Source organism: Geomonas sp. Red276, assembly GCF_054784495.1.
Genome location: NZ_BLXW01000025.1, coordinates 1 through 57,671 on the forward strand (window position 1 = coordinate 1; position 57,671 = coordinate 57,671).

At 63.5% G+C, this 57,671-nt stretch carries 40 protein-coding genes, 1 tRNA gene and 1 pseudogene (1 of these 42 running past the window's edge); 26 read left to right on the plus strand and 16 right to left on the minus strand.

Going from position 1 to position 57,671, the window contains the following annotated elements; all coding sequences use genetic code 11:
• Both ACYVL5_RS16375 and ACYVL5_RS16380 read left to right on the plus strand, forming a co-directional pair.
• A pseudogene (locus ACYVL5_RS16375) lies at positions 1-1,064 on the plus strand (hypothetical protein); the annotation flags it as partial.
• 280 nt (positions 1,065-1,344) lie between these two features.
• Positions 1,345-9,165 (plus strand): putative Ig domain-containing protein, encoded by a 7,821-nt coding sequence (locus tag ACYVL5_RS16380; RefSeq protein WP_460596648.1) that lies wholly within the window; start codon positions 1,345-1,347, stop codon positions 9,163-9,165.
• A 148-nt stretch (positions 9,166-9,313) separates the two neighbouring features.
• On the opposite strand, the gene ACYVL5_RS16385 is transcribed toward ACYVL5_RS16380, so the two are convergent.
• Positions 9,314-10,054: a Crp/Fnr family transcriptional regulator gene (locus tag ACYVL5_RS16385; protein WP_460596649.1), complete on the minus strand. Its 741-nt coding sequence runs from the start codon at positions 10,052-10,054 to the stop codon at positions 9,314-9,316.
• Positions 10,055-10,537: 483 nt separating this feature from the next.
• Here ACYVL5_RS16385 and xrtA point away from each other — a divergent pair, with 483 nt between their 5' ends.
• From xrtA to ACYVL5_RS16415, 6 genes are all read left to right on the plus strand, one after another.
• Positions 10,538-11,383: an exosortase/archaeosortase family protein gene (gene xrtA / locus ACYVL5_RS16390; protein WP_460596650.1), complete on the plus strand. Its 846-nt coding sequence runs from the start codon at positions 10,538-10,540 to the stop codon at positions 11,381-11,383.
• Positions 11,377-12,015, plus strand: coding sequence for an EpsI family protein (locus tag ACYVL5_RS16395; protein WP_460596651.1), 639 nt, complete (start codon positions 11,377-11,379; stop codon positions 12,013-12,015). Before xrtA ends, ACYVL5_RS16395 begins: the two co-directional genes overlap by 7 nt.
• Before the next feature lie 90 nt (positions 12,016-12,105).
• A complete protein-coding gene (locus ACYVL5_RS16400; RefSeq protein ID WP_460596652.1) occupies positions 12,106-13,392 on the plus strand; it encodes a nucleotide sugar dehydrogenase in 1,287 nt (428 codons plus the stop codon).
• A gap of 49 nt (positions 13,393-13,441) precedes the next feature.
• A complete protein-coding gene (gene prsK / locus ACYVL5_RS16405) occupies positions 13,442-15,511 on the plus strand; it encodes an XrtA/PEP-CTERM system histidine kinase PrsK (protein ID WP_460596653.1) in 2,070 nt (689 codons plus the stop codon).
• Positions 15,512-15,525: 14 nt separating this feature from the next.
• Complete coding sequence (gene prsR, locus ACYVL5_RS16410) at positions 15,526-16,896, plus strand: PEP-CTERM-box response regulator transcription factor (RefSeq protein ID WP_460596654.1); 1,371 nt, start codon at positions 15,526-15,528, stop codon at positions 16,894-16,896.
• Positions 16,897-17,197: 301 nt separating this feature from the next.
• Complete coding sequence (locus ACYVL5_RS16415) at positions 17,198-17,842, plus strand: MarC family protein (RefSeq protein WP_460596655.1); 645 nt, start codon at positions 17,198-17,200, stop codon at positions 17,840-17,842.
• 248 nt (positions 17,843-18,090) lie between these two features.
• Here ACYVL5_RS16415 and ACYVL5_RS16420 read toward each other — a convergent pair.
• The 3 genes from ACYVL5_RS16420 to ACYVL5_RS16430 form a co-directional block, all read right to left on the minus strand.
• A tRNA-Cys gene (locus ACYVL5_RS16420) sits at positions 18,091-18,165 on the minus strand.
• A gap of 63 nt (positions 18,166-18,228) precedes the next feature.
• Positions 18,229-18,822: a CDP-alcohol phosphatidyltransferase family protein gene (pgsA, locus tag ACYVL5_RS16425; RefSeq protein ID WP_460596656.1), complete on the minus strand. Its 594-nt coding sequence runs from the start codon at positions 18,820-18,822 to the stop codon at positions 18,229-18,231.
• 9 nt (positions 18,823-18,831) lie between these two features.
• Positions 18,832-19,422: a transglycosylase SLT domain-containing protein gene (locus ACYVL5_RS16430; protein WP_460596700.1), complete on the minus strand. Its 591-nt coding sequence runs from the start codon at positions 19,420-19,422 to the stop codon at positions 18,832-18,834.
• 214 nt (positions 19,423-19,636) lie between these two features.
• Here ACYVL5_RS16430 and nadB point away from each other — a divergent pair, with 214 nt between their 5' ends.
• The 6 genes from nadB (at position 19,637) to ACYVL5_RS16460 (ending at position 27,334) form a co-directional block, all read left to right on the plus strand.
• Complete coding sequence (nadB, locus tag ACYVL5_RS16435) at positions 19,637-21,232, plus strand: L-aspartate oxidase (protein WP_460596657.1); 1,596 nt, start codon at positions 19,637-19,639, stop codon at positions 21,230-21,232.
• 7 nt (positions 21,233-21,239) lie between these two features.
• A complete protein-coding gene (gene pheA / locus ACYVL5_RS16440) occupies positions 21,240-21,515 on the plus strand; it encodes a chorismate mutase (protein ID WP_460596658.1) in 276 nt (91 codons plus the stop codon).
• Positions 21,516-21,743: 228 nt separating this feature from the next.
• The gene (locus tag ACYVL5_RS16445; RefSeq protein WP_460596659.1) at positions 21,744-21,953 is read left to right on the plus strand and encodes a hypothetical protein; all 210 of its coding nucleotides are present in this window, start codon (positions 21,744-21,746) and stop codon (positions 21,951-21,953) included.
• Positions 21,954-24,647: a bifunctional uridylyltransferase/uridylyl-removing protein GlnD gene (glnD, locus tag ACYVL5_RS16450; protein ID WP_460596660.1), complete on the plus strand. Its 2,694-nt coding sequence runs from the start codon at positions 21,954-21,956 to the stop codon at positions 24,645-24,647.
• A complete protein-coding gene (gene xerD, locus ACYVL5_RS16455) occupies positions 24,647-25,528 on the plus strand; it encodes a site-specific tyrosine recombinase (protein WP_460596661.1) in 882 nt (293 codons plus the stop codon). Before glnD ends, xerD begins: the two co-directional genes overlap by 1 nt.
• A 606-nt stretch (positions 25,529-26,134) precedes the next feature.
• Positions 26,135-27,334, plus strand: a complete 1,200-nt coding sequence (locus tag ACYVL5_RS16460; RefSeq protein WP_460596662.1) for a cofactor-independent phosphoglycerate mutase — start codon at positions 26,135-26,137, stop codon at positions 27,332-27,334.
• 264 nt (positions 27,335-27,598) lie between these two features.
• On the opposite strand, the gene ACYVL5_RS16465 is transcribed toward ACYVL5_RS16460, so the two are convergent.
• From ACYVL5_RS16465 to ACYVL5_RS16490, 6 genes are all read right to left on the minus strand, one after another.
• Positions 27,599-27,937: a hypothetical protein gene (locus ACYVL5_RS16465; RefSeq protein ID WP_460596663.1), complete on the minus strand. Its 339-nt coding sequence runs from the start codon at positions 27,935-27,937 to the stop codon at positions 27,599-27,601.
• Between the two features lie 16 nt (positions 27,938-27,953).
• Positions 27,954-29,345, minus strand: a complete 1,392-nt coding sequence (locus tag ACYVL5_RS16470; RefSeq protein ID WP_460596664.1) for a TRAP transporter large permease — start codon at positions 29,343-29,345, stop codon at positions 27,954-27,956.
• Positions 29,342-29,980, minus strand: a complete 639-nt coding sequence (locus ACYVL5_RS16475) for a TRAP transporter small permease (RefSeq protein WP_460596665.1) — start codon at positions 29,978-29,980, stop codon at positions 29,342-29,344. The genes ACYVL5_RS16470 and ACYVL5_RS16475 overlap by 4 nt, the downstream gene beginning before the upstream one ends.
• An 82-nt stretch (positions 29,981-30,062) precedes the next feature.
• A complete protein-coding gene (locus ACYVL5_RS16480) occupies positions 30,063-31,073 on the minus strand; it encodes a TRAP transporter substrate-binding protein (RefSeq protein WP_460596666.1) in 1,011 nt (336 codons plus the stop codon).
• 310 nt (positions 31,074-31,383) lie between these two features.
• Positions 31,384-32,763: a sigma-54-dependent transcriptional regulator gene (locus ACYVL5_RS16485; protein WP_460596667.1), complete on the minus strand. Its 1,380-nt coding sequence runs from the start codon at positions 32,761-32,763 to the stop codon at positions 31,384-31,386.
• Positions 32,764-32,962: 199 nt separating this feature from the next.
• Positions 32,963-35,467, minus strand: a complete 2,505-nt coding sequence (locus tag ACYVL5_RS16490) for an ATP-binding protein (protein WP_460596668.1) — start codon at positions 35,465-35,467, stop codon at positions 32,963-32,965.
• Positions 35,468-35,861: 394 nt separating this feature from the next.
• Between ACYVL5_RS16490 and ACYVL5_RS16495 the strand changes: the two genes are divergently transcribed.
• The 4 genes from ACYVL5_RS16495 to ACYVL5_RS16510 all read left to right on the plus strand — a co-directional run bounded on the left by ACYVL5_RS16495 (position 35,862) and on the right by ACYVL5_RS16510 (position 39,640).
• The gene (locus ACYVL5_RS16495; RefSeq protein WP_460596669.1) at positions 35,862-37,703 is read left to right on the plus strand and encodes a UbiD family decarboxylase; all 1,842 of its coding nucleotides are present in this window, start codon (positions 35,862-35,864) and stop codon (positions 37,701-37,703) included.
• A gap of 153 nt (positions 37,704-37,856) precedes the next feature.
• Positions 37,857-38,633 carry a TlyA family RNA methyltransferase gene (locus tag ACYVL5_RS16500; protein WP_460596670.1) on the plus strand — a complete coding sequence of 259 codons (777 nt, stop codon included), beginning with the start codon at positions 37,857-37,859 and terminating at the stop codon, positions 38,631-38,633.
• Between the two features lie 72 nt (positions 38,634-38,705).
• Positions 38,706-39,050 carry a histidine triad nucleotide-binding protein gene (locus ACYVL5_RS16505; RefSeq protein ID WP_460596671.1) on the plus strand — a complete coding sequence of 115 codons (345 nt, stop codon included), beginning with the start codon at positions 38,706-38,708 and terminating at the stop codon, positions 39,048-39,050.
• 74 nt (positions 39,051-39,124) lie between these two features.
• Positions 39,125-39,640: a DUF4124 domain-containing protein gene (locus ACYVL5_RS16510; protein ID WP_460596672.1), complete on the plus strand. Its 516-nt coding sequence runs from the start codon at positions 39,125-39,127 to the stop codon at positions 39,638-39,640.
• Between the two features lie 19 nt (positions 39,641-39,659).
• On the opposite strand, the gene ACYVL5_RS16515 is transcribed toward ACYVL5_RS16510, so the two are convergent.
• Positions 39,660-40,925, minus strand: coding sequence for a magnesium transporter (locus ACYVL5_RS16515; RefSeq protein WP_460596673.1), 1,266 nt, complete (start codon positions 40,923-40,925; stop codon positions 39,660-39,662).
• Between the two features lie 456 nt (positions 40,926-41,381).
• On the opposite strand from ACYVL5_RS16515, the gene lgt reads away from it, so the two are divergent.
• A complete protein-coding gene (gene lgt / locus ACYVL5_RS16520; RefSeq protein ID WP_460596674.1) occupies positions 41,382-42,161 on the plus strand; it encodes a prolipoprotein diacylglyceryl transferase in 780 nt (259 codons plus the stop codon).
• A gap of 6 nt (positions 42,162-42,167) precedes the next feature.
• On the opposite strand, the gene ACYVL5_RS16525 is transcribed toward lgt, so the two are convergent.
• The 5 genes from ACYVL5_RS16525 to ACYVL5_RS16545 form a co-directional block, all read right to left on the minus strand.
• Positions 42,168-42,593 (minus strand): ATP-binding protein, encoded by a 426-nt coding sequence (locus ACYVL5_RS16525; RefSeq protein WP_460596675.1) that lies wholly within the window; start codon positions 42,591-42,593, stop codon positions 42,168-42,170.
• 13 nt (positions 42,594-42,606) lie between these two features.
• On the minus strand, positions 42,607-42,945 hold the full coding sequence (locus tag ACYVL5_RS16530; RefSeq protein ID WP_250679984.1) for an STAS domain-containing protein: 339 nt from the start codon (positions 42,943-42,945) through the stop codon (positions 42,607-42,609).
• Positions 42,946-43,190: 245 nt separating this feature from the next.
• Positions 43,191-46,478, minus strand: a complete 3,288-nt coding sequence (locus tag ACYVL5_RS16535) for a SpoIIE family protein phosphatase (protein WP_460596676.1) — start codon at positions 46,476-46,478, stop codon at positions 43,191-43,193.
• Positions 46,478-46,726: a hypothetical protein gene (locus tag ACYVL5_RS16540; protein ID WP_460596677.1), complete on the minus strand. Its 249-nt coding sequence runs from the start codon at positions 46,724-46,726 to the stop codon at positions 46,478-46,480. Before ACYVL5_RS16540 ends, ACYVL5_RS16535 begins: the two co-directional genes overlap by 1 nt.
• Entirely contained in the window at positions 46,723-48,303 is a 1,581-nt protein-coding gene (locus ACYVL5_RS16545; protein ID WP_460596678.1) for a bifunctional aminoglycoside phosphotransferase/ATP-binding protein, read from the minus strand. Before ACYVL5_RS16545 ends, ACYVL5_RS16540 begins: the two co-directional genes overlap by 4 nt.
• Positions 48,304-48,586: 283 nt before the next feature.
• Here ACYVL5_RS16545 and ACYVL5_RS16550 point away from each other — a divergent pair, with 283 nt between their 5' ends.
• The 7 genes from ACYVL5_RS16550 to ftsH form a co-directional block, all read left to right on the plus strand.
• A complete protein-coding gene (locus ACYVL5_RS16550; RefSeq protein WP_460596679.1) occupies positions 48,587-50,284 on the plus strand; it encodes a tetratricopeptide repeat protein in 1,698 nt (565 codons plus the stop codon).
• On the plus strand, positions 50,281-51,894 hold the full coding sequence (locus ACYVL5_RS16555; protein WP_460596680.1) for a peptide-binding protein: 1,614 nt from the start codon (positions 50,281-50,283) through the stop codon (positions 51,892-51,894). The genes ACYVL5_RS16550 and ACYVL5_RS16555 overlap by 4 nt, the downstream gene beginning before the upstream one ends.
• A 25-nt stretch (positions 51,895-51,919) precedes the next feature.
• Positions 51,920-52,900, plus strand: coding sequence for an ABC transporter permease (locus tag ACYVL5_RS16560; protein WP_460596681.1), 981 nt, complete (start codon positions 51,920-51,922; stop codon positions 52,898-52,900).
• Positions 52,901-52,922: 22 nt separating this feature from the next.
• Positions 52,923-53,747: an oligopeptide ABC transporter permease gene (gene opp4C, locus ACYVL5_RS16565; RefSeq protein WP_460596701.1), complete on the plus strand. Its 825-nt coding sequence runs from the start codon at positions 52,923-52,925 to the stop codon at positions 53,745-53,747.
• Between the two features lie 252 nt (positions 53,748-53,999).
• Positions 54,000-54,515, plus strand: a complete 516-nt coding sequence (locus ACYVL5_RS16570; protein WP_460596682.1) for a hypothetical protein — start codon at positions 54,000-54,002, stop codon at positions 54,513-54,515.
• Positions 54,516-54,692: 177 nt separating this feature from the next.
• On the plus strand, positions 54,693-56,159 hold the full coding sequence (tilS, locus tag ACYVL5_RS16575) for a tRNA lysidine(34) synthetase (RefSeq protein WP_460596683.1): 1,467 nt from the start codon (positions 54,693-54,695) through the stop codon (positions 56,157-56,159).
• A gap of 164 nt (positions 56,160-56,323) precedes the next feature.
• Positions 56,324-57,671, plus strand: the 5' portion of a protein-coding gene (gene ftsH, locus ACYVL5_RS16580; RefSeq protein WP_460596684.1) for an ATP-dependent metallopeptidase FtsH/Yme1/Tma family protein. The gene runs 491 nt beyond the window's last position; only the first 1,348 of its 1,839 coding nucleotides appear in the window; the start codon lies at positions 56,324-56,326; its stop codon lies beyond the right edge, outside the window.

Sequence of the window (57,671 nt, forward strand, 5' to 3'; positions counted from 1 at the left end):
GCTTCAACTGGAACACCACTTCCTACGCCAACGGCAGCTACGCGGTGAGCGCCAAGGCCTACGACGCCGCCGGCAACGTCGGCTCGACCTCGGGTGTTACCGTGAACGTCTCCAACGTGGTGGCCGACACCACCGCCCCGGTGGTCGGGAACTTCGTGATGCCCTCCACCGCCAGCTCCTTGACCGTGGCCGTGACCTCCTTCACCGCAACCGACAACGTGGCCGTCACCGGCTACCTGATCACCGAAAGCTCCTCCACCCCGTCCGCTTCCGCCTCCGGCTGGAGCTCGGTGGCACCGACCAGCTTCACCTTCTCCGCCGCCGGTACCCGCAACGCATACGCCTGGGCCAAGGACGCCGCCGGTAACATCTCCGCCTCCAAGGTCGACTCCGTAGTCATCACCCTCCCGGTAGCCACCTCCACCATCGGCGTCGACAAGAGCGTGTACCGTGATTCCTCCAGCGCCGGCTCCTCCATCACCTCGCCGACCCTGACCACCACCGGCGCCGGTCGTCTGCTGGTCGCCTTCGTCACCGGCTCGGCTCCTTCCTCCGGCTCCAACAGCTACGTGACCTCCGTCAGCAGCAGCACTACCCTTACCTGGACCAAGGCGGTCGCCACCGCAGTGCAGCGCGGCACTTCCGAGATCTGGTACGCCTGGGCTCCTTCGACCTTCTCCGGCACCGTGAAGGCCAACCTGAACCAGTCCGTCTCCTCGCGCTCCATCACCGTGATGGCCTTCACCGGGACCGCTACCGGCTCGGCCGCCATCGGCGCAGTCAGCGGCGGGAACTCCGCCGCCGGTGCCCCGAAAGCCTCGCTGACCACCACCAAGGCCAACTCCCTGGTGGTCGGTACCGGCAACGACTGGAGCGGCGCGGTAGCCAGGACCCTTGGTTCCGGCCAGAGCATGGTGCACCAGTTCCTCTCCCCGACCTCCGACACCTACTGGGTGCAGATGGGTAGCCCGGTCTCCCTCACCGGGACGAGCACCAGCATCAACGACACCGCTCCCTCCGCCGACATGTACAACCTGAGCATCGTCGAGATCCGCACTCCCTAACCGCCGGTAACAGCACGGCCCACCCCCAACGGGGCGCAGGTAACATCCTGCGCCCCGTTTCTTTTTGGAGAAATTTAAGGAACTGTAAACTTTGGCGACGTAACTGTCAGCGTTGCCGACACTTTTTTTAGAATGCATCCCATGAGAATGTATTTATCTCCTGTGATTCCAGCGGGTTTCCTGGCCAAAAGGCAGGCGTGCTTCTTGCTGATTTCTGGCATGCCTTTCAGAACGCCGATTCACAGAATCGACGATGAGTCGAACGAGGAGGAGGAAGCTTATGGGCGTCGCGGTGCGGTATCTTTTCTCGGTCCTGATTTTGCTTCTGTTTATGTGCAATGGCGCCTTGGCCAAGGTCTTGGTGATTGCGCCGCACCCTGACGACGAGGCGCTCATGTGCTCCGGGGTGATCAGCAGTTCTCTGGCCGACGGCACCCAGGTGAAACTGGTGCTGATGACCAACGGTGACTTGAACGGCGTCGCCAGCGGGAACACCCGCCAGGACGAGACGGTGGCGGCCATGGCCGGGAAGCTCGGGATGAAGGAGAGCGATATCATCTTCTTAGGCTACCCGGACGGCGGTATGGCACCGGGGGCGACCTACGGGACCTACGGGCTCCAGCCGCTGTACCAGAAGTACACTGCCACCACCAGCATCTACGCCGCCCCCTCCGGGGCGAGCGCCACCTACGGGCACCGAGGCCTCGGCGGCACCGACTACCATTTCTACGAGTTCGGCTCCCACGCCAACTACAACAAGCCCAACGCGGTGACCGACCTGGCAGCCATCCTGGCCGACTTCAAGCCGGATCACATCTTCATCACCAGCCCCTACGACCAGCATCCTGACCACGTCTACAGCTACTATTTCCTGAAGGATGCCTTGGCCTCGTTGGCGTCCACCCTGCCGTCCTACGCGCCGGCCATCCATACCACCATCATCCACGGCGGGACCATTACCGCCTGGCCCGCCGCCGCCAACCCGGCCACCGTCTTCTCCGCCCCCGTCATCCTGAGCTCCACGCCCCTCAACTGGAGTGTCCGCGAGAGTATCGGCGTTCCTTTCGCCCTCCAGAACATCGCGCTCGCTAACAACCTGAAGTACCAGACCATCCAGTCGTACCCGTCTCAGCTCACCGACCCCTCGTCGGCGGCCTTCCTCTCCAACTTCACCCACCGCGACGAGTTCTTCTTCCCCGAGTATCCGGCCGGGGCGGCCCCGCCGGTGGCGAGCGCGGGTGCGGACCAGGTGGTGGCCGAGAACGCCACCGTCATCCTGGACGGCACCGGGAGCCTCGCCAACAGCGGGACCCTCAGCTACGCATGGAAACAGCTGCAGGGTAAAAGCGTCACCCTTTCCGGCGCCACCAGCGCCAACCCGACCTTCACGGCCCCCTCGGGATTGAGTTTCGCAGAGCCGCTCGTCTTCCAGTTGACCGTCACCGACGCCGGGGGCACGAGCTATCCCGACACCGTGGTCGTCACCGTCCTCTCCACCGGCCGCTACGGAAACGTGGCCCCGGCCTCCACGGTGACGGTTTCCTCCCAGAACAGCACCACCGGCCAGACCGGCGCCAAGGCGGTCGACGGGGTGATCGACGGCTGCCCCAACAACTGCAGCGCCGAGTGGGTCACCAACAACGAGCTGGGGGGGGCGTACATCACCCTGACCTGGCCGCAGGCGCAACTGATCGACAAGATCGTCCTCTACGACCGCCCGCAGGCGACCGAGCAGATCCAGTCCGCCACCCTGACCTTCAACGACGGGAGCACCATCGCGGTCGCGGCGCTCAATAACGACGGCTCCTCCAACACCTTCAATTTCCCGTTGAAAAAGATCCTGTCGGTGACCCTGACGGTGAAGCAGGCCACCGGGACCGCGACCGGACTGGCCGAGTTCCAGGTCTTCGGCCAGCCAGCCCCGACCCTCGCCGTGGTCTCCGGCGCCGCCTCCACCGGTTCAGTCGGGTATCCCTACGCGAGGACCCTGTCGGCCACCGGCGGGCTCACTCCCTACAGCTGGTCGCTCGCTTCGGGTAGCCTTCCCGCCGGGCTGACCCTCAACGCCAGCACCGGGATCATCCAGGGGACCCCGACCGCGGCCGGGAACTCCAACTTCACCCTCCAGGTCACCGACGCCGCCGGCGCCACCGCCCAGCGCGCCATGACCATCACCGTGAGCGCCGCCCTCAAGGTCGCCACCGCCAGCCTTTCGTCCGGGAACCTGCACGTCGCCTACGACCAGGCGCTGACCGCATTCGGCGGCCTGGCCCCCTACACCTGGTCGGTCGTCTCCGGCGCGCTCCCCTCAGGTCTTGCCCTGATCCCGGGGACCGGCCACATCACCGGGACCCCGATGGCGCTCGGCTCCTCCAGTTTCACCGTGCAGGTGGTGGACGCCAATGGTTACCTGGCCACCGCCTCTTTAGGGCAGACCATCGGGAGCTCCCTTTTGACCGTCACCACCAACGGCCCGCTCCCCTCGGGGAGCGTGGGGACCGCCTACAGCCAGACCCTCACGGTCGCCAACGGCCTCGCCCCCTACAGCTGGTCGCTCGCCTCGGGGACGCTTCCTGCCGGGATCACCCTGAGCTCCGCCGGGGTTCTCGCCGGTACTCCGACCGCCGCCATCAACACCATCATCACCGTGCAGGTGCAGGACTCCTGGGGCGACATCGCCACCAAGAATCTCTCCCTGAGCGTAACCGACGCGGCCCACACCATCACCGTGGACTCCACGGTCTTCACCGACGCCTCGACGGCAGGGACCACGATATCATCGCCGAGCATCACCACCAAGGCCGGCGGGGAACTCCTGCTCGCCTTCATCGACGCGAGCGGCCCCTCCACCGGCGCCAACACCACGGTTTCCTCGGTCACCAACACCGGCACCGCGCTCACCTGGACCAAGGCGGTGAGAAGCAACACCGAGCCGGGGGTATCCGAGATCTGGTGGGCCTACGCCCCCTCCGCCACGACCTGCACCGTCACCGCGACCCTGAGCTTGAGCGTCTCCTCGCGCTCGATCACCGTCGTCTCATTGCTCGGCACGGCGGCCAACGCCGACGCCATCGGCGCGGTGGGGAGCGCGGGAGCCCTCACCGGCGCCCCCTACGTCTCGCTGGTAACCACCCGCGACAACTCCCTGGTGCTCGGGACCGGTAACGACTGGTCGGGAGCGGTCTCCCGCTCCGCGGTCCTCGGCCAGAGCGTCATGCACCAGTTCCTCTCCCCGACCGCCGACACCTACTGGGTGCAGCGGATGAGCGCAGTCACCCCTGCCGGCGGTACCACGGTCGCCATCAGCGACAGCTACCCGACCGCGGACATGTTCAACCTCGCGGCGGTGGAGGTGCGGACGCAACTCCCGGCATCGCTCTCGATGGCCCCCGCCTCGCTCCCCTTCGGCACCGTCGGGGCCGGCTACAGCCAGCCGTTCTCCGCCTCGGGCGGTGTCCTGCCGTACAGCTGGTCGGTCGCCTCCGGGGCCCTGCCGGCCGGCCTTACCCTCAATAGCGGCAGCGGCATCCTCTCCGGCACCCCGACCGTGGACGGAAGCTTCGCCTTCACCGTCCAGGTGAAGGACGCCGTCGGCGCCACGGTGACCTCGGCATCGCTCGGGATGACCGTGTACACCCCGGTGGTGGTGGCCGCCGCCACCCTGCCGACCGGGACCGTGAGCCTCAATTACCGCCAGGTACTTTGGGTCTCCGGCGGGCTCGCCCCCTACAGCTGGTCGGTTTCCTCCGGGAGCCTCCCCGGTGGCCTCGTCCTCGATCCTTCTGCGGGCACCATCTCCGGAACCCCCACCGCCGCGGGAGCCTTCAGCTTCACCGTCCAGGCGAGGGATGCCAACGGCACCACCGGCTCCCAGACCATGTCGATCACCATCTACGCCCTGGTCGATCGCAACGTCGCCCCGCTGGCCACCGCCACCGCCTCCTCACAGAACAGCACCTACGGGCAGCTCGCCAGCAAGGCGATCGACGGCGTGGTCGACGGCTATCCCGGCGACTACACCAAGGAATGGGCCACCGTCGGCCAGGTTGCCGGCGCCTGGATCAGCCTCAGCTGGCCCGCCTATTACCAGGTTGACAAGATCGTCCTCTACGACCGCCCGAACCTGAGCGACCAGATCCTTTCCGCCACCCTGACCTTCAGCGACGGGTCGACGGTGAGCGTGGGACCGCTCGCCAACGACGGCTCGGCGACCGCCGTCACCTTCTCCCCCAAAGTCACCAACTCGGTGAAGATGACCGTGGTGACCGGCACCGGCTCCAACGTCGGCCTGGCCGAGATGGAGGTCTGGGGGTACCAGGTGGCATCGGCGGTGGGGGTGACCACCTCCTCGCTCCCCGACGGCACGGTCGGCGTCGCCTACGGCCTGACCCTCGCGGCCAGCGGCGGCACCTCGCCCTACACCTGGGCACTCACCTCCGGGAGCTTCCCGGCCGGGCTCGCCATGGACTCCACCGGGGTCATCTCCGGTACCCCGACCCAGGCGGCAAGCAGCAACGTCACCATCCAGGCCACCGACAGCACCGGGAACTCCGCGTCCAAGGCCTTCCCGCTGGCGGTCTATGCACCGCTCACCGTAACGACGGCCTCCCTGCCGGTTGCGACGGTGGGAACCGCCTACAGCCAGAGCCTCGCCGCCAGCGGCGGCTCTTCCTCCTACAGCTGGTCGGTGACCTCCGGGACGCTCCCCGCCGGCCTAACCCTCATCCCGGCCACCGGAGTTATCTCCGGTACGCCGACCGCGGCGGGGAGTAGCCCCATCACGGTGCAGGTGGCGGATGGCCGCGGGGTCACCGCCCAGGCCCAGCTGAGCGTCACCGTCTTCCAGCCGCTCACGGTGACCACCTCGTCGCTTCCCTTGGCTACCGTGGGAAGCGCCTACAGCCAGCCGCTCTCCGCCACCGGCGGGACCGCCCCCTATGTCTGGTCGATCACCTCCGGGACCCTGCCGGCCGGGCTCTCGCTTACTTCCGGCGCCATCATCGGTACCCCGACCGCCACTGCCAGCGCCACGCTGATCGTCCAGGTCACCGATGCCGCCAACGGCACCGCGACCAAGTCGCTCACCCTCGCCGTCTACCAGCCGCTCGCGGTGGGAACCGCGGCCCTTGCTAACGGGACGGTGGGGACCGCCTACAGCCAGACGCTCTCCGCCTCCGGCGGGGCGACCCCCTACAACTGGTCGATCAGCGCCGGGACGCTTCCGGCCGGTCTCACCCTGAACGGCTCCACCGGTGCCATTACCGGTACCCCGACCGCCCCGGCGAGCGGCCCGCTCACTTTCCAGGTCGCCGACGCCAACGGCACCACCGCGTCCAAGTCGTTGAACCTCGCGGTCTACGCGCCGCTCACCCTCGACACCGCCACGCTCCCCACCGGGACCACGGGGAGCTCCTACAGCCAGACGCTCTTAGCCTCGGGCGGGGCGACTCCCTACAACTGGTCGATCGCCTCCGGCACGCTCCCGGCGGGGCTTGCCCTGAACGCCGCGACCGGCGCCATCACCGGCACCCCGACCGCCACCGCCAGCGCTTCCTTGACCTTCAAGGTGACCGACGGCAACGGTAGCTCCGCGACCAAGGCCCTGACGCTGACGGTCTACGGCCAGCTGACGGTGACCACCACCGGCCTCGCCAACGGCACGGTCGGGGCCGCCTACAGCCAGACGCTCGCCGTAGGCGGCGGGTCGGCCCCGTACAGCTGGTCGATCACCTCCGGCACGCTGCCGGCCGGACTCACCCTCAACGCCACCACCGGCGCCATCACCGGGACCCCCACCGCCGACGGTGCCGCAGCCATCACCTTCCAGGTCACCGATTCCCTCGGCATCGCGGTCAGCAAGGCCCTGACCGTGGCGGTCTTCCAGCCGCTGTCGGTCACCACCACCTCCCTTGCCACCGTGACGGTGGGCGGGATCTATAACCAGGGGCTTTTAGCAACCGGCGGGGCGCCCCCCTACAGCTGGTCGATCACCTCCGGCACGCTGCCCGCCGGGCTCACCCTCAACGGGACCACCGGTGCGATCACCGGCTCCCCGACGGCGGCAGTGAGCGCCACCCTGACCTTCGTGGTGACCGACATAAACGGCACCACCGCCTCCAAGTCGCTCACCCTGACCGTCTACGGCCAGCTCGCGGTGACTACCGCCACCCTGGCCACCGGCACGGTGGGGACCGCCTACAGCCAGGGGCTCTCGGCCTCCGGCGGGGCGACTCCCTACAGCTGGGCGGTCGCTTCCGGCGCGTTGCCGGCGGGGCTCTCCCTTAACGCCGCCACCGGCGCCATCACCGGGACCCCGACCGCCGACGGGTCCGCATCCTTCACCGTCCAGGTCACCGATGCGCTTGGGACCGCGGTCAGCAAGGCGCTCACCCTGGCCGTCTACCAGCCGCTGGCGGTTTCCTCCGGTGGCCTCGCCACCGGCACGGTCGGGACCGCCTACAGCCTGAGCCTGGCCGCCAGCGGCGGGCTCACCCCGTACAGCTGGTCGCTCACCTCCGGCACGCTCCCGGCCGGCCTCACCCTTAACGGCACCACCGGCGCCATCAGCGGCACCCCGACCGCGGCGGCGAGTGCAGCGCTCACCTTCAAGGTGACCGACGCCAACAACGCCACCGCCACCAAGTCGCTCACCCTGACCGTCTATGCGCCGCTCACCGTGGCCACGACGTCACTTGCCAACGGCATCGTCGGCTTCGCCTACAACCAGAGCGTCTCGGCCACCGGCGGCGCCACTCCGTACAGCTGGACGGTCGCCTCCGGCGCGCTGCCGGCCGGGTTCTCCCTCAACGCCTCCACCGGCGCCATCACCGGCACCTCGACCGCCACCGGGACGAGCAGCTTCACCGTCCAGGTCGCCGACTCCCTCGGCGGCACCGCCACCAAGGCGCTGACCATCGGCATCTTCCAGCCGCTGTCGGTCACCACCACGACACTTGCCACCGGCACCGCGGGGACCGCCTACAGCCAGACCCTGGCGGCGGGCGGCGGCCTCGCTCCCTACAGCTGGTCGGTCGCCTCCGGGACCCTTCCCGCCGGGCTCACCCTGGCGCCTTCCACCGGCGTCATCGGCGGGACCCCGACCGCGGCGGCCAGCGCCTCGCTCACCCTGCAGGTGACCGACGCGAACGGCACCACCGCCAACAGGGCGCTGACCCTCACCGTCTACGGACAGCTGGCGGTCGCCACCACCACGCTCTCCTCCGGCATCATCAATACGACTTACAGCCAGAGCCTTTCGGCCACCGGCGGACTCGCGCCCTACAGCTGGTCGGTCACCTCCGGATCGCTGCCGGCCGGGCTCTCCCTCAACGCCTCGACCGGCGCCATCACCGGCACCCCGACCACGGCGGGGAGTTCCAGCTTCACCGTCCAGGTCGCCGACTCGCTGGGAGGTACCGCCACGGCCCCCCTGCAGCTCACCATCGCCTCCACGGCCACCATCGCCCTCGACACCACCGTTTACACCGACGTCGCCACCGCCGGCAGCACCATCGCTTCCCCCTCCTTCACCACCAAGGGGGCCGGCGAACTGCTGCTCGCCTTCGTGAGCGCCAGCTCTCCCGACACCGGCACCAATACCTCGGTCTCCTCGATCTCGGGCGGTTCGCTCACCTGGACCCGCGCCGCGCTCGCCAACGGCCAGCGGGGGACCGCCGAGGTCTGGTACGCCTACGCCACCACCGCCCTGACCGGCACGGTCACCGCCACCTTGAACCAGAGCGTATCGTCCCGCTCCATCACGGTGGTGGCGCTGACCGGCACCGCTTCGGGGGCGAGCGCCATCGGTGCGGTCGCCACCGGCGGCGCCTCGGCGAGCGCCCCGTCGGTCTCCCTCACTACCACCAGGGCCAACTCCTGGGTCTTCGGGGTCGGCAACGACTGGACGAGCTACACCTCCCGGACGGTGGGCGCCAACCAGACCATGGTGCACCAGTTCCTCTCCAGCGGCACCTGGGACGCCTACTGGGTGCAGCGCCAGACGAGCGCCATCGCCTCGTCCGGGACGGCGGTCACCATCAACGACACCGCCCCCACCGGTAACATGTGGAACCTGGCCGCGGTGGAGATCCGTACACCTTAGAGAGACGCCGCTGTCGTGAACGTCAAAGGGGCCGGCTGGTCAGCCGGCCCCTTTTTATTTGGTGGTGGACGATCTGCGGCGGGAGGCCCTGGAACGACGCCGCTTGGCCCGGCCGGCCGGTCGCGGGCCGGGGGAGGGGAGGGGAGGCTCAGTACTCGACGGTAATGGGTTGAAAGGGACGTTTGTCCCTCGTGGTGAAGAACGATTTGCTGAGCACCACCGTCTTGTTGTCGATGATGGCGATCAGGTTCTCCTTCACGAGGTTTTTGAGGACGCGGCTCATGGTCTCGCGGGTGACCGAGGCGAAGTTGGCCATCTGCTGGTGGGTGAGTTTGACGTCGATGATGACGCCGCGCTGGTCCTTGACCCCGTAGAGTTCGGCGAGCCTCTCGAGAAGGGACATCACCCGGTCCTGGGCGTTCTCCGCGTTGAAGCTCACGATCTTGATCATCTCCCAGGAGTCGCGGAGCCTGCGGCAGAGGAGGTCGATGATCTTGCGCTGAAAGCGGGCGTTGCTTAAGAGGTAGGCCTCGAAATCCTCCTTGGCGAGAAAGCCGATCACGGCGTCCTCGTGGGCGATGACCGTGGCGGGATTGGTCTTGCCGTCCAAGAGCGACATCTCGCCGAAGAACTCGTTTCTGCGGTGGATGGAGATGATCTGCTCCCTTCCCTCCTCGTTGTGCTTGACCACCCGCACCTTTCCGGAGTAGATGAGGTACATGCACTTGCTGGTGTCCTCCTCCAGGAGCACCACCTGGTCCTTGGCGTACTCCTTCTTCACGAACAGCTTCTCGACGTTTTCGATCTCCTCGTTTCTCAAGTCCGCGAAGAAGGGGATGTTCTTGATAGACTTGCAGCCGATGTGATGCCGTTCCAAAGTCTCGGTCATTGGGGTCTCCCTGGTTCCGGTCTGTTCGGCCGGCGTCGGATTATTTTACAACGGGCTTCTTGGGCAGGGTGGGAAGGGGGCGCCGGCCTCCGGGGCGGGTGAACCGGAACTCGGGACGCAGTGGCCCGGCAAATAATGAGCAAAAAAGATGCCATATGCTAATTAAGTAGTTTTTACTCGTAAATGGGCGCCATCAGTGGGAAAAAATTTTTTCATCAATGTAAGGACATCCGACAAAATGCCGCTATACTTTACACGACCCCGGCGCCCTCATGGGTAAGTGGCTATTTCGGCGTTAATTAGTAATCTCGGTCCGTCAGTATGGTGTGGCTGTTATAATTAAAAGACCGGTCGGTGTGGGTGGGCGATCGGACCGGGTGACAAAAAATGTCCGGTGCTGCATTTCTGACTTGACAGGAAAAGATGGTAAATGTTTAATTTAAACCTGTTCAGGTGTGGTCTAATTAGAGTGAGGGCCGCGGCGTGACGTTTGATGAATCTTTCCGGCAGAATCGACTCGCCTTTCTCTTCACGCTGCTGCTTTTGATGGCCGTCTACGCCAAGGTGGTGCCGGACATGGCCCGCCAGTGGTACGATGACGCCAACTACTCGCACGGTTTTCTCGTCCCGCTGGTGGCCGGCTTCTTCGTCTGGGAACGCCGCCGGCTGGTGGCCGCCACCGTGGTCAAGCCGTGGTGGCCGGGACTGCTCCTTTTGATCTTTGCCATGCTGCAACTGGTGGTGGGCCGGCTCGGTATGGAACTCTTCACCATGAGGAGTTCCCTGGTGGTGGCCCTGGGGGGAATCACGCTCTTCTTCTTTGGCAGGGGGCTTTTCCGGCTGATGCTGTTGCCGCTTGCCTACCTGCTGTTCATGGTCCCCCTCCCGTACCTCGTTTACGACGCGGTCGCCTTCCCTCTCAAGCTCTTTGTCACCAGGGTCTCCATCGCCTTCCTCCAACTGGCCGGTGTGGTCGTGCTGCGGGAGGGAAACGTGATCCAGCTGCCGCTCACCACCCTGGAGGTGGCCGACGCCTGCAGCGGGATCCGCTCGCTCATCTCGCTTTTGGCCCTGGCGGTCGCCTGCGCCTTTTTCCTTAAGCTTTCGGCCGGGAGACGGGTGGCGCTGGTGATCGCCGCGGTCCCCATCGCCGTCTTCACCAACGCCCTGCGGGTGATCGGCACCGGGCTGCTGGCCCAGTACTGGGGGGCGCGGGCGGCGGAAGGCTTTTTCCATGAATTTGCCGGCCTGGTGGTTTTCATGGCGGCGGCCGCCCTCCTGGTCGCCCTGGGAGCGCTCCTGTCGCGGAAGAAGGAGGGGCCATGCTGAAGAAGCGGCACTTCGCGGCGGTGTACCTCCTCCTTGTGGCGGCCGGCTGCTACCTCCAGTTTCACGGCACGGAGCAGGTCCCCATCAAGAAGCCGCTCGATCTCTTTCCCTCCACGGTGAGCCGCTGGCGGATGGCGGGGGAGTCGCACCTCTCGGACCGGGTGCTGGCGGTACTGCAGGCCTCGGATGTGCTGATGCGGCAGTACGTGAACGAGCGGGGAGAGAGGGTCGAACTCTACATCGGCTATCACGACGGGGGGAAGGGGAGCGGGGAGATCCACTCACCCAAGCACTGCCTGCCGGGGAGCGGGTGGCTCACCCTCTCCACCGTGCGGACCGAACTGGCCGCGGCCGGCGAGAAGCTTAACCTCGTGCGCGCGGTCTACCAGAAGGGGGACAACCGCGAGCTGTTTCTCTACTGGTACCAGGTGGGCGGGGTGACCGTCTCGGAGGAATTCTCCCTCAAGGCCGCCGAAATCGCCAACTCGCTGTTGCGTAACCGCCGCGACGCCTCCTTCATCCGGATCTCGGTCCCCTTTCCGGACGCCGGCGGGGAGTCGAGGGCGGGGGAGATCGCCAAGGAGTTCGTCGGGGACTTCCTCCCGCAGATACGGGGGTTTCTCCCGAGTTAGCCTCTTGCTAAAAGCCGCCCGCACCGGCGGCCGGCCGTTTTTACCGTTCTCAAATCCCGTGCCCCCAGAGGGGCCACACCGGAGGTTTTCATGGATACCAATCGCGTCATTTCAGTCATCGGGCTTGGTTACGTCGGCCTGCCAGTTGCGGTGGCTTTCGGCAAAAAGCATAAGACCATCGGCTTCGATATCAACCGGACCAGGATCTCCGAGTTGAGCGACGGCTTCGACCGCACCGGGGAGGTCTCCGCCGAGGAGCTGCGGGCGGCCGACATCCTCTACACCGATTCCACCGAGGTGCTGCGCAAGGCCGATTTCCACATCGTCGCCGTCCCGACCCCGATCGACAAGGCCAACCAGCCGGACCTCTCGCTCATGTACCGCGCGAGCGAATCGGTGGGGGCGGCCCTGAAGCCTGGCGACATCGTGGTCTACGAGTCCACCGTCTACCCCGGGGTGACCGAGGAGGAGTGCCTCCCGATCCTGGAGCTCGTCTCGGGGCTCAAGGGGGGGGTCGACTTCACCGTCGGCTACAGCCCGGAGCGCATCAACCCCGGCGACAAGGAGCACACCTTCACGAAGATCAAGAAGGTGGTCTCCGGGCAGGACCCCCGCACCCTAGACGTGGTCGCCGAGGTCTACGGCTCGGTGGTCACCGCCGGGGTGCACCGGGCCCCCACCATCAAGGTGGCCGAGGCTGCCAAGGTCATCGAGAACACCCAGCGCGACCTCAACATCGCCCTCATGAACGAGCTGGCGGTGATCTTCGACCGCCTCGGTATCGAGACCAAGGAAGTCCTGGCGGCCGCCGCCAGCAAGTGGAACTTTCTGAAGTTCACCCCCGGGCTGGTCGGGGGGCACTGCATCGGTGTCGACCCGTACTACCTGACCCACAAGGCGGAGAAGTCGGGGTACATCCCGCAGGTGATCCTGGCCGGCCGCCGCATCAACGACGGCATGGGGAAATTCATCGCCCAGCGGGCGGTGAAGGAGGTGATCAAGGCGGGGCATCCGGTCTTGGGCGCCCGCGTCACCGTGCTCGGGCTCACCTTCAAGGAGGACTGCCCCGACCTCAGGAACTCCAAGGTCGCCGACATCGTCCACGAGCTCGAGGACTACGGCATGGATGTCCAGGTGACTGATCCCCTGGCCGACCCTGCCGAGGCGGTCCACGAGTACGGGGTGACCCTGGTCCCCCGCCAGGCCCTCAAGCCGGCGGTGGCGGTGGTCGCCGCGGTGGCCCACCGCGAGTACCGGGAGTACCGCCCCGCCGACCTCAAGGCGCTCATGGGCGACAACCCGGTGCTGATCGACGTGAAAGGGGTGTACGACCGGCCTCAGCTTGCCGAGGCCGGCATCAGGTGCTGGTCCCTCTAGCTCCCCCGCGCCGCGCCGGTTGCGGCGCGCCGCCCTGCGGAGAAACGGTATGACGATTTCGCTGATCGCCGTGGCCATGCTGTCGTTGTCCGTGCTGAGGCTCATCTTTAAGCCGCAGCGGCGCGGCTCGCGCTGGCTCCTCGTTGCCACCCTGGCGTCGGCCGCCCTGCTGGAGCTGGGGGACCTCTGCGCCGTCACCGGGGTGGACAGCGGAGGCCCCTGCCGCCAGTCGGTCCTCTACATCGAGGCGGTGACCCCGGCCCTCTGGCTCCTTCTGAGCCTGAGCTACGGCCGCGAGGGCGGGGTCAAGGGGGTCGGCAGGTGGGGGTGGGGGCTTTTCGCGCTCTCGGGCCTCTTGCTGCTGGTCCCGGTCGTCCTCGCCCCCCAGGAGCTCTACTACGCCCCCGATTTCCCGGCCGAACGGATCCTCTTCCTGACCGACCGGGGATACCTTTTCTACGTGGCCATCCTGGTCTTTTTGGTGGCCGCCCTGATGAATTTCGAATCGACCCTGCTGCACGCCTCCCCGGATGCGCTCTGGCGGGTCAAGCTCGACATCGTGGCGCTCGGCTCGATGCTGGCGGTGCTGGTCTTTTACTACAGCAACGCCCTGCTCCAGCGGACGCTCAACATGGAGCTCGTGCCGCTGCGCGCCCTGCTTTTCATGCTGGGGGCGGGGCTCGTGCTCTACTCGCGCGCGGAGAGGCGCGGGGCGGTGAAGATCCGGGTTTCCCAGCGGATACTCCTGCGTTCGGCGGCCCTGGCCGCGGTGGTCGGCTACCTGGTCCTGCTCGGTGCCCTGGGGGAGGGGCTTCGCTACTTCGGGGACCAGTTCCCGCGGGTGCTGACCATGGCGCTGGGGTTCATCTCGGGGATGCTGCTCCTCCTCGTGCTCCTTTCCAACCGGCTCAAGCGGGAAGTGAAGGTCTTTTTGCACAAGAACTTCTACCAGAGCAAGTACGACTACCGGACCCAGTGGCTCGCCATCACCGAACGGCTGGCGACCGCCGGTTCCGGCGAAGATCTCCTCAAGCGGATCCTCTCGGCCTACTGCGAGATCTTCGGGGTCCGGGGGGGAGCCATCTACCTCCACCAGGAAGGGTGCGGATGGTTCTGCGCCACCGGGGTCCTCGACCTGGAGGGTGCCGAGGAGGCCCTGGCCGACGACAACCCGCTCCTCGCCTTCCTGCGCGGTAAAAGGTGGGTCTTCTACAGCGGCGACGACAACCCGGAGATCCTGGCCGCCAACCGGAGCTTCATCGACCGGCACCGGATCTCGTTCGTGATCCCGCTCTTCGAGGGTGAGAGGCTGATCGGGTTCATCGCGCTGGGCGAACGGATGGTCCCCGACGAGCGCTACCGCTACGAGGATTTCGACCTGATGAAGGCCATCGGCCGCCAGGTCTCCATCTCGATCCAGCAGCAGCGGCTCTCCGAGCAGCTCACCCAGGCCCGGGCCATGGAGGCGGCGGGGAGCCTCGCCACCTTCGTGATTCACGACCTGAAGAACCTGGCCTCGACGGTCTCGCTCATCGTCGACAACGCCGGCGATCACATCGACAACCCCGACTTCCAGCGCGACATGCTGGAGAGCCTGGGAAGGACCTCCCAGAAGATGCAGGACCTGATCGGGAGGCTCAGCAACCTCGAGGAGATGGAGTTCTACCGCCTGCGGCCGGTGGATCTCTTGGCCCTGGTGGAGCGCAGCGCCAGCCTCGTGCAGGGCTCCATCTCGGTTACCGGCGAACGCCACAGCGCCATGGCGGACGAGGAGGAGCTCCAGAAGGTGCTGTTGAATCTCTTCCTGAACGGGATCGAGGCCTCCGAGAGGGGGGCCCCCATCACCGCCGAGGTGGGGCATGACGGGGCCCCGTACATCAAGGTGATCGACCGCGGCTGCGGCATGTCGCCGCGCTTTATCAGAAGTGAGCTCTTCACCCCGTTTCGCAGCACCAAGCTCAAGGGGCTCGGGATCGGGATGTACCAGTGCCGCCAGATCGTGGCGGCCCATGGAGGGAGGCTTGAGGTCTCCAGCGTGGAGGGGGTGGGAACCGAATTCACCGTCTGGCTTCCGCCGCTGGAGCTTGATGCGGCCGGTGTCATGGTCCATGCCGCTTGATGAAGGAGGGAGTCGTGCAGAAGATCTTGATCGTGGATGACAACGAGGATATCAGGCGCCAGCTCAAGTGGGGGCTGGGAAGCGAATACAAGGTGGTGGTGGCCGCCGATGCCCGCGAGGCGTCGGCCATGTTCCGCGCCGAGCGCCCCGGCGTGGTGCTCCTCGATCTCGGCCTCCCGCCAAGCCCCGACACCTCCGAGGAGGGGTTCCGCTGCCTCGAGGAGATCATGGAGGTCAATCCGGCCGCCAAGGTGATCATGCTGACCGGCAACAACGACCGGGAGAACGCCCTGCGGGCGCTCAGGATGGGGGCCTCCGACTTCTACTACAAGCCGCCGGTCCTGGCCGACCTCAAGGTGATGGTGGCCCGCGCCTTCCACCTGGCGGGGCTCGCGCAGGAGTCGGGCGGGGACGGGAGTGCTGCCGATGCGGGCGAGCATTGGGGGATGGTCGGGAGCTGCCCGGAGATGCAGGCCGTCTTCACCACCATCAACAAGGTCGCCTCCTCCAACGCGCCGGTGCTGATCACCGGGGAGAGCGGGACCGGCAAGGAGCTGGTGGCCGGGGCGATCCACCAGGCGAGCCTGCGCCGCAAGGGGCCGATGGTCGCCATCAACTGCGGGGCCATCCCCGAGAACCTCCTGGAGAGCGAGCTCTTCGGGCACGAGCGGGGGGCCTTCACCGGCGCCCACATCACCGTGCAGGGGAAACTGCAGTACGCCCACCGCGGCACCCTGTTCCTGGACGAGATCGGCGAGCTCCCGGTCGGCCTCCAGGTGAAGCTCCTTCGCTTCCTGCAGGAGGGGACCATCCAGAGGGTAGGGGGGAGGGAGAACATCTCCATCGACGCCCGTACCACCTGCGCCACCAACGTCGACATCGACAGGGCCATCTCCGAGGGGCGTTTCCGGGAGGATCTCTACTACCGGATCGGGGTCATCAATATCAAGCTTCCCCCCCTGAGGGAGCGGGGCGACGACGTGCTCCTTTTGGCCGAGAACTTCCTGAAGTTCTACGCCAAGGAGAACAAGAAGAAGGTCTCCCGCTTCAGCGCGACCGCCGCCGCCTTCATGAAGCGCTACCACTGGCCGGGGAACGTGCGCGAGCTCAGAAACCGCGTGCAGCGCGCGGTGATCATGTGCGAGGGGGGCGCCATCTCCCCTTCGGACCTGGGCTGCGACACCGACACCTCCGCCGCCCTGGAGGCCCGTCCGGAACGGCTCTCCCTGCGGGAGGCCCGGGAACGGATGGAGCGGGAGATGATCCTCTCGGCCATGGAGCGGCAGTCGGGGAACATCCTCAAGGCCGCCGAGGAGCTCGGCGTGAGCCGCCCGACCCTCTACGACATGATGAAGAAGCTCTCCATCAACCACGCCCACCCGTAGCCCCTCCTCGTACTTCACATGACTCGCCACCCCTCCCCCTTCTGGGGGAGGGGTTAATCATCATCACCCTCTCCCCTTCAGGGGAGAGGGTGGCCGAAGGCCGGGTGAAGGAGATTTTCGTCGGAGCTTTGCCCTCACCCTCTCCCCTCTCCCCCAGTGGGGCGAGGGGAGAGGGTAAAGAAGAGATGCATAGAAAGGGCAGGGCCTCCCTGCTCCTCCCCGGTGGTAGAATAATGAGAGGCGTGATGCCTCCGCAAAGGGCATTCATCGCCTGCCGGGCTTCATCCGGGAAGGAGGTGGCATGGGCGGTTACTCCGAGCTGCTGATCGTCTTCGTGGTCCAGCTCTTCATCATCGTCGATCCCCTGGCGGGCATCCCGATCTTCCTCGCCATCACCCCCAACAAGAGCCGGGCCGAGCGCCGCACCACCGCGTGGCGGAGCTGCCTCATCGCCTTCGTGGTCATCGTCTTCTTCCTGGTCGCCGGTCCCTACCTCCTCGGTTACTTCGGCATCAAGACCTCCGCGGTCCGCCTCTGCGGCGGCATCCTCCTCTTCCTGATCTCCCTGGAGCTTCTGCACGGCCACGCGACCGGAACCGGTACCAGCAGCCGCGAGGAACGTCTGGCCGAGGAAAAGGAAGACGTCTCGGTGACCCCGCTCGCCATCCCTTTGCTGGCCGGTCCCGGTGCCATCGCCACCACCCTCATCTTCGCCGCACGGGCGGGCGATCCCCTTTCCATCCTGGTGCTGGCGACCGGGGCGGCCGTCGTCTTCGCCGTCACCTTCGTCTTTTTTTTCTGGGCCGACGAACTGGCCCGGACCGTCGGTGCCCTCGGCATGCGGATCGTGACCAGGATCGCCGGCCTCCTGCTCGCCTTCATTGCCGCCCAGTACGTCATCGACGGTGCCCACGCCGTATTCAGCGGCGAGCTGCCGCTGCGCTAGCTCCGGTACCCAATCAATCGCCCCCGCCTGGCCCTTCGCCACCTCCCTTCGGGCCGCTGACGCTCCCTGTTTTCGCCACGAAAAAGGGGACGACACCCGCCGGCGCCGTCCCCATCTTTGCGATTCTACGTCGTTCCCCTTGCCGAGGAACAATTCATCATGTGGTATAATTAAGCATTCCTAAAAAATCGGGGAAACCCGTTACGACGAAAAAAGGGGCTAGCTTTAAGCTAACCCCTTGATGTTTCTGGAGGCGGCGCCCGGATTTGAACCGGGGAATGAAGGATTTGCAGTCCTTTGCCTTACCACTTGGCCACGCCGCCTTAATCAACGAAAGGAGGTGAATGTATATCGTGAATCCATTCTTTTGTCAATGGGAAATTTTGCTAACGGGCGATGACCTTCACGAACTTATTCAAGTAGTCGACTCCCGACCAGATAGTGATCACTGTTGCTATCCACAGATAGAACATTCCGACATGGTGCATGTTCACTACGAGGAGGGGGTGGTCGACGGAGAAGAACCAGCGGTAGTCGTAATGCAGCAGCAGCCCGATAATGGCCACTAGCTGAAAGATCGTCTTGAACTTGCCGAGGTTGCTCGCGGGTATCACGATCCCTTCGGTGGAGGCAATCCCCCTCAGGCCGGTGATGATGATCTCGCGCCCGAGGATGACCAGCACCATCCAGGCCGGAACCCGGTCGTAGGGGAGGATCATGATGAGGGCCGCCATCACGATCAGTTTGTCCGCGATCGGGTCGAGGAACTTGCCGAAGACGGTGACGATCTCCATCTTGCGGGCCAGGTAGCCGTCCAGCCAGTCGGTCACCGAGGCGGCGGCAAAGAGCGCCGCGGCCCAAAAGCAGGGACGGCGGTCCGGGGAGAGCAGCAGCACGCAGAGAACCGGGATGGCCGCGATTCTCAGCATGGTCAGGATGTTGGGGAGGTTAAGTATGGTCCCGTGGTTGGATTTCTGCATGCAATCCTTCTAGCGGTAGGTATTCCGGTAGCTCAGTACCTTGGCCACGTAGTTTCTGGTTTCCTGGAAGGGGGGAATCCCGCCGTACTTGGCTACGTTCCCCAGTCCGGAGTTGTAGGCCGCCAGGGCCAGCGATTCGTCCCCCCGGAAGGTGTCCAAAAGAAACCTCAGGTAGCGCACCCCCCCCTGGATGTTGTCGGAAGGATTCATCATGTCGGCCACCTTGAGTCCCTGGGCGGTCTTGGGCATCAGCTGCATGAGCCCCTGCGCCCCCTTGGACGAGACCGCGTTCGGGTTGTACCCGGACTCGGCATGGATCACCGCCTTGACCAGCGCGACGTCCACCCCGTATTTCCTGGAGCAGGCGGCGATGATCGGCTCGAACTCGGCGGGATTCCTCGCGTACCCCGGCAGCTTGAAGGCCGTCCGGAGCTTCTTGTCCTTCTTGATGTCCCGCATGAAAATCTTGAACCGCTTGTCGGTGGGCGCATCGGTGAAATGAAGGGTGCCGTCGGGGTCCTCGTACCGGTAGATATCCGCGCGGGCGGGGGCAGGTATAGTGACTGCCGCGGGGGCCAGCGCCACGAGGGCGAAAAGGATGACGTATCGCTTCAAGCGCGTGACCTTCCTTGGCTAAATGGGGAAAAAAAACGCACTGAAAAGATATAGAACAATAACCATTAGAATTCAAGGCCTAATATATGACCAGGTGACCTAACCTGCCAAAAGGCTTGACAAAAGTACCCCGGGGGTCAATAATCCGCTGGTTTTCCGGATAGTACTCCGCATTCCAAAGCTCCGCCCGGGGGAAAAAATGAAGGTGCAAAGTGATTTTCTGGTGATCGGCAGCGGTATCGCCGGGCTCTCCTTCGCCCTGCAGGCCGCCGCCTACGGCACGGTCGCTGTGGTCACCAAGAAAGATATATCGGAATCGGCCACCAACTACGCGCAAGGGGGGATCGCCACCGTCTCCAGCGCCGAGGACTCTTTCGACGCCCACGTCCAGGATACCCTGGTGGCGGGTGCCGGCATCTGCCATGAGGACGTGGTCCGCATGGTGGTCGAGGAGGGGCCCGGCGTCATCGCGAGCCTCATCGAGTGGGGGGTGCAGTTCACCAAGAACGGCGGGGTCTACGACCTGACCCGGGAGGGTGGGCACTCCGCCCGCCGCATCCTCCACGCCGAGGACGTCACCGGCCGCGAGATCGAGCGCGCCCTGGTGGAGGTGGTCAAGGGGCACCCCAACATCACCATCTACGAGAACCACATAGCCATCGACCTGGTCACCGAGGCGAAGCTTAAGAAGAGCCCCGTGGCGGTCAACCGCTGCCTCGGGGCCCACGTGCTCGACAAGCAGACCGGCGCGGTGAAATCCTTCGCCGCCCGCATCACGCTCTTAGCCTCCGGCGGGGCGGGCAAGGTGTACCTCTACACCTGCAACCCCGACGTCGCCACCGGCGACGGCGTCGCCATGGCCTACCGCGCGGGCGCCACCATCTCCAACATGGAGTTCATGCAGTTCCATCCGACCACCCTCTACCATCCCCACGCCCGTTCCTTCCTGATCTCCGAGGCGGTGAGGGGTGAGGGGGCGATCCTCAGGCGCCGCGACGGCACCGCCTTCATGGAGCGCTACCACAAGCTGAAGGACCTGGCGCCGCGCGACATCGTGGCCCGCGCCATCGACAACGAGATGAAGACCCACGGCGACGACTGCGTCTACCTCGACATCACCCACCGGGACGCCTCCTACATCACCGGCCGTTTCCCCAACATCTACCAGACCTGCCTCGAGTTCGGCATCGACATGACCCGCGACATGATCCCGGTTGTTCCCGCCGCCCACTACCTCTGCGGCGGGGTGGCGGTGGATACCAACGCCGAGACCGACGTGAAGCACCTCTACGCCATCGGCGAGGTCGCCTTCACCGGCCTGCACGGCGGCAACCGTCTGGCCTCCAACTCGCTCCTCGAGGCCGCCGTCTACGCCGGCCGCGCCTTCAAGCACGCGGTGGAGACCCTGAAGAACAGCGATTTCTCCGCCCCGGTCTTCCCCGAGTGGGATGCCGGCACCGCCACCAACTCCGACGAGATGGTGGTGGTCTCCCAGAACTGGGACGAGATCAGGCGCTTCATGTGGAACTACGTCGGCATCGTCCGCTCCGACAAGAGGCTCGCCCGGGCCATGCGCCGCATCGACCTGATCCAGGACGAGATCGAGGAGTACTACTGGAACTTCATCGTGACCTCCGACCTGATCGAATTGAGGAACATCGCCACCGTCGCCAAGCTGATCGTCTCCTGCGCGCAGATGCGCAAGGAGTCCCGCGGCCTCAACTACAACATCGACTACCCGCAACTGGACGACGTCAACTGGAAGCGTGACACCATCATCAAGAAGCAGTTCTGAGGCGCCGATGACCATAGACGAGATCAGGGATAACATCGACCGGCTGGACAGCGAACTGTTGCGGATCTTCAACGAGCGGGCCTCGCTGGCCCTGAGGATCGGAGAGATCAAGAAGGGGCTGGGGCTTCCGGTATACGACCCGGCCCGCGAGAAACGGATCTTCAACCGGATGACCCAGGAGAACCCCGGCCCCCTGGACGACGAGGCCATCGTCCGTCTCTTCGAGAGGGTGGTGGACGAATCCCGCCGCCTGGAGAGGATCATGACCGCCGGGGAGCGCTGAGCTTCGGGGAACAAGCGCCCCCCATCCTCACCCCAGCCTTCCCCGTGAAGGGGAGGGAAGGGTTGACCGAGTAGGCTGAACGCGAATTTCGAAATTATAACTGCCGGAAGGCTTTCTCCCGGCGTACAGAAGATGACCGCAGGGAGTCAGGCAACGAGGCCGGCCGGGGCCATGCCCAAGCCGGCTTTGCCGTATCTGCCCCGGCGGAAAATCCGAGAGGAGTGAATCGTGCTGATAGTGATGCGCAAGGGAGCGGACACCGAAGCCCAGGAGAGAATCAAGGCTTACCTCATCGAACGCGGGTATGACATTCACCAGTCTACCGGCGCCAACCGGGTCATCATCGGTGTCATCGGCGACACGGAGAACCTGCCTGAGGCCGACATCCAGGCGTTCCCGGGTGTGCTCCAGGTGGTAAGGATTGCCAAGGAAGAGTAAATGCGCCGTCTGAACATAAAAGGATACCTCCCCCAGTCGCTCATGGGGGCCTCCCATACTTTCGAGGAGAAGCGGGGTGCCTACCTGGCCGCCGCCCGTGAGTTCCTGGAGCATTTCCGTGAGGAGTCCAAGCGCGAGCACCGGGAGGGGGAGAGCGGCAAGGACGTGGTGGATTCCATCACCGCCATGACCGACGACCTCGTCACCACCCTCTTCACCGCCCTTTCCGAAGACCTGCACATCGGGAAGGTGGGGGAGCTCGCCCTGGTGGCGGTGGGGGGCTACGGCCGCATGGAGTTGAACCCCTACTCCGACCTCGACCTGATGTTCCTTTATTCCGGCAAGGACGTCAAAAGGGTGGAGGAGATCGCCAACCGCCTCTTGTACTTCCTGTGGGACCTGAGGCTGGACGTCGGGTACTCGGTGCGTAACTTGACCGACTGCGTCGAGATGGCCAACAACGACACCACGGTGAAGACCGCCCTTCTGGACGCGCGGCTTCTGACCGGGAGCCAGTCCCTTTTCGCCGAGCTTAAGAAGGTCATGGTGAGCCAGGTGCTCGCCAAGAGAAGCGACGCCTTCATCACGGAGAAGGTCGAGGAGCTCAAGAAGAGGCGGGAGAAGTACGGCTCCAGTGTCTACATCCTGGAACCGAACCTCAAGGAAGGGGAGGGATGCCTGCGCGACCTCCACACCGCCATGTGGATCGCCAAGATCAAGTACAAGGTGGACGAGCCCAAGGAGCTGATCACCAAGGGGGTCCTCTCCGAGGACGAGCTCAAGGTCTACTACGACTCCCTCTCCTACATCTGGCGGATCCGCAACGAGCTCCACTACGCGGCGGGGAGGAAGAACGACCAGCTCACCTTCGACAACCAGATCTCGGTGGCGCGCTTTTTTGGCTACCACGACAAGGGGAAGACGCTGGCGGTCGAGCAGTTCATGCAGGACTTCTACCTGCACGCCAACCACGTCGAGCACTTCTGCTCGCTTTTAATCACCAAATGCAGCCGCCGCGAAGACAGCAAGAGTAAGATTCTCGGCTACTTCACCCGCCGCCCGGTGGGAGATGGCTTCTACGTGATGCGGGGCGAGCTGGTGGTGCCGGACGAGTCGGTGATCGAGAAGGACCCGGTCCGGCTCGTGAAGATTTTCGAGTACGCCCAGAAGCAGGGGGTCAACCTCAACATCAACACCAAGCGGCTGATCCGTGAGAACCTCGACCTCGTCAACGACAAGGTCCGCCGCTCGAAAGAGGCCAACGCCTCCTTCGTCAACATCCTGCAGTCCGAGAAGCTGGTGGCCGAGACCCTCCAGCAGATGCACCACTTGGGCTTTTTGAACCGCTTCATCCCCGAGTTCGAAAGGATCTACTGCAAGGTCCAGCACGACGTCTACCATATCTACACGGTCGACACCCACACCCTGTTCGCCGTCGAGGAGATCACCAAGCTTTGGCGCGGCGATCATCGGGACGACCTGCCGCTTTTGACCCAGCTCTCCCTGGAGATCGACAAGCGCTACCTGCTCCTTCTGGCCGTCATGCTGCACGACATCGGGAAGGGGTCGGGGGGCGGCCACGCGGAGATCGGGGCCGAGCTCAGCAAGACCATCGCCCGCCGCATGGGGCTCATCAAGGAGGACGCCGAGCGGCTGCAGTTCCTGGTCCGCCACCACCTCCTGATGGCCCACATCGCCCAGCGCCGCGACCTGCACGACGAGCGGATGATCATCCAGTTCGCCCGCCAGATGGAGAAGAGCGAGAACCTGAAGATGCTCTACCTCCTGACCTACGCGGACATCAAGGCGGTGGGGCCCGACGTCTGGACCGAGTGGAAGGCGCTTTTGCTCCAGGAGCTCTACGAGAAGGCCTTCACCGTGCTCGAGCGGGGGGACTTCAAGCTGGAGGCCTCCGGCGACCGGGTGAAGCGGGTGAAGAGGGCGGTCTTCGACCTTTTGGCCGACGACTTCCCGCACCAGCTCATCAAGGACGAGCTGCAGGCACTCTCCACCCGGCACCTGCTCTCCTACAAGCCGGACATCATCGCCGGACATTTGAGGATCCTGCTCAACCTGCGCGGCGAGCTGCTCTTGCAGGTCAAGATCGCCCACGAGGTCTCCAGCGGATACACGACCTGCACGGTCTGCACCTACGACATCCCGGGGCTCTTCTCGATGATCACCGGGGTGATGGCGGCCAACGGGATGAACATCCTCGGGGCGCAGATCCACACCAACACCAACGAGAAGGTACTCGACATCCTCCAGGTCAACTCTCCGCAGGGGTTCGTCATCACCGAGGAGAGCCGCTGGGCGCGCTTCGAATCGGACCTCGCCCAGGTGCTGCAGGGGAAAGTACGGGTGGGCGCGCTGGTGGCCAAACGCCACCGGCCGAGCATCCTCACCGAGAAGGCCAAGCCGACCCAGCCCGCCCGGGTGGAGATCGACAACGAGGTGTCGACGGACTACACGGTCATCGACATCTACGCCCACGACAAGGTCGGGCTCCTCTACAACATCACCAGTACCCTGACCCGGCTCGGCCTCTACATCGGCGTCTCCAAGATCTCCACCAAGGTCGACCAGGTCGCCGACACCTTCTACGTCAAAGACATCTTCGGGCAGAAGATCACCGATCCGGGCAAGCTCGAGGAGATCCGGCGCGAGCTCTTAGCCGCCATCGACAAGGACTAGTGGACTCTTTTGTCGATCTCTTTCTGAATTACCTCCTGGTCGAGAAGGGGGCCGCCGCCAACACGGTGGCCTCCTACGGCCGGGACCTGGCCCGCTACCTCCGCTTCCTCGGGGAGGGGAGATCCCCCGGCGGCGTCACCCCCACCGACATCGCTTCCTACCTCGCCCGGCTCAAAGACGAGGGTATCGCCCCCCGCAGCCGCGCCCGCGCGCTCTCCGCTCTCCGCATGTTCCACCGCTTCCTGGTCACCGAAGGGTACTGCGACAGCAACCCGACCTCCATCATCGAGGCCCCCAAGGGGGTGCACAAGCTTCCCACCGTGCTGAGCGGCCGGGAAGTGGAGGCGCTCCTCTGCTCGCCGCTCGAAACCGGGGCGGGCGAATTGCGGGACAAGGCGATGCTGGAGCTTCTCTACGCGACGGGGCTCAGGGTTTCCGAGCTGGTGGGATTGAAACTTTCGGACGTGAACCTCTCCGCCGGATACCTGATGACCATCGGCAAGGGGGAGAAGGAGAGGCTGGTTCCCATGGGGGACAGCGCCTGCCGGGCGGTCAGCCGCTACCTCGTGGAGGCCCGGGAGGATCTCTTGAAGGAGGGGACCTCCCCGCTTTTGTTTCTGACCAGGCTGGGAGATGGAATGACCCGGCAGTCGTTCTGGAACATCGTCAAGAAGAGGGCGCTGCAGTCGGGGATCGTGAAGAACATCTCGCCCCACACGCTGCGGCACTCGTTCGCCACCCATCTGCTGGAAAACGGGGCCGACCTTCGCAGCGTGCAGATAATGCTTGGGCACGCCGACCTTTCCTCGACGCAGATCTACACCCATGTGACCCGGGAAAGGCTCAAGCGGCTCCACGCAGAGTTCCATCCGCGGGGGTGAAAAGTTAATGATGGCTTTACTTAAGCCATAGCCGGTGTCACTTAAGGAAAAGCAACGTCGCTTTTATTAATAGAAGGTCGGGTTTTTACAAAAGCTGATCATGTTTATGTAAATCACCTGCCTACATTAATGCGAGCAGGAGTCTGTTCTAACCGAAGCGGGCATGCCGGTCCTTTTGAAGGGGTGGGTGAGTAAATAACCGGCATCTCTCGGGCCCTTACCCTGTCTCGTAACGGAAAGCCGTGGCTGAGAAATCGAAAGGCGGGGTGCGTGGTGTTGAAATCGCTACTCCGTACCGATGAGGAGCCGTGCTTTTTTTTAAACAAGACCGTGTTTAAGATAAAGCAGATGCCATATTAAAAAAAGGTGGGCTTACATTAACAAACGCGGACCATCTTTTACCTCCGCGCCCTATCCGGTTGGGATGGGCACCCCCTGTCCACGCGGAGCTTAAAGGGAATGGTGGGCAGGGGGCTGCCCACCCCGCGATTGCCGTTAAGGTTACGATGGGGTTGACCTGCACCCCCATTCCCTGCTAGATAGGTAGGGTCATTTTTTATTGCAATGCACTTGCAATGCACTTCCCAAGCTAAAGAGGAACTTTCGATGAAGTACGTGGTACTGCTCGGCGACGGCATGTCGGATCAGCAGATAGCGGCCCTGGACGGTAAAACCCCGCTGCAGGCGGCGAAAACCCCCAACATGGATTACATCGCCCAGCGCGGCGTCCTCGGCCTGGCCAAGACGGTGCCGGCCGGTTATCCGCCGGGAAGCGACGTGGCCAACCTCTCCATGTTCGGCTACGACCCCGCCTCCTGCTATACCGGCCGCTCTCCGCTCGAGGCTGCCAGCATGGGGGTCTCTCTCGGCCCCGACGATGTCGCTTTCCGCCTCAACCTGGTCTCCCTCGATGCCCGCGGCGGCCGCCTCATCATGGAGGACTACTCCGCCGGCCACATCACCACCGCCGACGGCCGCGAACTGGTGGAGGACCTCCAGCGCCAGCTCGGCGACGACGAGTTCTCCTTCCATCCCGGCGTGAGCTACCGTCACCTCATGGTCTGGCATGGCGGCAAGGAGCAGATCAAGGCGACTCCTCCCCACGACATCACCGGCCAGGATATTCTCAGCTACCTCCCGAGCGGGGAGGGGGCCGACAAGCTCATCTACCTGATGAACTCATCGCAGATGATCTTCAACAACCATCCGCAATACAAGCGGCGGGCCGCCAAGGGCGAGCTTCCGGCCAACTCCATGTGGCTGTGGGGGCAGGGCAAGGCCCCGGCCATGGACCGCTTCGCCGACAAGTTCGGGCTGACCGGCGCGGTCATCTCGGCGGTCGACCTGATCAAGGGGATCGGGGTCTACGCCGGGCTCGACATCATCAACGTCCCCGGCGCCACCGGCTACCTTGACACCAACTTCCAGGGTAAGGCCGAGGCGGCCGTCGCCGCGCTGAAGGATCACGACTACGTCTTCGTGCACGTGGAAGCGCCGGACGAGGCCTCCCACTCCGGCAAACTCGACGACAAGATCAAGGCCATCGAATGCTTCGACGAGCTCGTGGTGGGCCCCGTCCTCGAGGGGATCAAGCAGTACGGCGAGTACCGCGTCCTCTGCGCGCCGGACCACCCGACGCCGGTCTCCCTGATGACCCATACCTCCGATCCGGTTCCCTTCGTCCTCTACAGCGGAGAACAGCAGGCGAAGGCGGGCGTGGAAGGGTACAGCGAGACCTCTGCCGCCGCGACCGGTGTCGTGGTGGAGGAGGGCTATCGCCTCATGGAGATGCTGCTCAAGAAATAAACCGACTGATGACGCCAGGCAAAAGCATTAGAACGCGGATGACGCGGATTTAGCGGATTAACGCGGATTCTTCAAAATCAGGAAACAAGTTACCGAAGAACCCCTGTAATCTTATATGCTAACAACGGCGGTTACCTTCTGGATAAACAAAAAGGGGCCCGGCAGATTGCCGGGCCCCTTTTTATTGTTTGGTTTTGCCGGCCCCCGTTCCGATGCCGAGGCTTCCCTCAAGCTTCGGTCCGCTTAGGCCAGCTCTCCCCCACTTCAAGAGGTGGGCTGGGGGGAGGATGGGGGTATAGCCTGGGCCGATTTTCTGCTGCGGCTGAACCCGGCAACGGTCGCCAGCAGGGGGGATACGATGAGAAGGATGCTGGCCAGCGTCGTGATCGCGCGCTCGGCCCCTCCCTGCTCGGCCACCCTCGCATGGATCGCTCCTACTGCAACAAGCAGGCGCATGACCGACATTACCAGTAACGGCGCGGCTATCGCCGCCGCGGCATGAGCCCATTTCTCTCCCTTGGACAGTCTCAGCCGCCAGATCAGGAAGGGGTGGCACGCCGCGTTGAGTGCCACTATGACATAGATAAGCAGATGGTTCGGCATCTCGCACCTTCCTTGGTTACATCATCCCCATCATCTTCGGGAGCCAGATAGAAAGCGACGGCCAGTAGGTCACGATGATCAGGAAGACCACCATGGTCATCAGCCATGGTAGGACCGCCACTGTCAATTCCGTGATACTCAACTTCGAGATGCCGCTGGCGACATACAGGTTGAGCCCGACCGGGGGATGGCAGAGGCCTACTTCCATGTTGGCGTCGATGAGGATGCCGAAGTGGACCGGATCGATGCCGAGACGGACGGCGGCGGGGAAGAGGATCGGGGCGAAGATCAGGATGATCGACGACGGCTCCATGACGTTGCCGGCCAAAAGGAGAACCAGGTTCACGAAGATGAGGAAGGTCACCACGCCGAGGTCCTTGCCGAGGATCCAGTCCGCCATGGCCTGCGGGATGTTCTCGTTGGACATCAGGAAGGAGAAGAGTACCGCGTTGGTGATGATGTACAAAAGCATCGCGGAGAGGTTGGCCGACTTGAGAAGGACCTTCGGCACGTCCCTCATCGAGAGATCCTTGTAGACGAAGACCGAGATGAAGAAGGCGTAGACGGCGGACATGGCGGCCGCTTCGGTCGCGGTGAAGATGCCGCTGTAGATGCCGCCGACGATGATGACGACCAGCATCAATCCCCAGACGCTCCTGCGGAAGGCGGTGATCCGCTGTCCCCAGGACGCCTTCTCGAGCCTTTTGTAGTTCCTCTTCTTGGAGACGTACCAGGTTACCGCGCAGAGCATGATGGTAAGCAGGATGCCGGGAATGAGGCCGGCCACGAAGAGGGCGCCGATCGATGTGTTGGTCGAGATGGCGTAGATGACCTTCGGGATGGATGGCAGCATCAATATCCCGAGTGATCCGGCACAGACGATGACCCCGGCGCCGAACCTCATCGGGTAGCCGTGCTGCACCATGGCCGGCAGGATGATCGAGCCGATGGCGACCACGGTGGCGACGCTCGAGCCGCAGACCAGGGCGAACATGGCGCAGGCGAGGATGCCGGCCAGGGCCAGGCCTCCGTGCAGGTGGCCGATCATGCTGGTCGCGAAGTCGATCATCCTCCTCGCCACGCCGCCGTGGGTCAGGAAGTTACCCGCCAGGATGAAGAACGGGATCGCCATGATCTCGAACTTCTCGATGCCGGTGAAGAGCTTCAAGGCGACCGCCTCGATCGGCACGTTGGTCATCAGGTAGAGGAAGGTGAGGACGGTGAGGCCCAGGGCGATGGAGACCGGGACCCCGGTCAGCATCAGCGCCAGCAGCAGGGCGAAAACGATCCCCACGTTGCCATAGTACATGGCCACGCCGCCCAGCACGGCCGCAATGCCGATCAGCCACGCCGCAGCCCGGGGCTTGCTCATGACTTGTACTGCGGTTGCCTGTTCCATTGCACTCATTGTTCTGCACCTCCTGCGGCAAGCGTATGCTCTGACGTTTTCGCGGTTTCCTCTTCGAGGCCATCGACATGCGCTTCGTCATGGTGCGGCATCTCGCCGGTTTTCAGGAAACGCCACCCCACCTGCAGGAACCGGAAGCACATGAGGTACGAGCCGAGCGGCACCGCCGAGTAGACCACCCAGGTCGGCCATTCCAGGTCCGGCGTGATCGGGCCTTCGGGGAGATCGCCGGTCGCAAGCCCGAACCGGTGGAAGAACGCGTAGTGCGCGCCGTTCTCCCAGACGAAGCGGGCACCCAGGGTACCGATGATGCCGGTGAAGAGAGCGCCGCAGATGATGGCGATCACCACCCCTTTCTTTCGCCAGTCGACGGGGAGCCGGTTGACCAGCACGTCCACGCCGACGTGGATCCCCGAGCGGACCCCGTAGGCGGCACCGAACTTGGCCATCCAGACGAACATGTAGATGCAGAGCTCCTGGGCCCAGCTCAGGTTGAGGTTGATCAGCCAGTCCTGGATGCCCGGGATCGGCAGGCCGGCCGCATAGCGGTGGACGATGGAAACGAAGATGATGAGCGTTGCCGCCCCCATGAGGAAGGTGATGATCGCTTCCTCGAGGTGATCGAGGTATTTCATGATGCGTCTCCTGGCGAAGTCGCTATAAGGGCCGCTGCCAGGCCGGCAGCGGCCCCCGTTGAGGCGACCTGCTGGTGTTGATTTAGTTCGCCCGGTAGCCGGTGGCGGCGTAGACTTCCCTGACGATATCCGCCCCGATCCGGTTCATGTTCTCCTTGTGGGCCTTGTCCATCGCCTTTTTCCACTGCGCCCGCTCCTGCTTGCTCAGGGTGATGATCTGGGAGCGCCCGGATTTCCTCACGCCGGCCAGCGCCTCGTCGTTATCCTTCTTGGCGACGTCGTTGGCGAACTTGGTGGCTTCCCTCATGCACTGCTCCAGGGTGGCCCTGATGTCCTTCGGCAGCCCGTCCCAGAACTTCTTGTTAACGATGACGGCATAACCGAGGTAGCCGTGGTCGGAAAGGGTGACGTACTTTTGAACCTCGTGCATCTTCTGGGTGTACAGGTTGGAGGGAGGGTTCTCGGTGCCGTTGACGACGCCGGTCTGCAGGGCCTGGTAAACCTCGGAGAAGGCGAGCACCTGCGGGATGGCGCCGACCGACCTCATCTGGCTGTCGAGCACCTTCGAGGACTGGATACGCATCTTCTGACCACGGAAGTCGGCCACGGTTTTCAGCGGCTTGTTGGCGCTCATGACCTTGAAGCCGTTGTCCCAGTAGGCGAGGCCGAGGATCCCTTTAGGCTCGAGCTTCTTGAGGAGCTTCGCGCCGACCGGTCCCTGGGTGACCTTGTGCAGGTCCTGGTAGTTGTCGAAGATGAACGGGAGGTCGAAAACCTCGAATTCCCTTACGCCGAGGGGGGCGAATTTCGCGAGGGAAGGAGCGAGCATCTGGACGGCACCGAGCTGGAGGGCCTCCATCTCTTCCTTGTCCTTGTAGAGCTGGCTGTTCGGGTAGACCTCGACCTTGACCCGGCCGTGGGTCCGCTGCTCGGCGAGCTTCTTGAAGTAGTCGGCGGCCTGGCCTTTGGGGGTGTTCTGGGCCACCACGTGGCTGAACTTGATCACGATCGGCCCCTGCGCGGCGAACGCCGACACGGGGAGGGCAAGGGCGGCCGTTACGGCCAGTGCTTTAAAAAACGTTTTCAGCTTCATCGATTCTCCTCCTTGAGATGGGTGCTTTGATACCTCACGTTTAAACTGCGCTCGCTTCCATTTTGCGGGTGTTCTTAATGATCCGGTGGTGATGCCGTATACGATACGCCGTTAGAATGCAACGGCGGTGCCATAAACTGAATTTTGCAAGTGGCTGAATTTGCGTGGTGGGCGTGTTTAAAATGCCGGTTGGAATTGGAAGGGGGATGGCTGAAATCCGCCAAGAGGTGGCGGATTTCAGCCAACTGGCGAAGATCCGCCACCCGGTAAAGGGGGGAGCTGTGAGGGCAAAAAAGGGGAGGGGGACGGCCTACAGGCCGTACTTGTCCATCTTGTAGCGGAGCGTGCCGCGGGGGATCTTGAGGATGGCGGCGGTCTGGAGCACGTTGCCGCCGGCCACGGCGAGGGCGTTTTCGATGAGGGCCTTCTCGTACCTGGTGATCGCCTCCTCCAGGCCGACTCCGGCGGGAAGGGGCGCCGCAGCGGTGGCCGCAGCCGAGGTGGGGAGAAGGCGGTCGGCGGCCCCGCGAATCTCGACGGGGAGGTGTTCGGGGAGGAGCACCGGACCGCTTTGCATGATGCAGATACGCTCGATCACGTTCTTGAGCTCCCGGGCGTTGCCGGGCCAGGGGTAGCCTTTCATGAGGAGGGCGGCCTCCTCGGAGACCCCGGTGAATTCACGCCCGAAGGCCCTGCTGAAGTCGTGGAGAAAATAGGCGGCCAGGGCGTCGATATCCTCGGTGCGCTCCCTGAGGGGAGGGATGTGGATCGGAAAAACGTTGAGCCGGTAGAAGAGGTCCTCGCGGAAGGTCCCCTCCGCGATCCGCTTCTGGAGGTTGCGGTTGGTGGCGGCGATGACCCGTACGTCGATGGGGATGTCCTTCAGGCCGCCGACCCTGCGCACCGTCCGCTCCTGCAGGACGCGCAGGAGTTTCGCCTGCATGGCCATGTCCATCTCCCCGATCTCGTCCAAAAAGACGGTTCCCTGGTCCGCCTCCTCCAGCAGTCCCTTCTTGCGGCCGGTCGCCCCGGTGAAGGATCCCTTTTCGTGGCCGAAGAGCTCGCTTTCCAGGAGGTTGGCGGGGACCGAGGCACAGTTGATGGCGATGAAGGGGGCCTCGCGGCGGTCGGACAGGTCGTGGATGGCGCGGGCCACCAGCTCCTTGCCGGTCCCGGACTCGCCGGTGATGAGCGCGGTAGAGGGGATCCGGGCGATTTCCCGCACGAGGCCCGCTACCCTCTGGAAGGCCTGGCTTCGGCCGATGATGGGGGAGCGGCCCGGGAGCATCCCATCGGCGCGCTTGAGCTGTCTCACCTCCCGCTTGAGGGTCTGGGTCTTGAGCGCCAGCTTGACGATCAGGCGCAGGGCGTCGGCCTTGAACGGTTTTTTCATGTAGTGGAAGGCGCCCAGCTTGAGCGATTCCACCGCCGTCTCGACCGAGCCGTAGCCGGTGATGATGATGACCAGCAGTTCCGGGTCCAGTTCCTTGAGAGCCTTGAGGACGTCGATGCCGTCCTCGGTGCCGAGGTTCAGGTCGAGGAGGGCGAGATCGATCTCCTCCGAGGCGACGAGGCTCCGCGCGGCGGCGCTGCTGGAGGCGCTCAGCACCTGGAAACCCTCGTCGCTGAGGATCCTCTGCACGTTTTCACAGATAAACGGCTCGTCGTCGATGATCAGGATCTTTTCCATCAAACGGCTCCTTTTGGTATCCCTCAATTTACAGGCCGGGCCGGTTGTTTTTCCCCCATCCTCACCCTGTCCCTCTTTCATTTACCCTCGCCCCCATGGGGGGAGAGGGTGGCCGGAGGCCGGGTGAGGGTAGATTTTAAAACCTCCCTCACCCCTGCCCCTCTCCCCTAGAGGGGCGAGGGGATCGCGGACTTGGTGGTCAGGGGGAGGATGGGGTCACCGGGAGCTCGATGGTGAACCGGGTCCCCTTGCCGGGGGTGCTGTCGACCTTGATGGTCCCGCGGTGCTCCTCGACGATCCTCTGGGTGATCGACAGCCCGAGGCCGGTGCCGGCCCCTTTCCTGGTGAAGAACGGCTCGAAGATGAGCGGCAGATCCTCCGCCGCGATCCCCGCTCCGTTGTCGCCGATGGTGATGGTGGCCCCGTCTTCCAGGGGGGCGGTGGCGACCACGATCTCCCCGCCGTTCGGCAGGGCGTCCAGGGCGTTACGGATCATGTTCATGACCGCCTGCCTCATCTGGTCCGGGTCGATGAGCAGGGGAGGGATCTCACCCGGCGAGAGGGTGAGCTGCACCCTCTGGCGCTCGCACTGGCGGCGCATCAGCAAGACGGTGTCCGACACCACCCGGTTCAGGTCGCACTCGCGGAACTCGGCGCGCACCGGCGAGGAGTAGTTGAGAAGCGCCGAAATGAGCTTCTCGACCCGTTCGATCTCGCTCAAGGCCTTCTTGATCATCTGCTGGTCCCCAGATCCCGACGCCGCCTGGTCGTGGAGGTCGTCGAGGAGCAGGGAGATCCCCGTCAGCGGGTTTCTCACCTCGTGGGCGATACCGGCCGAGAGCTTGCCCAGCGAAGCCAGCCGGTCGAGCCGCATCATCTCCTCCTGGAGCTTGGCCTTCTCGGTCTCGTTACGGAGGATGACCGTCAGCCCCTTTTCCGCCTCGGCCCCGATCGGGAAGAAACCGATCTCGAAATGGGTCATACCTTCGCCGCGGTCCACCCTCAGCGCCTGGCGCCCGTAGCCGCAATGGCCGGCCAGCACCGCTCCCATCCTGTCCGCCATGTCCCCCCACCCCTGGAATATTTCCCGGTAGTCCATCCCGAACCGGGCCTGTTCCCCGAGGTACATCATCCCGGTTCCGTTCACGGAGGTGAGCTTTCCTTCCGGGGAGAAGGTGGTGATGACGCTCGAGATACTTTCCAGGACGCTCTTCTGGAAGTTTCGCTCGTCCATGATCTCCAGCCGGGACTTGCGGAGTTCGTCGAGGGTGGCGAGGATGTTCTCCTTGCGACGCTCCAGTTCGTCGGCCATGAAGTTGAAGGTGCCGGCCAGCACGCCGATCTCGTCGGCCGAGTTGATCTCGACCCGGATGCTGCTGTCGCCGGCGGCGAGTTTGGAGACACCGTCGGTGAGTCCTCTCAGGGGGACACTGATGGTGCGGGATAGGAGCCAGGCGGAAAGCGCCGACAGGAAGGCGGTGGCCAAAAGGATGATGGCGCTGGTCTGCCGGTGCTCGCCCAGCTGGTGGTTGATCAGCCGGCTCCCCTTCCTGGCCGCATCGTGGAACTGGTCGACCTGGAAACCGATGGTGACGCCGCCGAAGACCCCGTGCTTCTTGTAGTCGCCGGTGTCGTAGAGAATGGGGGCATAGGCCATGATCTTCTTGGCTCCCCCGACGTTGGTGATGTCGACGTATCCTTCCCTCTGCCTGCGCACCTCGGAGGCGACGAAGGGGTAGCTTGGATGGATGAAGCCCGCGTAGTCGAGGTTGAAGGGGATGCGGCCGCTTCTGATCGCCCCGGGGGAAGAATCTTTCCGGTAGGGCGGGACCAGCTTTCCGTGACGGTCGACTCCCCGGATATCCCAAAACTTGGGGTGGGTGATGATCCAACCTTCGTCATCGAAGAGAAACGCGTAGTTGCCGCTGCGGTAGGTCGGAAAGACCGTGGAGAAACTCTTTCCGGGATCGACGTGCTGGGTGAATTCCATCAGGTGCTGGTGGTCGAGCGACAGGACGACCATTCCGGAAAAGCGGCCGTGGCGGTCGAAAAGGGGGGAGCCGAAGCGGACGACCCCTTCATAGCTCTTCCCGTGGTAGGCCTTCTCCGGGTCGCTGGCCCCCGCCAGCTGCTCTTCGCGGGAAACGTGGAAGCCGGTCACGTGCGAGACGTAGATTCCGCCCGGTTTGAGCGCGGCCACCTTCCGGAAGTACTCCTCGCTCCTGTACTCCGTGTTGGCAGGATCGGCCACGTTCTTCAGGGCGCTCCCCGGGAGGAAGCCCCCGTTACGGATGACCAGTTTTTCGTTACCGGCCCGGTCGATGATGGCGATGGAGCGGTAGACGGGGAGGAACATGTGGCTTTCGTCCTGCAGGGACGAGTTCCCGCTGCGGAGCCACACCTCGCTTCGACGGGTGCGGTAGAAGTTGAAGAGCGCGGATCGGTCGAGGTGGGATTGGGAGAGGAAGAGGAGATCGCTTTCGCACTGGTGGAGAAAGTCGGAGACGTTCTCGGCCAGCACGCGAGCCCTCATCTTGAGCATCTCGGAGGCCTGCCGGTCGTCCGCCTCGGCAATCTCCGCCGTGAGCTTCGTGTTGGTCGCCTCCAGGTTCAAAAGAAGAATGAGGGAGGAAACCAGTAACGGCAGCAGCGAAAGAAGCAGGGTGCTGACCAGGATCTTCTTGAAGATGGTGAAGCGGGGCAAGAAGGGGTTCCTCCCGTAGGTGCCGGATCAAACAGTGTCTTGGCCGGAGACTAACACAAATATCGCCGCCGAATAAACATAATCCTTAAGCGGGAAGTTCCCCTTTTTCTAAGGTTCTTCAGAGAAACGCGGGGGTGTGTTTAAAGCCCCCCTTGATAAAGGGGGATTTAGGGGGATTGCCTTGCCGGCTGCGTTGGAAATCCCCCCTGTCCCCCCTTTGACAGGTGGGGGACGGAGGTTCGGCGGCTTTGCCGGCAATTCCTGGAAGAACCTTTCCGAAGGGGGGAGAGGTGGACACGGCCAAAGCGGGGCCAAGGGGATGGTTTTAATTGACTTCACCGCAGGGGTGCATTAAAAATATCAGCTTATTTCAAGCTTCACGTGGGGGAAACGATTGGGCTACCGGGACCTTGCTTCGTGTGTCGCCGACCTGGAACGCACGGGTGCCTTGAGAAAAATTGATGTTGAGCTCTCCGCCGACCTCGAGATCGGTTCGATCCAGCGGCGGGTCTACCAGGCCGGAGGGCCTGCGCTCCTTTTCACCAGGGTGAAGGGAAGCGGTTTCCCCATGCTCGGGAACCTCTTCGGAACGCTGGAGAGGACCAGGTACATCTTCCGGGACACCCTGAAGGGGATCGAGAAGCTGGTGGAGATGAAAGTCGACCCCCGCGCCGTGCTGAAGAATCCCTTCTCCTTCATCTCCGCCATTCCCGCGGCCTGGCATCTCCTCCCCAAGACGGTCGGGGAGGGACCCATCCTGGCCCACCGGACCACCGTCGACAAGCTCCCGCAGCTCAAGTCCTGGCCCGATGACGGCGGAGCCTTCATCACGCTCCCCCAGGTCTACTCGGAAAGCGCGGCGAGCCCCGGCCTTCGCCATTCCAACCTCGGGATGTACCGCGTGCAGCTTTCCGGCGGCTCCTACAAGCAGAACGAGGAGATCGGGCTCCACTACCAGATCCATCGCGGCATCGGCTTTCATCACGCCGAGGCGCTGGAGAAGGGGGAGCCGTTCAAGGTCAACATCTTCGTGGGCGGGGCCCCGTCCATGACGGTGGCAGCCGTCATGCCGCTTCCCGAGGGGATGCCGGAACTCTCCTTCGCGGGGCTTTTGGCCGGCCACCGGATCGAGATGATCGCCCGCCCCGGCGGCCTTCCCATCCCGGCCCAGGCAGACTTCGTCATCACCGGTACCGTCGACCCCACCCGTACCCTTCCGGAAGGGCCTTTCGGGGACCATTTCGGCTACTACAGCCTGGCTCACCACTTCCCGGTCCTGAAGGTCGAGGAAGTCTTCCACCGCGACGGCGCCATCTGGCCCTTCACCACGGTGGGGCGCCCTCCCCAGGAGGACACCTCCTTCGGCGCCTTCATTCATGAGCTCACCGGCCCGCTGATTCCCACCGTGATATCGGGGGTGAAGGCCGTCCACGCGGTCGATGCCGCCGGGGTTCATCCGCTTCTTTTCGCGGTGGGAAGCGAGCGCTATGTCCCGTACGCCGAGAAGCGCACTCCGCAGGAGATCCTCACCATCGCCAACGCGGTGCTCGGCCAGGGGCAGCTGTCGCTCGCCAAGTACCTGATGATCGGCTGTCACGAGGACGCGCCGCAGCTCGATATCCACGACATCCCGGCTTTCCTCGCCCACGTCTTGGAGCGGATCGATCCTGCCCGCGACCTCCATTTCCAGACCGCCACCACCATGGACACCCTGGATTACTCCGGCAGCGGACTGAACAGCGGCTCCAAGGTGGTGATGGCGGCCATCGGTGAGAAGCGCCGGACGCTTGCTACCGAGGTACCCGGTGAACTGCGGCTCCCGGCCGGATTCTCCCGCCCGGCGATCTGCCTTCCGGGTGTGCTGGCCGTGCAGGCGCCCACCTGCAAGCTGGCCAAGGGGGCGGACGATCCCGACATGGATGAGCTCTGCCGGACCCTGGAAGGGGTGCCGGGGCTGGAGGGGATGCCGCTCATCGTGGTCTGCGACGACAGCCGGTTCACGGCCGCCACCCTCAATAACTTCCTATGGGTTACCTTCACCCGCTCCGATCCCGCCGCCGATATCTATGGCGTGGGAGCCTTCACCTCCTGCAAGCAGTGGGGGTGCCGGGGCCCGATGGTGATCGACGCCCGGGTGAAGCCGCACCATGCGCCGCCTTTGATCGAGGACCCGGCGGTGGAAAGAAAGGTCGACGAACTGGCCGCCCCCGGCGGCCCGCTGCACGGGCTGTACTGATACTCTCCGGGTGGCCGGAGGCCGGGTGAGGGAAGATTTTAACACCTCCCTCACCCCCGCCCCTCTCCCCTAAAGGGGCGAGGGGAGAGAAAGATTGACCGCGGCCCTTCTCCGCTAGAGAGGCGGGGAGTTATTGATTGAAAGAGGTTTTATTTGCCAAAGGAAAGGCTCGATAAGCTGGTTACCGAGCGGGGGCTGGCGCCTTCGCGGGAGAAGGCCAAGGCACTCATCATGGCTGGACAGGTGGTGGTGAACGACCATCTTGCCGACAAGGCCGGATTGATGGTGGACGTGGAGGCCGACCTCCGTCTCAAGGGAGCCCCGCTTCCCTACGTGAGCCGCGGCGGACTCAAGCTCGCCAAGGGGCTGGATGAATTCGGGATCGAGGCAGCCGGCCTCTGTGCCATCGACGTCGGCGCCTCCACCGGCGGCTTCACCGACTGCCTCCTCCAACGGGGGGCCCGCCTCGTCATCGCCGTGGACGTAGGCTACGGCCAGCTCGCCTGGAAGCTCCGCGAGGACCAACGGGTGGTGAACCTGGAGAAGACCAACATCCGCTACCTCGAGCCGGCGAGCCTCCCGGAGGTTCCCGAACTGGCGGTGATCGACGCGTCGTTCATCTCGCTGGACAAGGTGCTTCCGCCCACGTTGCGGCTTCTCTCCGCCGAAGGGATCATCGTCGCCCTCATCAAGCCGCAGTTCGAGGTGGGGCGCGGGCAGGTAGGGAAGGGGGGCGTGGTGCGCGACGAGAAGAAGCACCACCAGGTGGTCGCCTCGGTGACCGCCATGGCCCAGGGGCTCGGGCTCCTGGTGCTCGGGGTGTGCGAGTCGCCGATCCTGGGACCCAAGGGAAACAAGGAGTTCCTCATCCATCTGAAGAAGACCGCCGATACACCGGTCACCTTCCCGATGGATGCGGAGACGGAATGAAGCAGCCTTTGCGTTGTCAACAACGTTCGGTAGCCTGTTACTTATCACTCTAAATCTGAAGGAGAGGGTTAGATGTCAGACTGTCTGTTTTGCAAGATGGCCAATGGCGCCATCCCGGTGAAGAAGGTCTACGAGGATGACCAGCTGTTCGCCATTGAGGATATCAATCCGGTGGCGCCGGTCCATATACTGATCATCCCTAAAGAGCATATCGCCAATGCCCTGGGACTTGTCCCCGAGCACGACGCCTTGATCGGTTCCATTCACCGGGTCGCTGCCACCCTGGCGCGCGAGCGCGGCGTGGCCGACGACGGCTTCCGCCTGGTCAACAACACCAACCTGGCGGCTGGACAGTCCGTTTTCCACATCCATTTCCATTTCCTGGCCGGCCGCAAGCTGACCTGGCCTCCGGGGTAATGGTGACGTTTCCCGCACGATCCTTGACGGCGAATTGCCGCCTGAGTAGCTAATCTGGCATGCAAGGAGTAGACATGAAAACGTTGTTGCTGGCCCTATTGCTGATCTATCCCGTTTCGGCACTGGCGGTGACCTACGAGTGGACCGACGACCGCGGTACCGTCCATTTCACCGACAACCGGGGAGAGATCCCCAAGAAGTACCGGAAGAGGGCGAAGGTTTTGGGCGAGGACGAGGTGGAGGCCCCGTCGGCACCGGCTCAACCGAAAACCGAGAAGAAGCCGGCGGAAGGACAGGGAGAAGCGAAGGCGGCAGGTGAGAAGCCGAACAAGAAGTACGGTGACAAGGACGAAGCGGGGTGGCGGCTGGCCTTCCAGAACGCCAACGCGTCGATCCAGCGCGCGGAGGCGGAGCTCGAGTCGTTGAAGGCGAGGCTTAACGATACCTCCAACATGTCCCGCGGCGAGTACCTCTCCATCCAGAACAGCATCAAGCACACCCAGTCCGTCCTCGATGAGCGTAAGCAAAAACTGCGTGAACTGAAGAATGAGGCGGACCAGGCCGAGGTTCCCGCCTCGTACCGGCAGTAAAAATTCGCGGCACCGGCCCTCAAAGCCGGTGCCGTTTCCGTCTCAGCGCCGCAGGGATGAAAAGCTCCAGCACGTCGTCCACCGCGACGATCCCCGCCATCTTCCCTTCCTTGTCGAGCACCGGCAGCGCGATGAAGTTGTACTTCGCCACGATCTCCAGCACGTCGTCCGGGGTGGAGTCGACCTGCACGCTCTTCACACCGGAGCTCATGAAGCTTGCCACCACCGCCTCCGCCGGATTCACCAGCAGATCCTTGAGGCTCACCACCCCTTCCGGCCGCTCGTGCTGATCGAGCACGTACAGATAGTAGATGGTTTCCACCTCGGGAGCGTTTTGCCGCGCCACCTCCAGGGCCTGGGCGGCGGTGAGCTCCTTTTTGATGGCGATGAACTGGCTGTTCATGAGGCCCCCAGCCGTGTCCTCCTCGTGCTCCAAAAGCTCCTGTATCCGGTCCGCGTCCTCGTCCCCCATCAGCCCGAGAAGCTCCTGCGCCTTGTCCTCGGGGAGATCTCCCATGACGTCGGCGGCTTCGTCGGGATCCATCTCCGCGATGATGCTGCAGGCCTGGCTGGTCTCGAGCTGATTGATGATACGGGTTCGCAGCTCGGGCTCCAACTCGTGGATGGCTTCACCGGCGGTTTCGTTATCGAGGGAGTTGAGGACCGTCTCGACGCGGTTGGAAGGGATGTTGCTGATGATCAGCGCCAGGTCGGCCGGGTGAATCTCTTTGAGCTGATCCCGTGCCACGGTGAGGGTGAGGCGGAAGACGTTCGATTCCAATAACTGCACGTACTTCCAGTTGATGTGGTGGTCGGAGAGCGGCCGGTGGAGGATGGAGGCTGCCTTCTCGGCCCAGTGCTCCAAACCCATCCGCCGCAGCAGTCCGCGCAGGCCGACATCGACGAAGAAGACGCAGAGCTTTCCCTGGAAGGTGCCAAGCTTCAAGTCGTTGACCCGCACCACCTTCGCACCGTTGACGTCGACGATCTGACGGTCGAGGATGTCCCGCTTTAAAAGGATGTCCCCCTCGTGCTGCCCGTAGGGGGGGAGGTTTTGCCCGGGGCCGGCCAGCGAGATGACGAAGCGGTTGAAGAGATTGACCCTGGGCCATGGGACACTGACGACACGGTGGTCGGCCTCGACCAGGATGTGGGAAACGGCGGGGAAGTGCTCACCGGGGACCATGACCAGGTCCAGCAGTTTCCCTATCTCGCGCCCCTGCGCGTTGATGACGGGCCTGCCGAGCACGGTGCTCAGGAATATCTCGCTCTTGGTCCTGGCCATTGGGCACCGCTACTTTGGGTTGCACCGATCACCCCCATCCTCATCCTGGACCTTCCCTTGAAGGGGAGGGGAGGGGGGATGAGCGGGATCGGGGCGGTATGAGAGAGAATGAGTGATCCTGCGAGTTTGGGAAGTGCTAGAACTTTATAGCCCGGTGGCGGGTTGTCAATGTGGCGGGGTAAAACCTCCCTCACCCGGCCTTCGGCCACCCTCTCCCCGTCCCTATCTCCCCTCGCCCCCGCTGGGGGAGAGGGGCGGGGGTGAGGGAAGGGGGTAGAGTCAGAACCTCCCTCACCCGGCCTTCGGCCACCCTCTCCCCTGAAGGGGCGAGGGTATAGTTGGAAGGCCTTCGGCCAACGCTCTCGACTGAAGGGCGAAGGTGGCCGGGGGCGGCGATTGACACCCCGACGGTTTGCTGCTACGGTAGCTGGAATTTTTCTCCCTGGAGTCTCATCGATGCTCTCTTACCCTCATATGGATCCCGTCTTCCTGCGCATCGGACCGCTTCAGTTCCGCTGGTACGGTCTCATGTACATCCTCGCCTTCCTCTCCGGCTACTTCGTGCTCCTCTCGGGGGTCAGGAAGAAGGGGCTCCCGCTCGACAATGAGAAAGTCGCCGACCTCGTCTTCACCGTGGCGGTCGGCGTCATCCTCGGCGGGCGGCTCGGCTACATTCTCTTCTATAACCTGGGCTTCTACCTCGAGCATCCGCTGAAACTCTTCGCGGTCTGGGAGGGGGGGATGTCCTTTCACGGCGGGCTCACCGGCGCGGTGGTGGCGTCCATCTACTTCCTGAGAAAGCACAAGCTCCGCTTCTACCAGATGGCCGACATCGGTTTCATGGCGGCTCCTATCGGGCTTTGCCTCGGACGCCTCGGCAACTTCATCAACGGCGAGCTGTACGGCAGGGTCACCGACGCCCCCTGGGGGATGGTGTTCCCGGGCGGCGGCGACCTGCCGCGCCACCCCTCCCAGCTCTACGAGGCCTTCCTCGAGGGGCCGCTCATGTTCCTGATACTGTACCTGGTCGGGAAAAAATCGGAGGGGCGGGACGGGGTGGTCTTCTGGACCTTCATCGCCTGCTATGGCCTGTTCCGCTTCATCGTGGAGTTCTTCAGGGAGCCGGACGTCCAGATCGGGTACCTGCTCGGGATCTTCTCGATGGGACAGCTCTTGAGCTTCCCCATGTTCCTGGCCGGCCTCGCCATGGCGGTGCGCTGTTACCGGAGGAGATAAGGGGGATCAGGAGAGTTTCTTCTTCATCTCGAGGATGTTCTCCCGGCAGTTCTTGTGGTAGGAGACCGAGTCCATCAGCGAGCGGATCAGGAAGATGCCCCGCCCCCGGTCTTCCAGTTCCTCGAAGTTTGGGGGTGGGATGGCGTTGATGTCGAATCCTTGTCCGTCATCGAAGACCCGGATGGTGAGTTCGGAGGCGTGAAGGCTTATTATGATGCGGACGAGCTTCTCGGGTTCGTTGGGACCTGCATGCTTGATCGCATTGACCATGGCCTCCGTCAGCACAAGGTTGAGGTGGTATGCGAGGGTGTCCCGGTCTCCGCTGTACTTTTCCAGTTCCCGGGCGATGTCCTCGCCGATCCTGCCGATCAGGCTGAGGTAACGGGTCTTGTTGGGGACCTTGATGTCAACCTCGATCCTGTTTGCTTCCATTGCTCGCCTCGCTTTACTGGAAGTTTTCCATGGCTTCCACGCTGGAGGGGAAGATCTCGAAGACCCGGTGCAGGCGGGTGAGTTCGAACATGGACTTCACCTGGGACTGTAGCGAGGATAGTTTGAGGTTACCCTGGTGGGAGATGGCGTTCTTGAAGCCGGAAACCAGGGCGCCCAACCCGGAGCTGTCGATGAACCTGACATCCTTGAGGTCGACCAGCACGTTCTTGGTCCCGTCTTCGAAAAGCTTCTGCACGGCGCTCTTCAGTTCCGCCGAGTTGTGAGCATCCAGCCGCTCTTCTCTAACGTAGAGAATCACCACGTCGTTCCTCGTCTCGTTTACAAGGTTCATAACCTTCTCCTTTATGTAAATCCATGTCCGCATAGCGCGAGCCGCGACTCACATTAATTGTGCAATAAGCCCCAGCAATTATCAAGCGAAGCTCGATTTTCCTTATCCCCCGCTCAGCAAGACTTCCCGGCTCTTCCTCACCTCCGGCCGCCCTCTCGTGGCCGATTTAGTACCCTCACCCCTCGGTTTTCATTGGAAAAACGGCGCTCACTGTGAGCTATCTACCCTCGCCCCTAAAGCCTCCCTCACCCCTGCCCCTCTCCCGGGGGGCGAGGGGATATGGAAGCCGGCTCCTTGCCGTCGATGACCTTGATGACCACCATCGAGATGTCGTCCTGCAAGGGGGACGGCGAGGTGAAGGCGGTCACCTCGACCATCACCTCTTCGACGATGGCGTCGGGCTCCTGGTCCAGCAGCCGGGTGAGGGTGGCGGTAAGCCGCTCCACCCCGAAGAGTTCGCCGTTTTTCCCCTCGGCCTCGATGATCCCGTCGGTGTAGATGAAGAGGAGATCCCCCGGGGCGAGGGTCACCTCCTTCTGCTCGAAGAGGACGTCCATCTCCACCCCGAGGATCAGCCCCTCGGCGTCCAGTTCCTCCCATTTCCCCTTGTGGTAGAGAAGGGGCCTCGTGTGGCCGGCGTTGGCGTAGCTGAAGGTGTGGGTGGTCCCGTCGTACTTCCCGCAGAACATGGTGATGAAGAGTTCGGCCCGGGTGAGGTCGTGGTAGAGGAGCTCGTTGAGCACCCGCAGTATCTCGCGGGGGGCGCGGGTCGCCTGCATCTGGGTCCGCAATACGCTCCTCGTCTCCACCATGATGAGCGCCGCGCCCACGCTGTGGCCGGAGACGTCCGCCATGACGGTATCGACCTGGTCCTCGGTCCGCTGGAAGAAGTCGTAGTAGTCCCCCCCCACGTGGGTCGCCGGGGTGCAGCGGCAGGCGATCCTGATGCCGAGCACTTCCGGGGGGTGTTCGGGGAGCAGGGACAGCTGGATCTGCTTGGCCAGTTCCAGGTCGCGGGTGACCCGGGCGTTTTCGAGCTGGGCCTCCTCCTTCTGCCGCCTTTCCTGCTCGCGCGCCTCCCGCTCCCGCACGATCCCGACCGCCTGGGCGAGTTGGCCGGCGAGGCTCTCCAAAAGCTCCACGAACTGCTCGGTGAAGAGGCCGACGATGGAACGGGAGAAGACGGAGAGGATGCCGACCGGAGGGGCCCCTTCGCTGGCGATCGGGATATGGGCGAAGGACTTGATCCCCTCCCGGCTGAAGATCTCCTTGGCGATCGGCTTGGTGATGTAGGTGGTGTCGTTGAAGAACTCGGTCCGCCTCCCGAGGAAGGCCTCGCCGACGTGGGTGTCGATCTCCACCTGGCGGTCCTCGCCGGTGATCGCCTCTCCCCCTTCGCCCTTGAAGCAGCGGACCTCGAGCATCCCGCGGTCGTTCAGGAGCCGGATGACCGCCAGGTCGAGCTTGAACTCGCGCAACAGCAGGGTCAAAAGGTCCTCCATGATGATGTCGAGCTCCTGCGAGCGGCTCATGATCTCCGAGGCCCTCAGCCGCACGAAGAGCGCCTCGCGGCTTTGGTCGCGGGAGGTCCGGACCGTCGAGAAGATGTCGTAGACCGACTCCATGCGGGACCCGATGTCGGAGAGGAAGCTCTCCACCACCGCCCCGGCCGCGGCCCCCCCGAGCGAGCCGGCCAGCGTCTTCTCGACGAAGCGCTTCAGGTTGGGGAGCTCGAATTCGGAGACCCCCCCCTTGCCGTCGATCTCCCGGTCTCCCAGGTAATCGCTGATGGCGGCGTAGGCCGGCCCCTCCCCGATGAACTTCGACATCAGGTTCACGAACTGGACGATGGTGACCGGCTTGGAGAGGCGCTTGGTTTCCCACTGGGGCGTTCCGTTGGTCGCCTCGAACACGTGGACGAACTTCTCGACCTGTTCCTGCTCCTTCTCACCCTGGTGAAAGATGATCGAGAGGTGGAGGTAGGCGGAGATGTTGAAGAACATGCTCCAGAAGAGGGTGTGGCTCCAGGGATCGAGCTTGAGGCCGAAGAGCGCCTGCGGCTTTAAAAGCTCGATCCCGAAGGGGCCGTAGGTGAGGATGTCGGAGTGCCACTGCCCGGAGTGGATGATGGAGGGAAAGAGCATGGTGTAGCACCAGACCGCGAAGCCGAGCGCCAGGCCGCCGATGGCCCCCACCTTGTTGCCGCGGGGCCAGTAGAGCCCGCCGATCAGGGCCGGGGCGAACTGGATGGCGGCCGAAAACGAGATGAGCCCCATGTTGGCGAGCATGTAGCTCTCCCCCACGATGCTCTGGTAGAGGTAGCCCAGGAAGATGACCAGGATGATTCCGACCCTCTTCAGGTTGAGAAGCAGAAACGAGAACCAGCTCCGCGGCTTGAGCCGCACCACGACCGGCATCAGGACGTGGTTCAAGAACATGGTGGAGACCGCCACCGACTCCACCATCACCATCCCGGCCGAGGCGGAGAACCCCCCCAGAAAGGCCAGTAACGCCAGCCAGTTGTGCCCCGCCTTGAGCGGCAGCGTCAGCACGAAGTAGTCGGCCCCCGCGTTGGTGCCGGTCATGAGCATCCCCGCCGCCGCGATCGGCATCACGAAGATGTTCATCAGGAACATGTAGGCGGGGAAGGCCCAGGCGGCGGAGTTCAGGTGCCGCTCGTCGGCGTTCTCCAGCACCATGACCTGGAACTGGCGGGGAAGGAGCATGACCGCGCTCATGGAGAGGGTAAGGAGGCTGAACCAGGAGAGGTAGGAGCTCTGGCTCCCCCCGCCCAGGGTGGCGAGCCTCGCCAGGTCGGCGGGGGAGTGCTCCTTGAGCCGCTGGAAGATGTCCCCCACGCCGTCGAAGAAGACGTAGGTGATGACGATGCCGACGGTGAGAAAGGCGACCAGCTTGACGATCGACTCCAGGGCGATGGCCGCCACCATCCCCTCGTGCCGCTCGGCCGCCCCCAGGTGCTTGGCGCCGAAGATGGCGCTGAAAAGCGACAGCACGACGGCCGAGAAGAGGCCGGGGTGGGGGGAGACCAGGGCCAGGCTCTCGGGGAGCGGCAGCCCGAAGTCGCGGGTGCCGGTGATGATGGTGAAGGAGGTGGAGACCGCCCGCAGCTGGAGGGCGATGTACGGCATGATCCCGGTCAGGGTGATCACCGTGATGAGGGCGCCGAGCACCTGGGAGCTGCCGTAGCGGGAGGAGATGAAGTCGGCGATGGAGGTGATGTTGTTTTCCTTGGAGATCCGGACGATCTTCTTGAGGAAAAACCACCAGGAGAAGGCGGTGAGGGTGGGGCCGAGGTAGATGGGGAGGAAGTCGATCCCCGTGGTGGCCGCCTTGCCGACCGAGCCGTAGTAGGTCCATGAGGTCGCGTAGACCGCGATGGAGAGCGAGTAGACGAGAGGGTTGGCGGTGATGCTTCTCCCCACCTTCTGCCTCTGGTCCCCGTAGTACGCCACCAGGAAGAGGAGCGCTATGTAGAGCAGGGCGGTGCCCCACACCAGGTTGGCGGTCAGCATCAGTGACGGTCCCTTTTCTCGTTTTCCTTCCGTGCGGCGCGGCTGAAGAGGTAGACGATGCAGATGGAGGCGAACCATCCGACCAAAAGGTACAGGTAAAGCAGCGGGAGCCCGAAGGGGAGGATCGGGCGGTTGAAGATGCTCAGGAAGGGATAGTTCATCATCACCATCCCGAGCACGAACCAGACGACCCAGGTGTCCTTGAGCCGCAGGCGCTTCACCACCCCTTCGCGAAACTGCTTCCTCATGGCAGTAACCCCATCCCTTCCAGTGCCCGTTCCACCACGCTTGGCAGCGGCAGCGAGGAGTCGATGGCGATCGACTCCCCTGGGGCGGGAGGCTCATACTGGGCGGCGAGCAGGGGATAGATCTCCCAGCGCCCGTCGGAGATCTCCCGCGGGTCCAGCCGGCGCCTTTCGAGCCGTTCCCTGATCACCTCCACCGGGCAGGTGGTCTCGAGCACCACGAACGGCACGCCGAGCTCCGCGGCGAGCCTCCGGAAGATCTCGCGGTCGGCGCGGCGGCGGAAGGTGGCGTCGACGAGAATAGACCTTCCGGCGGAGAGCTCCTCGGCCGCGCGGAGGGCGAGCTCGGCGTAAGTGGCCCGGTCCCACTCCGGGGTATAGATATCTTGTCCCCCCATCCCCATCCTCCACCTGTCCTCCCCCTTGAAGGGGGAGGGACCCTCTGGCACTCCTTCCCCTTCAAGGGGAGGGACAGGGTGAGGATGGGGGGGCGAGGCCGCATCGATCTTCGCCGCCATCTCCTTCCTTGCCGCGTCGCTTCGCTCCCGCCGGATGCCGAGCTGGAAGGAGAGCTCCCCGGAGAGCGCGCTCTTGCCGCTTCCCGTCATCCCGCAGGTGATGATGAGCGAAGGCTCCAGCCGTTCCCGCAGGATCAAGCCGCGGCAGAGGTTGAAGTAGCGGACGGCGCTCTCGGCGCACTCACCGGCCTCGGCATCGGTCACCCCCTCCTGTCCGCTCCTGATGCTCATCACCTTCCCCCTGATGAAGGCGCGGTTGGCGCGGTAGAAGGTCAGCAGCGGCTCCGGCAGGGAGTCCGCGGCCCGCTCCCGGTAAAGATGGAGGAAGGGGGCGCAAAACTCGCGGTGCCCGGCGTACTCCAGGTCCATCAGGAGAAAGCCGATATCCGCCGCGGTGTCCGTGTAGCGGAACCTTTCGTTGAACTCGATGCAGTCGAAGATGCAGATGGTATCCGTCAGGCAGATGTTGCCGGAGTGGAGGTCGCCGTCGCACTCCCTTATGAACCCATGCGCCACGCGGCTTGCGAGGAGATCCCTTCTTTCGCCGAGAAAGCCCCGCACCCACTCCCGGATGAGGGCGTGGTCGCGGCGGGAGATGGTCGCGCCGATGAAGGGCTCTACCTGCCGCAGGTTGTCCTCCCAGTTATCCCCGAGCACCTCGGGGGTGCCGCAGGCATCGATCTCGGGGGCGCGCCGTGCGGCGAGGTGGAAGTCGGCCACCCGGCAGGCAAGCCGCTCCATCATGGCAAAGCTCGCCTCGCCACGCTCGAGGAGCCGGTTCAGCATCCGCTCCTCGGGGAGCCGCTTCATCTTCACGGCATAGTCGATGAGTTCCCCCCCCGTTCGAAAGCTCGCCCGGTCACCGGCCTGGTACACTTCAACCACGCCGAGGTAGGTATCGGGGCAGAGCCGGCGGTTGAGTCGGAGCTCTTCGTTGCAGTAGTAGCGGCGCCTTTCAAGGGTGGTGAAGTCGAGAAAACCGAGATCGACGGCCTTCTTCACCTTGTAGACGAAGCGGTCGGTCAGGAACAGAAAAGAGACATGTGTTTCGATGAGCCGCACCTCGGCCGTGGGCTCAGGGTAGGCCGTCGGTTCGAGTAAGGATTTTATAAGCGTGCGCTCCATCGCATTGCCTTAAGGTGACGATTTCACTTGAGGAATACTATCACAACGACCCCGTGGTGCAACTCAAATACCCGGCACAATTGTTGTTTGACGGTTCTGGGTATTTGTGTTAGCTTTCATGTGACGATTCGCGCCATCCCGTGGGATAGAGTATCCCCCAGGGGTGCCGCGTTTTTTAAGTTTTTATGACTGCTTTCTAACTGGAAACCACGGGTACCCCATGACCAAGAAGTGTCTTCCGTTCCTTTTACTTCTTTCCCTGTTGAGTGCGTGCGCCACCGGACAGGCGACCCACGAGGTTCCTTCTCCCCTTACCCCTGAGGCGAGTGCGCAGTCCCGCACCCTTTACTTCTTCGCGCTGGCCCGTCTGCGGGCCGGCGACGGGGATCTCGACGGAGCGCTCACCCTGCTCCGTTCCGCCATCGAGGCGGACCCGTCCTCCCCCGTCCTGCATACCGCCGCCGCCCAGATCTACCTGCAGCAGAACCATCCCGACGAGGCGCTGGCCGAGGCCCAGGCGGCCGTCAAGGCCGACCCGAGCTCCGTCCAGGCCGAGCTTCTGACCGGCAACATCCTGACCACCATGCAGCGCGAGAAGGAGGCGATCCCCTACTACAAGAAGGTGCTGGAGCTCGACCCGACCAAGGAAGAGGTCTACCTGCACGTGGCGATCTCCTACCTTAAGAACTACGAGTACGAGCAGGCGGTCGATACCCTGAAGTCGATGATCAAGGCGCTCCCGGAATCGCCGCTTGGCTACTACTACCTGGCCAAGACCTACGACCAGATGCGGCTTCCCAAGGAGGCGCTCTCCTATTACAAGAAGGCGGTGGAGGTCAAGCCGGACTTCGAGCAGGCGCTGATCGAGATGGGGATCTCGCAGGAGACCCAGGGACTGACCGGCGACGCCATCAACACCTACAAGGCGCTTTTGGAGGTCAACCCCTCCAACATCACCGTCGTGCAGCACCTGGCCCAGCTCTACATCCAGCAGCGCAAGCTGGACGAGGCGCTGACCCTTTTGCAGCAGCAGGGGGGGGACTCCCTGGAGAACCAGCGCAAGATCGGCCTGCTTCAGCTGGAACTCGAGCGCTACGACGATGCGGTGACCACCTTCGAGCAGATCCTCAAGGCGGATCCGCAGGCCCACCAGGTCCGTTTCTATCTCGGTAGCGCCTACGAGGAGATGGACGAGCCCGAGGACGCCATCGCCGAGTTCTCCAAGATCCCGAAAGATTCGAGCTACTACGTCGACGCCATCGGCCACCTGGCCTTCCTCTACAAGGAGCAGGGGGACGCTGCCAAGGGGATCGATCTCATCAAGCAGGAGATCAAGGAGATGCCGGACAAGGTGGAGCCGTACCTGCACCTGGCCGGACTCTACGAGGCGATGGACCGTTACCAGGACGGTATCGACGTCCTGACCGGGATGGACAAGAAACTGCAGGCCGACCCGCGGGTCAGCTTCCGGCTCGGCATCCTCTACGACAAGATCGGCAAGCGGGAGGAGTCGGTGGCCATGATGAAACAGGTGCTGGTGGCCACCCCTGACGACGCCCAGGCCCTGAACTACCTCGGCTACACCTACGCGGAGATGGGGGAGAACCTCGACGAGGCGCTCGGCTACCTGAAGAAGGCGGTGGCGCTCAAGCCCGACGACGGCTTCATCCTCGACAGCCTCGGGTGGTGCTACTACAAGCTCAAGCGCTACGACGAGGCGGTCTACCAGCTCGAGCGGGCGGTGGAGCTTTCCGACCACGACACCACCGTCATGGGGCATCTGGCCGACGCCTACTGCGCGAACCGCGACTACCGCAAGGCGCTTCCGATCTACCGCAAGCTCCAAAAGCTCGAGCCCGACCAGAAGGATATCGCCGAGAAGATCCGCCGCTGCCGGCAGGAGAGCGGGGAGAAATGACCCTGGGGTGCCGGCTAGCCCTGCTCCTCGTATCGCTTTTGGCCTTCGGCTGCGCCCAGGGTACGCCCGAGCACAAACCGCACGCCGCCAAAGGGGGACCGCCCGCCTACGGCGATGCGCTGGTGACCGGAAGCATCGGCGAGCCCTCCAACCTGATCCCGGTCCTCTCCACCGATTCCGCCTCCAGCGACATCTCGGGACTCGTCTACAACGGGCTCGTGCGCTACGACAAGGACCTGAAGCTCGAGGGGGACCTGGCGCAGTCCTGGGACGTCTCCCCGGACGGCCTGACCATCACCTTCCACCTGCGCCACGGCGTCAAGTGGCACGACGGCGAGCCCTTCACCTCCCGGGACGTCCTCTATACCTACAACGTTCTCATCGATCCCAAGACCCCCACTGCCTATTCCGATGCCTACAAACAGGTGAAGACCGCCGAGGCGCCCGATCCCTACACCTTCCGGGTCACCTACCCGAAGCCGTTTGCTCCCGCCCTGGAGTCGTGGGGAATGAGCATCCTTCCCGCCCATCTTCTGGAGGGAAAGGACATCACCAAAAGCCCGCTCATCCGGCACCCGATCGGCACCGGTCCCTACATCTTCAAGGAGTGGATCACCGGCCAGAAGGTGACCCTGGAGAGCAATCCCGACTACTGGGAGGGGCGCCCCTACATCTCTAAGTACGTCTACCGGATCATCCCGGACGCCTCGACCATGTACATGGAGCTCAAGTCGGGGGGGATCGACGAGATGCCGCTGTCCCCGGTGCAGTACCAGCGGCAGACCAATACGCCGGAATTCCTCTCCCGCTTCAACAAGTACCGTTATCCGGCCTCCGCCTACACCTATCTCGGCTACAACCTGCGCCTTCCCCTGTTCCAGGACAAGCGGGTCCGCCAGGCGATGACCTGCGCGATCAACAAGGAGGAGATCATCCAGGGGGTGCTCTTCGGGATGGGGCAGATCGCCCATGGGCCGTTCAAGCCCGGGAGTTGGGCCTACAAACCGAACGTGAAGGACTTCGGGTACGATCCGGCCCGCGCCATGGCGCTCTTGAAGGAGGCCGGCTGGGTGATGGGGAAGGACGGCATTCTCGTCAAGGACGGCAAGCAGTTCACCTTCACCATCATGCTGAACCAGAACGACCAGCGGGTGAAGACCGCGCAGATCGTCCAGCAGCGGCTGAGAAAAGTCGGCATCGTGGCGAAGATCAGGGTGATGGAATGGGCTTCCTTCATCACCAACTTTATCGACACCGGTAAGTTCGAATGCGTGATCCTGGGGTGGACCCTGGGGCAGGATCCGGACATCTATGACGTCTGGCACTCCTCGAAGACCGGGCCGAAGGAGCTCAACTTCATCCATTTCAAAAACGGCGAAGTCGACCGCCTCATCGAAGAGGGGAGGGAGACCTTCGACATCGAGAAGAGGAAGGCGTGCTACTGGCGGATCCAGGACATCCTCGCCGAGGAACAGCCGTACACCTTCCTCTACGTTCCCGATGCGCTTCCCGCGGTGTCCTCCAGGTTCCACGGAATCGTCCCCGCCCCCGCCGGCATCGGCTACAACCTCATAAAATGGTACGTGCCGAAGGCGGAGCAGGTTTACTGATTGGGAGAATGACTAAGGAACCTACATGGGCAGATATCTCATAAAACGGCTGATGATGATCTTCCCGATGCTGATTGGGATCTCCCTGATCACCTTCGTGGTCATCCATCTCGCACCCGGCGAGCCGGTGGAGATGCAGGTCTCCATGAGCCCGAAGATCTCCGCCGCGACCAGGGAGAAGCTTAGGGAGTACTACGGCCTCAACAAGCCGCTGCACGTCCAGTACGGCATCTGGATATCGCACTTGGCGCGCCTGGACTTTGGCCGCTCCTTCGGTTCCGACCACCGCCCGGTGACCGACAAGATCGCCGAGCGGATTCCGGTTACCCTGTCGCTCAACGTGATCGCCCTCATTCTCGAGTTCTGTCTCGCCATCCCGATCGGCATCCTGGCGGCCACCCAACGCGATACCCTTGTGGACCGGAGCATATCGGTCTTCGTCTTCCTCGGCTTTGCGGTACCGACCTTCTGGCTGGCGCTTCTCTGCATGTACCTGTTCGGCGTGAAGCTCAACTGGCTCCCCATCTCCGGCCTCCATTCGATGGGGAGCGACAAGCTTCCCTTCTTCGCCTGGCTGTGGGATCTCGCCAAGCACCTGGTCCTGCCGGTAAGTATCGCCACCTTCGGAAGCCTGGCCGGTCTCTCTCGCTACATGCGCTCATCGATGCTCGAGGTGCTTTCCCAGGACTACATCACCACCGCCCGCGCCAAGGGGGTGAAGGAGCGGCTGGTGATCTACAAGCACGCGCTGAAAAACGCCCTGCTGCCGGTCATCACCCTCTTGGGTTTCTCGCTCCCCGGCCTCATCGGCGGCTCCGTCATCTTCGAGACCATCTTCGCCATTCCGGGCATGGGGCAGCTCTTTTACCAGGGAGTCATGGCCAGGGACTACCCGCTGGTGATGGGTATTCTGATCATCGGCGCCTTCCTTACCCTGTTGGGTAACCTTTTGGCGGACCTCTCGTACGCCTTCGCGGATCCGCGCATCCGCCACGGGAGGGAGTAGCGTGCGGCCCTCGACTCCCTTCATGCAGTTCTGGAGCCGGTTCAAGGAAAACCGTTTCTCGGTGGCAGGTCTCGTCGTCATCGTGGTGCTGTTTATCATCTCCTTCGCCGCTCCCATCCTGACCCAGTACCGGCCGGAGACCATCGACGCCTGGCACGTGCTCCTTCCCCCCTCGTCCGCCCACTGGTTCGGGACCGACGAGCTGGGGCGCGACGTCTTGACGAGGATCATCTATGGCGCCCGTGTCTCGCTCAAGGTCGGCTTCGTGGCGGTAGGGATCTCGGTGGCCATCGGCGTCGTGATCGGGCTTTTGTCCGGGTTTTACGGCGGATGGACCGACTCGATCCTGATGCGCCTCGTGGACATCATGCTCTGCTTCCCGACCTTCTTCCTGATCCTGGCGGTGATCGCCATGCTGGAGCCCTCCATCAACTACATCATGATCATCATCGGCCTCACCAGTTGGACCGGGGTGGCGCGGCTGGTGCGGGCGGAGGTGCTTTCGCTCAAGAGCCGTGATTTCGTCTTGGCCGCGCGGGTCTTGGGAGCCTCCGACGCGAGGATCATTTTCCGGCACATCCTGCCGAACGCGCTCTCGCCGGTGCTGGTCTCGGCCACCCTCGGGGTAGCGGGAGCGATTCTCACCGAATCAGCGCTTTCCTTTTTGGGGATCGGCGTGCAGCCTCCGACGCCGAGCTGGGGCAACATCCTCACCTCCGGGAAGGACTACATCGAGTTCGCCTGGTGGCTGTCGCTCTATCCCGGCCTGGCCATCCTCGTCACCGTACTCTCCTACAACCTGGTAGGGGAGGGGATCCGCGATGCGTTGGACCCGAGAAGAAGATAAGAAACGGTTCTAGGAAAAACAGGTTCCAGGTTCTAAGTTCTAGGTTCTACGTTAACTGCTCTGCGGGCTTGTACCACCCGAACCTACACGTGAAATAGATCCTGTTTTTGTCCCCATAGGATTTCAACATAGAACCTAGAACATAGAACCTGGAACTTGTCTTATGTATTTCAACCTAGAACGTAGAACATAGAACCTGGAACTTGTCTTATATATTTCAACATAGAACATAGAACTTGTTTAGAGGACTTTATGGCCGAGTTGTGTGAAGAAGGTTTCGAAGAGTTGAAAGTCAACAAGCAGGAGTTCGTCCCCGAAAGCCTGGAGGACGAGGTGCGGGTCGACAACAAGTGCAAGGAGCTCCTGCTTCGTTTCTATAACGAAAGCATCGGCGCCGGCGTCTCGGCGGAGGAAGCCACCGCGCTCGCCAGCGGCGCCGACTACTTCATCCGCGATTTCGTGGTGTCGATCAAGCAGCGGAGCCTCTTCGACGAGCGCCCCGGGATCGTCCGGCAGTTCGCCGCCAACTGGTACATCGTCAATACCATCGAGCCCAGCGCCACCGAGCTTGAAGGGTACCTCTCCGGGATCAAGGCCTTCTACCGGTTCCTCCACGGTCACCACCTCATCTCGCTCAAGTTCCTCCAGGCCGTCGAGGCCGAATGCGCCGACCTCGACTACTACGCCGGGCGGATCGAAAGCTTCTGGGACATCAAGGACGACGGCTACTTCGCCTGGGAGAAAGAGTGCTCCCTCAAGGGGGATTAGCCATTTTCCGCCCGGCGTTCCCCCCTTGATAAAGGGGGGGACAGGGGGGATTGCCTCTCCTGCCGTCAGCCCCAAATCCCCCCCAACACCCCTCTATCAAGGGGGGAGCTTAGCTCCCTTGAAGAGGAGGGAGTCGTAGGCCAAAAGGGAAATTGTCATTTCCAGGTAAAGGATTTAATGGAGAGCCGACTGGTCGCTTCCCTCATAAGCAGAATCCGCCGTCAACGGCTCTTCTCTCCCGGCGAAACCGTCATCGTGGCGGTCTCCGGCGGGGCGGATTCGGTCGCGCTTTTGGACATCCTGGTCCACCTGGAGATCGAACGGCTCACCCTGGTCGTCGCCCACCTGAACCACTCCCTGCGCGGCGAGGCCTCCGACGGCGACGAGGCCTTCGTCGCCTCGCTGGCCACCCGCTACCGCCTCCCCTTCGTCTCCCGCCGCGTCGACGTGTCCGCCCTTGCCCGGGAGCGCAAGCTTTCCCTGGAGGATGCCGGCCGCGCCGCCCGCTACGCCTTCTTCGAAGAGATCGCCAACGCGCACGAAGCCGACGCCATCGCCCTGGCCCATCACCAGGACGACCAGGCGGAGACCGTGCTCATCAGGCTTTTGCGCGGCTCCGGGGGGGCGGGGCTCTCCGCCATGAGCCCGGTGCGCGGAAAACTCAGGCGGCCGCTTCTCAAGGTAAGCCGGCAGGAGCTGGAGAACTACCTGAAGCTTCGTGGCCTAAGCTGGCGTACCGACGAATCCAACGCCGACACCGCCATCCTCCGCAACAGCATCCGTCACGACCTGATCCCCCAGCTCAAGCGCTACAACCCGAAGGTATCCGAGCGTCTGGCCGCCACCGCCGAGATCCTCTCCGGCGACGAAGAGCTCCTCGAACAGGTGACCCGCGCCGCCTTCACCCGTCTTTGCCAGCGCTATCCCTTACCGGCCAAAGCGAGGGAGGGGGCAGGCTCCGCCGGTGCCTGTCCCCCTGGTGAAACTTTCCCCCTCATGCCCCCCCGCTCGGACGCACTGCAGTTTAGGCTGGAACCGCTGCTGCAAGAACCCCGCGGCCTGCGGCTGAGGCTCTATCGGCTCGCCCTCCAGGAGCTGCGCGGCGATCTGCGGCGGATCTCCTTCACCCACCTGGAAGCCGTTGACCAACTGGCGGCCGGTGAACACCCCAGTGCCAGGTTGAAGCTCCCCGGCGATTGCGTGGTCTCCCGCGGTTACGACTCGCTCTCCTTCAGCGGCCACTGGCGGGCTCCCATCGAAAACTGGCAACTTGTGGTAAGCGGGGAAGGGCGGCATACTCTTTCGGTAGATTCCGCGCTGGTCGTCGAACGGGTCCCGTGCCCGAAAAATCTCGATTCCGGCTCCCGCCAGGTCGCCTTCTTCGACCCCGACCAGGCCCCCTTTCCCTGGACGGTGAGGAACTCCCGCCCCGGCGACCGCTTCACACCGCTCGGGATGACCGGGGAGCAGAAGGTGAAGGATCTTTTCATAAACGAGAAGATTCCTTTGGGGGATCGATCCCGGGTGCCGCTCATCGAGTCAGCGGGACGGATTCTCTGGGTGGGGGGAGTGAGGCTTTCCGAGCACGTGAAGGTGAGGCCAACTGCTGAAAAGGTGTGGAGAGTTGAGATTGTTAGGGTTTAAAGCTCTTGTCAAGGTGCTACCTTTGTGGTAATCCTTTTGTTCATTTGAAAGTCTTTTTTTTACTACTAATCTAAGCACATAAACGCTTGCAGGTGCGCTCGCCGCCGGGACCGCTGTCACAGCGCCCGCCGGGAGCGTCATACCGATATTTCCGGGGAGGAAACTTGAACCAATTCTACAAGAACCTGGCACTCTGGCTGGTAATCAGCCTGATGATGATCCTGCTGTTCAACCTTTTTAACAAGCCAAAACCCACCCAGGAAAAGCTCGACTACAGCGACTTTATCGAGGCAGTGGACACCGGCAAGGTGAAGAACACCAACCGGACCATCAACAGCGTCACCATCCAGGGTAACGAGATCATCGGCAAGTACTCGGACGGCAAGGAGTTCCGGAGCTACAAGCCGGCCGACGCCAACCTGACCGACAAGCTGATCGCCAAGCACATCGCGGTCTCCGCCCGCCCCGAGGAAGAGCGCTTCTCCTGGTTCTCGCTCCTGGTATCCTGGTTCCCGATCATCTTCCTGGTCGCCGTCTGGATCTTCTTCATGAGGCAGATGCAGGGTGGCGGCGGCAAGGCGATGGCCTTTGGCAAGAGCCGCGCGAAGCTTTTGACCGAGGCCCAGGGGCGCGTCACCTTCGAGGACGTGGCCGGCATCGAGGAAGCCAAGGAAGAGCTCGAGGAGATCATCTCCTTCCTGAAGGATCCCAAGAAGTTCACCAAGCTCGGCGGCCGCATCCCGAAAGGGGTGCTCTTGATGGGCCCTCCGGGCACCGGCAAGACCCTTTTGGCCCGCGCCATCGCCGGCGAGGCGGGCGTTCCCTTCTTCTCCATCTCCGGCTCCGACTTCGTCGAGATGTTCGTCGGGGTGGGCGCCTCCCGCGTGCGTGACCTCTTCGTGCAGGGGAAGAAGAGCGCTCCCTGCATCATCTTCATCGACGAGATCGACGCCGTCGGCCGTCACCGCGGCGCAGGTCTCGGCGGCGGTCACGACGAGCGCGAGCAGACCTTGAACCAGCTGCTGGTCGAGATGGACGGCTTCGAGAGTAACGAAGGGGTCATCCTGATCGCCGCCACCAACCGCCCCGACGTCCTCGACCCGGCGCTGCTTCGCCCGGGCCGCTTCGACCGCCAGGTGGTGGTCCCCCGTCCGGACGTGAAGGGTCGCGAGATGATCCTCAAGGTGCACTGCAAGAAGACCCCGCTCGGTCCCGACGTCGACATGGGCGTCATCGCCCGCGGTACCCCCGGCTTCTCGGGCGCCGACCTCGCCAACGTGGTGAACGAGGCAGCCCTTCTGGCCGCCCGCAAGGATAAGAGCATCGTCGAGATGATCGACTTCGACGACGCCAAGGACAAGGTCCTCATGGGTGTGGAACGCCGCTCCATGGTAATCTCCGACGAGGAGAAGAAGAACACCGCCTACCACGAGGCCGGCCACACCCTGGTCGCCAAGCTCATCCCGGGGACCGACCCGGTCCACAAGGTCTCCATCATCCCGCGTGGCCGCG

Excerpts from the sequence above, each read along its gene's own strand:
- ACYVL5_RS16510 (WP_460596672.1), top strand. The coding sequence starts at position 39,125 with ATGAAAACGTTGTTGCTGGCCCTATTGCTGATCTATCCCGTTTCGGCA.
- tilS (WP_460596683.1), top strand. The coding sequence starts at position 54,693 with ATGGAGAGCCGACTGGTCGCTTCCCTCATAAGCAGAATCCGCCGTCAA.
- ACYVL5_RS16530 (WP_250679984.1), bottom strand. The coding sequence starts at position 42,945 with ATGAACCTTGTAAACGAGACGAGGAACGACGTGGTGATTCTCTACGTT.
- ACYVL5_RS16480 (WP_460596666.1), bottom strand. The coding sequence starts at position 31,073 with ATGAAGCTGAAAACGTTTTTTAAAGCACTGGCCGTAACGGCCGCCCTT.
- ACYVL5_RS16460 (WP_460596662.1), top strand. The coding sequence starts at position 26,135 with ATGAAGTACGTGGTACTGCTCGGCGACGGCATGTCGGATCAGCAGATA.
- ACYVL5_RS16525 (WP_460596675.1), bottom strand. The coding sequence starts at position 42,593 with ATGGAAGCAAACAGGATCGAGGTTGACATCAAGGTCCCCAACAAGACC.
- nadB (WP_460596657.1), top strand. The coding sequence starts at position 19,637 with ATGAAGGTGCAAAGTGATTTTCTGGTGATCGGCAGCGGTATCGCCGGG.
- ACYVL5_RS16550 (WP_460596679.1), top strand. The coding sequence starts at position 48,587 with ATGACCAAGAAGTGTCTTCCGTTCCTTTTACTTCTTTCCCTGTTGAGT.
- ACYVL5_RS16555 (WP_460596680.1), top strand. The coding sequence starts at position 50,281 with ATGACCCTGGGGTGCCGGCTAGCCCTGCTCCTCGTATCGCTTTTGGCC.
- pgsA (WP_460596656.1), bottom strand. The coding sequence starts at position 18,822 with ATGCAGAAATCCAACCACGGGACCATACTTAACCTCCCCAACATCCTG.
- ACYVL5_RS16395 (WP_460596651.1), top strand. The coding sequence starts at position 11,377 with ATGCTGAAGAAGCGGCACTTCGCGGCGGTGTACCTCCTCCTTGTGGCG.
- ACYVL5_RS16505 (WP_460596671.1), top strand. The coding sequence starts at position 38,706 with ATGTCAGACTGTCTGTTTTGCAAGATGGCCAATGGCGCCATCCCGGTG.
- pheA (WP_460596658.1), top strand. The coding sequence starts at position 21,240 with ATGACCATAGACGAGATCAGGGATAACATCGACCGGCTGGACAGCGAA.
- ACYVL5_RS16380 (WP_460596648.1), top strand. The coding sequence starts at position 1,345 with ATGGGCGTCGCGGTGCGGTATCTTTTCTCGGTCCTGATTTTGCTTCTG.
- ACYVL5_RS16470 (WP_460596664.1), bottom strand. The coding sequence starts at position 29,345 with ATGAGTGCAATGGAACAGGCAACCGCAGTACAAGTCATGAGCAAGCCC.
- ACYVL5_RS16475 (WP_460596665.1), bottom strand. The coding sequence starts at position 29,980 with ATGAAATACCTCGATCACCTCGAGGAAGCGATCATCACCTTCCTCATG.
- glnD (WP_460596660.1), top strand. The coding sequence starts at position 21,954 with ATGCGCCGTCTGAACATAAAAGGATACCTCCCCCAGTCGCTCATGGGG.
- ACYVL5_RS16560 (WP_460596681.1), top strand. The coding sequence starts at position 51,920 with ATGGGCAGATATCTCATAAAACGGCTGATGATGATCTTCCCGATGCTG.
- ACYVL5_RS16485 (WP_460596667.1), bottom strand. The coding sequence starts at position 32,763 with ATGGAAAAGATCCTGATCATCGACGACGAGCCGTTTATCTGTGAAAAC.
- ACYVL5_RS16540 (WP_460596677.1), bottom strand. The coding sequence starts at position 46,726 with ATGAGGAAGCAGTTTCGCGAAGGGGTGGTGAAGCGCCTGCGGCTCAAG.
- ACYVL5_RS16415 (WP_460596655.1), top strand. The coding sequence starts at position 17,198 with ATGGGCGGTTACTCCGAGCTGCTGATCGTCTTCGTGGTCCAGCTCTTC.
- lgt (WP_460596674.1), top strand. The coding sequence starts at position 41,382 with ATGCTCTCTTACCCTCATATGGATCCCGTCTTCCTGCGCATCGGACCG.
- ACYVL5_RS16515 (WP_460596673.1), bottom strand. The coding sequence starts at position 40,925 with ATGGCCAGGACCAAGAGCGAGATATTCCTGAGCACCGTGCTCGGCAGG.
- ACYVL5_RS16385 (WP_460596649.1), bottom strand. The coding sequence starts at position 10,054 with ATGACCGAGACTTTGGAACGGCATCACATCGGCTGCAAGTCTATCAAG.
- ACYVL5_RS16400 (WP_460596652.1), top strand. The coding sequence starts at position 12,106 with ATGGATACCAATCGCGTCATTTCAGTCATCGGGCTTGGTTACGTCGGC.
- ACYVL5_RS16535 (WP_460596676.1), bottom strand. The coding sequence starts at position 46,478 with ATGCTGACCGCCAACCTGGTGTGGGGCACCGCCCTGCTCTACATAGCG.
- opp4C (WP_460596701.1), top strand. The coding sequence starts at position 52,923 with ATGCAGTTCTGGAGCCGGTTCAAGGAAAACCGTTTCTCGGTGGCAGGT.
- ACYVL5_RS16570 (WP_460596682.1), top strand. The coding sequence starts at position 54,000 with ATGGCCGAGTTGTGTGAAGAAGGTTTCGAAGAGTTGAAAGTCAACAAG.
- prsK (WP_460596653.1), top strand. The coding sequence starts at position 13,442 with ATGACGATTTCGCTGATCGCCGTGGCCATGCTGTCGTTGTCCGTGCTG.
- ACYVL5_RS16465 (WP_460596663.1), bottom strand. The coding sequence starts at position 27,937 with ATGCCGAACCATCTGCTTATCTATGTCATAGTGGCACTCAACGCGGCG.